The sequence below is a fragment of the Ralstonia mojiangensis genome (assembly GCF_023955645.1).
Lineage (GTDB): Bacteria > Pseudomonadota > Gammaproteobacteria > Burkholderiales > Burkholderiaceae > Ralstonia > Ralstonia mojiangensis.
In genome coordinates this window covers 336,340-392,082 of record NZ_JAMXHU010000002.1, presented here as the reverse complement: position 1 = coordinate 392,082, position 55,743 = coordinate 336,340, and the positions used below count along the sequence as shown (strand labels likewise).

Annotated in this window: 54 protein-coding genes (1 of these 54 only partly in view); 22 read left to right on the top strand and 32 right to left on the bottom strand. The window is 64.7% G+C overall.

Going from position 1 to position 55,743, the window contains the following annotated elements:
* Nucleotides 1–14: 14 nt before the first annotated feature.
* From aceK to NG898_RS08600, 3 genes are all read right to left on the bottom strand, one after another.
* Nucleotides 15–1,853: a bifunctional isocitrate dehydrogenase kinase/phosphatase gene (gene aceK, locus NG898_RS08610; RefSeq protein ID WP_252691927.1), complete on the bottom strand. Its 1,839-nt coding sequence runs from the start codon at nt 1,851–1,853 to the stop codon at nt 15–17.
* Between the two features lie 158 nt (nt 1,854–2,011).
* Nucleotides 2,012–3,193: an isovaleryl-CoA dehydrogenase gene (locus NG898_RS08605; RefSeq protein ID WP_004633702.1), complete on the bottom strand. Its 1,182-nt coding sequence runs from the start codon at nt 3,191–3,193 to the stop codon at nt 2,012–2,014.
* Nucleotides 3,194–3,369: 176 nt separating this feature from the next.
* Nucleotides 3,370–3,867, bottom strand: coding sequence for a MerR family transcriptional regulator (locus NG898_RS08600; protein WP_252691926.1), 498 nt, complete (start codon nt 3,865–3,867; stop codon nt 3,370–3,372).
* A gap of 185 nt (nt 3,868–4,052) precedes the next feature.
* Here NG898_RS08600 and NG898_RS08595 point away from each other — a divergent pair, with 185 nt between their 5' ends.
* Together NG898_RS08595 and NG898_RS08590 are read left to right on the top strand one after the other, a co-directional pair.
* Complete coding sequence (locus tag NG898_RS08595) at nt 4,053–5,132, top strand: MBL fold metallo-hydrolase (RefSeq protein WP_252691925.1); 1,080 nt, start codon at nt 4,053–4,055, stop codon at nt 5,130–5,132.
* A gap of 34 nt (nt 5,133–5,166) precedes the next feature.
* Nucleotides 5,167–5,553, top strand: coding sequence for an antibiotic biosynthesis monooxygenase family protein (locus NG898_RS08590; RefSeq protein WP_045202377.1), 387 nt, complete (start codon nt 5,167–5,169; stop codon nt 5,551–5,553).
* Between the two features lie 67 nt (nt 5,554–5,620).
* Here the strand turns inward: NG898_RS08590 and NG898_RS08585 are convergent, their stop codons facing one another.
* From NG898_RS08585 to argS, 5 genes are all read right to left on the bottom strand, one after another.
* Nucleotides 5,621–6,466, bottom strand: a complete 846-nt coding sequence (locus NG898_RS08585; protein WP_252691924.1) for a helical backbone metal receptor — start codon at nt 6,464–6,466, stop codon at nt 5,621–5,623.
* Nucleotides 6,463–7,263, bottom strand: a complete 801-nt coding sequence (locus NG898_RS08580; protein WP_252691923.1) for an SDR family oxidoreductase — start codon at nt 7,261–7,263, stop codon at nt 6,463–6,465. The genes NG898_RS08585 and NG898_RS08580 overlap by 4 nt, the downstream gene beginning before the upstream one ends.
* A gap of 111 nt (nt 7,264–7,374) precedes the next feature.
* Complete coding sequence (locus NG898_RS08575; protein ID WP_252691922.1) at nt 7,375–8,031, bottom strand: thiol:disulfide interchange protein DsbA/DsbL; 657 nt, start codon at nt 8,029–8,031, stop codon at nt 7,375–7,377.
* 161 nt (nt 8,032–8,192) lie between these two features.
* Complete coding sequence (locus NG898_RS08570; protein ID WP_252691921.1) at nt 8,193–8,903, bottom strand: SPOR domain-containing protein; 711 nt, start codon at nt 8,901–8,903, stop codon at nt 8,193–8,195.
* Between the two features lie 60 nt (nt 8,904–8,963).
* On the bottom strand, nt 8,964–10,754 hold the full coding sequence (argS, locus tag NG898_RS08565; protein ID WP_252691920.1) for an arginine--tRNA ligase: 1,791 nt from the start codon (nt 10,752–10,754) through the stop codon (nt 8,964–8,966).
* 177 nt (nt 10,755–10,931) lie between these two features.
* Here argS and NG898_RS08560 point away from each other — a divergent pair, with 177 nt between their 5' ends.
* Nucleotides 10,932–11,255, top strand: a complete 324-nt coding sequence (locus NG898_RS08560) for a DUF1840 domain-containing protein (protein ID WP_024976829.1) — start codon at nt 10,932–10,934, stop codon at nt 11,253–11,255.
* A 130-nt stretch (nt 11,256–11,385) separates the two neighbouring features.
* Here the strand turns inward: NG898_RS08560 and NG898_RS08555 are convergent, their stop codons facing one another.
* The 3 genes from NG898_RS08555 to NG898_RS08545 all read right to left on the bottom strand — a co-directional run bounded on the left by NG898_RS08555 (nt 11,386) and on the right by NG898_RS08545 (nt 12,725).
* Nucleotides 11,386–11,943, bottom strand: coding sequence for a ferritin-like domain-containing protein (locus NG898_RS08555; RefSeq protein WP_252691919.1), 558 nt, complete (start codon nt 11,941–11,943; stop codon nt 11,386–11,388).
* Nucleotides 11,944–11,978: 35 nt separating this feature from the next.
* Nucleotides 11,979–12,407 carry an ElaB/YgaM/YqjD family protein gene (locus NG898_RS08550; RefSeq protein ID WP_252691918.1) on the bottom strand — a complete coding sequence of 143 codons (429 nt, stop codon included), beginning with the start codon at nt 12,405–12,407 and terminating at the stop codon, nt 11,979–11,981.
* A 144-nt stretch (nt 12,408–12,551) separates the two neighbouring features.
* The gene (locus NG898_RS08545) at nt 12,552–12,725 is read right to left on the bottom strand and encodes a DUF1328 domain-containing protein (RefSeq protein ID WP_092973607.1); all 174 of its coding nucleotides are present in this window, start codon (nt 12,723–12,725) and stop codon (nt 12,552–12,554) included.
* 222 nt (nt 12,726–12,947) lie between these two features.
* Between NG898_RS08545 and NG898_RS08540 the strand changes: the two genes are divergently transcribed.
* Nucleotides 12,948–14,390 (top strand): sensor histidine kinase, encoded by a 1,443-nt coding sequence (locus tag NG898_RS08540; protein ID WP_252691917.1) that lies wholly within the window; start codon nt 12,948–12,950, stop codon nt 14,388–14,390.
* An 84-nt stretch (nt 14,391–14,474) separates the two neighbouring features.
* Here the strand turns inward: NG898_RS08540 and NG898_RS08535 are convergent, their stop codons facing one another.
* The 7 genes from NG898_RS08535 to NG898_RS08505 form a co-directional block, all read right to left on the bottom strand.
* The gene (locus NG898_RS08535) at nt 14,475–14,615 is read right to left on the bottom strand and encodes an entericidin A/B family lipoprotein (protein WP_092973605.1); all 141 of its coding nucleotides are present in this window, start codon (nt 14,613–14,615) and stop codon (nt 14,475–14,477) included.
* Nucleotides 14,616–14,687: 72 nt separating this feature from the next.
* Complete coding sequence (locus NG898_RS08530; protein ID WP_092973603.1) at nt 14,688–15,128, bottom strand: response regulator; 441 nt, start codon at nt 15,126–15,128, stop codon at nt 14,688–14,690.
* 102 nt (nt 15,129–15,230) lie between these two features.
* Nucleotides 15,231–15,863 carry a response regulator gene (locus tag NG898_RS08525; RefSeq protein WP_009277190.1) on the bottom strand — a complete coding sequence of 211 codons (633 nt, stop codon included), beginning with the start codon at nt 15,861–15,863 and terminating at the stop codon, nt 15,231–15,233.
* Nucleotides 15,864–16,172: 309 nt separating this feature from the next.
* Nucleotides 16,173–16,586: a hypothetical protein gene (locus tag NG898_RS08520; RefSeq protein WP_252691916.1), complete on the bottom strand. Its 414-nt coding sequence runs from the start codon at nt 16,584–16,586 to the stop codon at nt 16,173–16,175.
* A 241-nt stretch (nt 16,587–16,827) separates the two neighbouring features.
* Complete coding sequence (gene metH / locus NG898_RS08515; RefSeq protein ID WP_252691915.1) at nt 16,828–19,554, bottom strand: methionine synthase; 2,727 nt, start codon at nt 19,552–19,554, stop codon at nt 16,828–16,830.
* A gap of 16 nt (nt 19,555–19,570) precedes the next feature.
* A complete protein-coding gene (locus NG898_RS08510; protein WP_092973792.1) occupies nt 19,571–19,924 on the bottom strand; it encodes a bleomycin resistance protein in 354 nt (117 codons plus the stop codon).
* Between the two features lie 26 nt (nt 19,925–19,950).
* Nucleotides 19,951–20,991, bottom strand: a complete 1,041-nt coding sequence (locus NG898_RS08505; RefSeq protein ID WP_252691914.1) for a homocysteine S-methyltransferase family protein — start codon at nt 20,989–20,991, stop codon at nt 19,951–19,953.
* A 152-nt stretch (nt 20,992–21,143) separates the two neighbouring features.
* Here NG898_RS08505 and NG898_RS08500 point away from each other — a divergent pair, with 152 nt between their 5' ends.
* Nucleotides 21,144–21,536 (top strand): rhodanese-like domain-containing protein, encoded by a 393-nt coding sequence (locus NG898_RS08500; protein WP_252691913.1) that lies wholly within the window; start codon nt 21,144–21,146, stop codon nt 21,534–21,536.
* Nucleotides 21,537–21,649: 113 nt separating this feature from the next.
* On the opposite strand, the gene NG898_RS08495 is transcribed toward NG898_RS08500, so the two are convergent.
* The 4 genes from NG898_RS08495 to NG898_RS08480 form a co-directional block, all read right to left on the bottom strand.
* Complete coding sequence (locus NG898_RS08495; RefSeq protein ID WP_012760982.1) at nt 21,650–21,907, bottom strand: BTH_I0359 family protein; 258 nt, start codon at nt 21,905–21,907, stop codon at nt 21,650–21,652.
* 318 nt (nt 21,908–22,225) lie between these two features.
* Nucleotides 22,226–23,065, bottom strand: a complete 840-nt coding sequence (gene pcaD, locus NG898_RS08490; protein ID WP_252691912.1) for a 3-oxoadipate enol-lactonase — start codon at nt 23,063–23,065, stop codon at nt 22,226–22,228.
* Between the two features lies 1 nt (nt 23,066).
* Complete coding sequence (locus NG898_RS08485; RefSeq protein WP_420803686.1) at nt 23,067–24,203, bottom strand: DUF3108 domain-containing protein; 1,137 nt, start codon at nt 24,201–24,203, stop codon at nt 23,067–23,069.
* Complete coding sequence (locus NG898_RS08480) at nt 24,169–25,041, bottom strand: IclR family transcriptional regulator (RefSeq protein WP_252691911.1); 873 nt, start codon at nt 25,039–25,041, stop codon at nt 24,169–24,171. The genes NG898_RS08485 and NG898_RS08480 overlap by 35 nt, the downstream gene beginning before the upstream one ends.
* An 82-nt stretch (nt 25,042–25,123) precedes the next feature.
* Between NG898_RS08480 and NG898_RS08475 the strand changes: the two genes are divergently transcribed.
* A complete protein-coding gene (locus tag NG898_RS08475) occupies nt 25,124–26,116 on the top strand; it encodes a fumarylacetoacetate hydrolase family protein (protein WP_252691910.1) in 993 nt (330 codons plus the stop codon).
* Nucleotides 26,117–26,119: 3 nt separating this feature from the next.
* On the opposite strand, the gene NG898_RS08470 is transcribed toward NG898_RS08475, so the two are convergent.
* Complete coding sequence (locus NG898_RS08470) at nt 26,120–27,028, bottom strand: IclR family transcriptional regulator (RefSeq protein ID WP_252691909.1); 909 nt, start codon at nt 27,026–27,028, stop codon at nt 26,120–26,122.
* Between the two features lie 103 nt (nt 27,029–27,131).
* Here NG898_RS08470 and NG898_RS08465 point away from each other — a divergent pair, with 103 nt between their 5' ends.
* The 5 genes from NG898_RS08465 to NG898_RS08445 all read left to right on the top strand — a co-directional run bounded on the left by NG898_RS08465 (nt 27,132) and on the right by NG898_RS08445 (nt 32,396).
* Nucleotides 27,132–28,136 carry an LLM class flavin-dependent oxidoreductase gene (locus tag NG898_RS08465; RefSeq protein WP_252691908.1) on the top strand — a complete coding sequence of 335 codons (1,005 nt, stop codon included), beginning with the start codon at nt 27,132–27,134 and terminating at the stop codon, nt 28,134–28,136.
* Nucleotides 28,137–28,220: 84 nt separating this feature from the next.
* Entirely contained in the window at nt 28,221–29,384 is a 1,164-nt protein-coding gene (locus NG898_RS08460) for an ABC transporter substrate-binding protein (protein WP_252691907.1), read from the top strand.
* Between the two features lie 80 nt (nt 29,385–29,464).
* Nucleotides 29,465–30,283: an enoyl-CoA hydratase/isomerase family protein gene (locus NG898_RS08455; RefSeq protein WP_252691906.1), complete on the top strand. Its 819-nt coding sequence runs from the start codon at nt 29,465–29,467 to the stop codon at nt 30,281–30,283.
* 49 nt (nt 30,284–30,332) lie between these two features.
* Nucleotides 30,333–31,208 (top strand): PhaM family polyhydroxyalkanoate granule multifunctional regulatory protein, encoded by an 876-nt coding sequence (locus NG898_RS08450; RefSeq protein ID WP_252691905.1) that lies wholly within the window; start codon nt 30,333–30,335, stop codon nt 31,206–31,208.
* Nucleotides 31,209–31,211: 3 nt separating this feature from the next.
* Nucleotides 31,212–32,396, top strand: a complete 1,185-nt coding sequence (locus NG898_RS08445; RefSeq protein ID WP_252691904.1) for a patatin-like phospholipase family protein — start codon at nt 31,212–31,214, stop codon at nt 32,394–32,396.
* Here NG898_RS08445 and NG898_RS08440 read toward each other — a convergent pair whose 3' ends face one another.
* A complete protein-coding gene (locus NG898_RS08440; RefSeq protein ID WP_252691903.1) occupies nt 32,397–33,092 on the bottom strand; it encodes a glutathione peroxidase in 696 nt (231 codons plus the stop codon).
* Nucleotides 33,093–33,496: 404 nt separating this feature from the next.
* Here NG898_RS08440 and NG898_RS08435 point away from each other — a divergent pair, with 404 nt between their 5' ends.
* Both NG898_RS08435 and rfaE2 read left to right on the top strand, forming a co-directional pair.
* Complete coding sequence (locus NG898_RS08435) at nt 33,497–34,351, top strand: ferritin (RefSeq protein WP_004633768.1); 855 nt, start codon at nt 33,497–33,499, stop codon at nt 34,349–34,351.
* A 74-nt stretch (nt 34,352–34,425) separates the two neighbouring features.
* Nucleotides 34,426–34,923, top strand: coding sequence for a D-glycero-beta-D-manno-heptose 1-phosphate adenylyltransferase (rfaE2, locus tag NG898_RS08430; protein WP_092973785.1), 498 nt, complete (start codon nt 34,426–34,428; stop codon nt 34,921–34,923).
* 4 nt (nt 34,924–34,927) lie between these two features.
* Here the strand turns inward: rfaE2 and NG898_RS08425 are convergent, their stop codons facing one another.
* From NG898_RS08425 to NG898_RS08415, 3 genes are all read right to left on the bottom strand, one after another.
* Nucleotides 34,928–35,704, bottom strand: coding sequence for an SPOR domain-containing protein (locus NG898_RS08425; RefSeq protein WP_252691902.1), 777 nt, complete (start codon nt 35,702–35,704; stop codon nt 34,928–34,930).
* Nucleotides 35,705–35,806: 102 nt separating this feature from the next.
* Nucleotides 35,807–36,688, bottom strand: a complete 882-nt coding sequence (locus NG898_RS08420; RefSeq protein WP_252691901.1) for a type III pantothenate kinase — start codon at nt 36,686–36,688, stop codon at nt 35,807–35,809.
* Entirely contained in the window at nt 36,685–37,566 is an 882-nt protein-coding gene (locus tag NG898_RS08415) for a biotin--[acetyl-CoA-carboxylase] ligase (RefSeq protein WP_252691900.1), read from the bottom strand. Before NG898_RS08415 ends, NG898_RS08420 begins: the two co-directional genes overlap by 4 nt.
* A 186-nt stretch (nt 37,567–37,752) precedes the next feature.
* On the opposite strand from NG898_RS08415, the gene NG898_RS08410 reads away from it, so the two are divergent.
* The 5 genes from NG898_RS08410 (at nt 37,753) to NG898_RS08390 (ending at nt 42,699) form a co-directional block, all read left to right on the top strand.
* Nucleotides 37,753–38,877, top strand: a complete 1,125-nt coding sequence (locus tag NG898_RS08410) for an MlaE family ABC transporter permease (RefSeq protein WP_252691899.1) — start codon at nt 37,753–37,755, stop codon at nt 38,875–38,877.
* Nucleotides 38,874–39,752, top strand: coding sequence for an ABC transporter ATP-binding protein (locus NG898_RS08405; protein ID WP_252691898.1), 879 nt, complete (start codon nt 38,874–38,876; stop codon nt 39,750–39,752). The genes NG898_RS08410 and NG898_RS08405 overlap by 4 nt, the downstream gene beginning before the upstream one ends.
* Nucleotides 39,752–40,720 carry an MlaD family protein gene (locus tag NG898_RS08400; protein WP_092973561.1) on the top strand — a complete coding sequence of 323 codons (969 nt, stop codon included), beginning with the start codon at nt 39,752–39,754 and terminating at the stop codon, nt 40,718–40,720. The genes NG898_RS08405 and NG898_RS08400 overlap by 1 nt, the downstream gene beginning before the upstream one ends.
* Nucleotides 40,721–40,729: 9 nt before the next feature.
* Nucleotides 40,730–41,395, top strand: coding sequence for an ABC-type transport auxiliary lipoprotein family protein (locus NG898_RS08395; RefSeq protein WP_252691897.1), 666 nt, complete (start codon nt 40,730–40,732; stop codon nt 41,393–41,395).
* 104 nt (nt 41,396–41,499) lie between these two features.
* Nucleotides 41,500–42,699: a VanZ family protein gene (locus tag NG898_RS08390; protein ID WP_282562245.1), complete on the top strand. Its 1,200-nt coding sequence runs from the start codon at nt 41,500–41,502 to the stop codon at nt 42,697–42,699.
* On the opposite strand, the gene NG898_RS08385 is transcribed toward NG898_RS08390, so the two are convergent.
* Both NG898_RS08385 and NG898_RS08380 read right to left on the bottom strand, forming a co-directional pair.
* Nucleotides 42,687–43,931, bottom strand: a complete 1,245-nt coding sequence (locus NG898_RS08385; protein ID WP_252691895.1) for a rhizoferrin export MFS transporter — start codon at nt 43,929–43,931, stop codon at nt 42,687–42,689. The two genes, NG898_RS08390 and NG898_RS08385, sit on opposite strands and share 13 nt — an antisense overlap.
* Entirely contained in the window at nt 43,928–45,904 is a 1,977-nt protein-coding gene (locus NG898_RS08380) for an NRPS-independent rhizoferrin synthetase (protein ID WP_252691894.1), read from the bottom strand. Before NG898_RS08380 ends, NG898_RS08385 begins: the two co-directional genes overlap by 4 nt.
* Before the next feature lie 590 nt (nt 45,905–46,494).
* On the opposite strand from NG898_RS08380, the gene NG898_RS08375 reads away from it, so the two are divergent.
* A complete protein-coding gene (locus tag NG898_RS08375; RefSeq protein ID WP_252691893.1) occupies nt 46,495–48,597 on the top strand; it encodes a phosphocholine-specific phospholipase C in 2,103 nt (700 codons plus the stop codon).
* Between the two features lie 179 nt (nt 48,598–48,776).
* On the opposite strand, the gene NG898_RS08370 is transcribed toward NG898_RS08375, so the two are convergent.
* The 3 genes from NG898_RS08370 to NG898_RS08360 form a co-directional block, all read right to left on the bottom strand.
* Nucleotides 48,777–49,079, bottom strand: coding sequence for a hypothetical protein (locus tag NG898_RS08370; protein WP_252691892.1), 303 nt, complete (start codon nt 49,077–49,079; stop codon nt 48,777–48,779).
* On the bottom strand, nt 49,076–50,146 hold the full coding sequence (locus NG898_RS08365; RefSeq protein WP_252691891.1) for a DMT family transporter: 1,071 nt from the start codon (nt 50,144–50,146) through the stop codon (nt 49,076–49,078). Before NG898_RS08365 ends, NG898_RS08370 begins: the two co-directional genes overlap by 4 nt.
* Nucleotides 50,147–50,336: 190 nt before the next feature.
* Nucleotides 50,337–51,788 (bottom strand): PAS domain-containing protein, encoded by a 1,452-nt coding sequence (locus NG898_RS08360; RefSeq protein WP_252691890.1) that lies wholly within the window; start codon nt 51,786–51,788, stop codon nt 50,337–50,339.
* A gap of 267 nt (nt 51,789–52,055) precedes the next feature.
* Between NG898_RS08360 and NG898_RS08355 the strand changes: the two genes are divergently transcribed.
* The 3 genes in view from NG898_RS08355 to NG898_RS08345 are tightly spaced (at most 17 nt apart) and all read left to right on the top strand, a layout consistent with a single transcriptional unit that may run on beyond the window.
* On the top strand, nt 52,056–53,579 hold the full coding sequence (locus NG898_RS08355; protein ID WP_252691889.1) for an aldehyde dehydrogenase family protein: 1,524 nt from the start codon (nt 52,056–52,058) through the stop codon (nt 53,577–53,579).
* 17 nt (nt 53,580–53,596) lie between these two features.
* Nucleotides 53,597–55,318: a choline dehydrogenase gene (betA, locus tag NG898_RS08350; RefSeq protein WP_252691888.1), complete on the top strand. Its 1,722-nt coding sequence runs from the start codon at nt 53,597–53,599 to the stop codon at nt 55,316–55,318.
* A protein-coding gene (locus tag NG898_RS08345) for a TorF family putative porin (RefSeq protein ID WP_252691887.1) crosses the window boundary here: on the top strand, nt 55,318–55,743 show its 5' portion. The gene runs 384 nt beyond the window's last position; the window shows 426 of its 810 coding nt (coding positions 1–426); the start codon lies at nt 55,318–55,320; its stop codon lies off the right edge, out of view. Before betA ends, NG898_RS08345 begins: the two co-directional genes overlap by 1 nt.

The window sequence follows — 55,743 nt, the reverse complement described above, 5'->3', positions numbered from 1 at the left end:
TCGTGTTGAAGGGGTTAAGCGGCGGCGCGCTGCTGCAGCGTCGTGTTGTCTTGCGCTGCGTTGTCGGGCGCGCTTGCGCCGTAGCGATTGACGAAGCGCTCGGCTGCGTCATACGCGTAGAAATCGTGCATCTGCCCGGAGAGCAGGCGCTCCTTGTACCCCTGCCACATGGAGGCCTCGAAGAAGTCTGCGTGGTGTTTGAGGAAGGCTTCACGCACGCGCGGGTCGCCAAGCAGGAACGTGCGATACGTCTCCGGAAAAATGTCGTGCGGGCCGACGCTGTACCAGACCTCGCCGGACATTTCTTCTTCTTCGGTGCGCGGCTCGGGCACGGTGCGGACGTTGCAGTCGGTGAGGTATTCGATCTCGTCGTAATCGTAGAAGACCACGCGGCCGTGGCGCGTCACGCCAAAGTTCTTGTACAGCATGTCGCCCGGGAAGATGTTTGCCGCGATGAGTTCCTTGATGGCGTTGCCGTATTCGATGATGCCGTGCTCGACTTGCGCATCGGTGCCTTCGTGCAGCCAGATGTTCAGCGGCGTCATGCGGCGCTCGATATAGACGTGGCGGATGACGATCTCTTCGCCGCCGTCGTCGCTGCGCTGGTATTCGACCATCGAAGGCGCGTGCTTCTCCAACTCCTTGATGAGGTCGTCATCAAAGCGCGAGAGCGGGAAGGCCACGTCGGAATACTCCAGCGTATCCGCCATGCGCCCCACACGATCGTGGCGCTTCACCAGTTGGTACTTGCTCTTGATCAGTTCGCGCGTGGTTTCCTTGGGCGGCGGGAAGTAGTCCTTGATGACCTTGAACACGTACGGGTACGAGGGCAGCGTGAACACCAGCATCACAAGGCCCCGGATGCCGGGCGCGATGATGAACTTGTCCGACGAGTGTTGCAGGTGATGCAGGAAGTCGCGATAGAACAGGTTCTTGCCCTGCTTCTGCAAGCCGAGCGAGGTGTAGATCTCGGCGCGCGGCTTGCGCGGCATCAGGTCACGCAGGAAGGTCACGTAGGCGGACGGAATCTCCATGTCCACCATGAAATACGAGTGCGTGAACGAGAACAGGATCAGCAGTTGCTCCTGCCGCAGCAGCACCGTGTCGAGCGAGAGCTGGCCCGCGGCATTGCGCAGCATCGGCACGGCCAGCGGGAATGTCTTGTCGCCGTTGATCACGCGTCCGATGATGTACGCTGCCTTGTTGCGGAAGAACAGCGACGACAGCACGTGGATCTGGAAATTCGGCGCGATGCGGAAATCGCCAAAGTGCTCGCCCACCGCGCGCACGACGTAGCCGATATCGCGCTCCAGATCTTCAAACGGCGCGTTGAGCTGGAAGTTGTGGACGATGCGCTCGAAGCAGGGGCCCAGGCCATCGCGTGTGCCGGGGTAGTAGGCGCGGTACGTCGGCTTGGTGGGCGACTCTTCGTTCTCGATGTATTCCGTCGAGATGGCCGGGCGCACGAAGATGAAATCGTTGTTGAAGTACGAGCGATGCAGGATGCGCGTACACACCGAGTTGAAGAAGGTCTCGGCCAATTCCGGCTGGTGATGGTTGGTCAGCAGGCCGATGTAGTGCAGCTTGATCTGGCGCCAGATCTCGTCGTCGATGTTCTCGGCATCGTATTCGTCTTCCAGGATGACCGACGCTTCGCGCACGCGCTCGTCGTAGTAGGCGATGCGATCGCGCTGCAGTTGCTGCAGGCCGCCCCAGTCCCCGGTCTCAAACGCGGTCTTGGCCTGTACGCTGACCTCGCGGAACAAGCGGTAGTGCTTGTCGAAGCCGTCGAGCATCGTGCGGGCGACGTCAAAGGCGATCTGCGACGAGAGGAGCTTGGGGAAATGGGACATGGCGTGTGCGCAGGGAGGAGCAGGGAAGCGGCAAACCAACAAACCAGGCGGACCTAGATTGTAGGGTCTTCGGTGCCGTGTTCGCGTCCTGAAACCGTTGCGCCTCCTTATCCGTTTGGCTGATGGCCCCGTGCCACCAGCCCGCCTGCTCCCGCCCGTTACATCGTCTCTGCGTACAGCTCCCGACCGATCAGCATTCGGCGGATTTCCGACGTGCCGGCGCCAATTTCGTACAGCTTGGCGTCGCGCCACAGGCGGCCGACCGGGAATTCGTTGATGTAGCCGTTGCCGCCCAGGATCTGGATGGCTTCGCCGGCCATCCAGGTGGCCTTCTCGGCGGTGTAGAGGATCACGCCAGCGCAGTCCTTGCGCACCTGGCGCACGTGGTCGCGGCCCAGCGAGTCAAGGTTCTTACCCACCGTGTACAGGTACGCGCGGCATGCCTGCAGCGTGGTGTACATGTCGGCCATCTTGCCCTGGATGAGCTGGAATTCGCCAATGCTCTGGCCGAACTGCTTGCGGTCGTGGATGTACGGCGTGACCACGTCCATGCAGGCTTGCATGATGCCGATCGGGCCGCCGGAGAGCACCGCGCGCTCGTAATCCAGGCCGCTCATCAGCACCTTGGTGCCACCGTTTTCCTGGCCGAGGATGTTTTCCACCGGCACTTCCACGTTCTCGAACACCAGCTCGCCCGTGTGCGAGCCGCGCATGCCGAGCTTGTCCAGCTTCTGCGCCACCGAGAAGCCCTTCATGCCCTTTTCGACGATGAACGCCGTCATGCCGCGCGCGCCCAGTTCGGGCTCGGTCTTGGCGTAGACGACCAGCACGTCGCAGTCGGGGCCGTTGGTGATCCACATCTTGGTGCCGTTGAGCACGTAGCGGTCGCCTTTCAGCTCCGCGCGCAGTTTCATGCTGACGACGTCAGAACCGGCATTCGGCTCGCTCATCGCCAGGGCACCGACCCATTCGCCCGACACCAGCTTGGGCAAGTACTTGGCCTTCTGGGCCGCCGTGCCGTTGCGGTGGATCTGGTTCACGCACAGGTTCGAGTGCGCGCCATACGACAGGCCAACCGACGCCGAGGCGCGGCTGATTTCTTCCATGGCGATCATGTGCGCCAGGTAGCCCATGTTGGCGCCGCCGTACTCCTCGGCCACCGTGATGCCGAGCACGCCCAGCTCACCCATCTTGCGCCACGCATCCATCGGGAACTGGTCGGTGCGGTCGATTTCGCCGGCACGCGGTGCCAGTTCGCCCTGCGCCCAATCGCGCACAGCCGAACGCAGCATCTCGATGTCTTCGCCCAAGTCGAATTTCAGGCCGGGCAGATCAATCATGGTGGTCTCCTTGGGCGCGGCTCAAGCCGCGTTGTCTCGGGTAAGTGGTCTGGCGCTGTGCGGTGCGCGCCGCTTGTGGTGGGCGCACCGCTGCCGGAAGGGTGCTTCAAGGTGTTGCGTATTGTATTGACGTTTACGTAAACGTCAATGACTGGCCATTACGTAGATCTGCGGAATCAGGCGGCCTTGCGTCGCTTGGGCGGCTTGCCTGTTCCGGCCTGCGCGTCTACCAGCAAGCGACGGCACTGGCGCTCATGCTGGTCGATCTCGGCCAGTTGGGCGTTCAGATCTTCCAGTTGCTGCGTAAGCACCGCACGGTGTTGCGCCAGCGACGCCAGGAAGCGCTCCAGTTGCGGCACCGTGTCGCGCGGCGACTCATACAGATCCAGGATCTCCTTGATCTCGCCTAGCGACAGGCCGAGCCGCTTGCCGCGCAGGGTCAGCTTCAGGCGCGTGCGCTCGCCGGCGGAATACACCCGGCGACGCCCGCCCGGGCCTTGGCGATCCGGCGCCAGCAGGCCCTGGTCTTCGTAGAAGCGGATGGCGCGCGGCGTGATGTCGAACTCGCGGGCAAGGTCGGTGATGGTGAAGCTTGCGTCGGCAAGTTCGCCGGCATCGCCCGATTCAAGATCGGCGGCGAGCGCAGCGGCGGCAGACGGAGTAGAGGCAGACATACGGCGGGGAACGGAGTAACGGCAGAGGTGTGATGACACGCGCACGCCGGACAGCGACATTAAGTTTTCGCTTAAGATGGATGACCGGCGGCGAATTGACGTTTACGTTAGCGTCAATGAAGCCAAACCGCAATCGCAAAGACCGCCCCGAAGCACCCAAAGGCGGCGACCGAGACCACATCCCCATGAACGCGCTCGAACACCAACTCGACTATCCCTTTGGCGACACGCTTCCCGAAGGCGGCACGCGGTTTGAAGTCGCCCCCGGCGTCTACTGGCTGCGCATGCCGCTGCCGTTTGCGCTCGATCACATCAACCTCTGGCTGCTACGTGATCGGCAGGACGGACAAGATGGCTGGACGATCGTCGATTGCGGCATCAACCACGAAGCAATTCGCGGGTACTGGGAAACGATCTTCGCGAACCACCTCGACGGCCTGCCGGTGCTGCGCGTGCTGGTCACGCACTGCCATCCGGACCACGTTGGCCTCTCGAACTGGCTGTGCGAAGGCGGCGACGAAAAGCGCTGGAACGTGCGCCTGTGGATGAGCCTGGGCGACTACGCCTTCGCGCGAATGCTGGTAGGCGGCACGGGCGCGTCGAACGCCGGCGGTGAATTTGCCGCGCGCCATTTCGAGCGCCACGGCTTGACGGACCCGACCTCGATCGAAGGCATCCGCAACCGCAAGGATTACTACAGCACGCTCGTGCCCGGCGTGCCGAGCCAGTACCGTCGCCTGATGGATGGCAACGTCGTCGCCGTCGGCCAGCACCAGTGGCGCGTCATTACCGGCTTCGGCCACGCGCCCGAACATGTCGCTCTCTACAGTGAAGATGCCAACGTGCTGATTTCCGGCGACATGGTTTTGCCGCGCATTTCCACCAACGTGAGCGTGTTCGATCTGGAACCCGAAGCGGATTCGCTCACGCTGTATCTGGATTCGCTGGGCAAGTACGAGCCGCTGCCGGCCGACGTGCTGATCCTGCCGTCGCACGGGCGACCGTTCCGCGGGCTGCATACGCGCATCCAGCAACTACGCGACCACCATGCCGATCGACTGGCTGAAACGTTGGCTGCGTGCAAGGCCGCGCCGCAATCGGCACGCGACATCGTCAACGTCATCTTCAAGCGCCAGTTCGATGTGCATCAGATGACCTTCGCGATGGGCGAGGCGCTTGCCCACCTGCACGCGCTGTGGCATCGCGGCGAACTGGTGCGCGAAACCGGCGCGGACGGTATCGTTCGATTCCACGCAGCTGCATAAACTCAATAACCCGTGCCTTTCAACGGAGCCGCCCATGGCTGACCAGCATGACGTTCTCGACGACAGCGCCGTCGTCCTGCCGTTTCCCGCGCAAACGCCGACCGCGCCGTATTACGCGGTGATTTTTTCCTCCACCCGCACCGACGGCGACAACGGCTACGGCGCCATGGCCGACCGCATGGTGGAGTTGGGCCGCAGTATGCCGGGGTTTCTCGGCATCGAGTCCGTACGCGATGAACTGGCCGGCGACCAGGGGCGACCGGGCATCACCGTGTCGTATTGGTCGTCGCTGGAGGCCATTCGCGAGTGGAAGAACCAGGGCGACCACCTTGCCGCGCAGAAGCTGGGGCGCGAGCAGTGGTACGCGTCGTACCACCTGCGCATTGCCAAGGTGGAGTACGACTATGGGTTCGAGCGATAACGCATCGCTGCGGCCAACAAAAAACCCGCCAATTGGCGGGTTCTTTTTTTGTGCACCGCTGGAAGACCTAACGTAGCGTCTTCGCAAATTGCCCGAGATACCGCACGCCGTCGATCGCGCGGCTGCCGTACCACGACACCATTTCGCCATCGACCAGATAGACCGGTTTGCCGATCTGCTTTTCCAGCGCGTCGACATGCTCTTCGGTAAAGCTGTAAGGCTCGGTGGAGAGCAGCACGCAGTCGATGTTGCGCACCACCTCATCGGTCCAGCGGAACGTCGGGTAACGCGTGTCCGGCCGGTTGGGACGGGCGCAATTACCGCTCTTGTCGGTGCCGCATTGCACGGGCGCAGGGTCGTCCGGCCACGTATGGCAGTTCACGAGCTGGAGCATGCGCGAGATGTACGTGTCGCGCGATACCGTCATCCACGGGTCTTGCCAGATGGCGTACAGCACGCGGTGCGGCAGAAAGTGGCGGCCGCGCAGCGCCTCCAGCTCCTGCGTGAGCGCATCCGATAACTTTTGCGCCTGCGCTTCGCGGCGAAAGATACCGCCCAGCAGTTGGTATAGCGCGAGGTTGTCTTCCGGCGAGCAAGGATGCGTGACGATGATGTGCGGGATGAATTCGCGCAGCTTGTCGACGGTCGGGCGCGTGTTCTCGTCAATGTTCACGATGACGTGCGTGGGCGCCAGCTCGCGCAACTTGTCGAGTTTGACGGTCTTGGTGCCGCCGACCTTCGGTACGTTGCGTACCGCTTCGCGCGGATGGATGCAGAAGCCGGTGCGGGCGACGAGCTGATCGCCCAGGTCAAGCGAGAACAGCAGATCGGTAATCGAAGGCACCAGGCTGGCGATGCGCGGTGTGGTGTCGACAGGGGCGTGGGCGAGGCCAGCCGCATCGGTGTAAGTCATGACGAAATCTCGGGGTTGCGGGGTTTGCGCCTGGCGCGCGCAAACGCAAAGTCATAGAGCCCGCGCGGCAGCACGTGCAGCAGCTTGGCGACGATGCCCATCTGCCATGGCAGCACCGTGAAGCGCACGCCGCGATGGATCGCATTCGCGGCTTTCTGCGCGAAGCGGTCCACCGGCATCAGGAAGGGCATCGGATAGGGATTGTGTTCGGTCATCGGCGTTTTGATGTAGCCGGGGGCGATTGTCACCACGCGCAGGCCAAGCGCGCTGAACTCCACGCGCAGGCTCTCCATCAGCTTGATCACCGCCGATTTGGAGGCGCTGTACGCCGCCGCACCCGGCAGCCCGCGCACGCCCGCCACGCTGGCAATGCCGACCAGCGTGCCGCCGGGCCGCCCAGGTTTGGCGCGTGCGAGCATCGGCCCGACGAACGGCTGGAACGTGTTGAGCACGCCCATCCAGTTGGTTTCCATCACGACGGCAAAGGCTTTCAGGTCGCCGGGTTCGCGCAAGTCCGTGCCGACCGAGATGCCGGCGTTGGCGATCACCACATCGGGCAGCCCAACTGTGGCGATAAAGGCGTTGGCCACGTCGCGCATTGAATCGGTGCTGCGCACGTCGGCGGCGTAGCAATGGCAGCGACCCTGGAGAGCCGCCGGCAGCGTCTGCACAAACGCATGGAGCGCGTCGACACGCCGTGCGGTCAGCCCGATCGTGGCGCCCTGCGCTGCGTACTGACGTGCCAAGGCTTGGCCGATCCCGCTGGAAGCGCCCGTGATGAAGACGATCTCGCTCATGTCGATGTCCTGTTGGTGTGTAGAAGGGCGACGCACAAAAAACGCCCGCACAGGGGCGGGCGTCGATGGCGGTGTCACGCCCGGGCAGATGCCCGGAAACGCGGCAATCCGTTACATCTTGCGGTTGCGCACCTGATCGACGAGGTAGTCGAGCGTTTGGGCTGCGCCCAAGTTGCTGCCTGCATCTGCCGGCGACGTGGTGTACTTGCCCTGCACGACCACGGTCGGCACGCCTTCGATCTTGTACTGGTCGGCCAGTTGCGCGGCGCGTTTGGTATTGGCGTTCACACTGAACGAGTTGTAGGTGTCGCGGAATTGCTTCTCGTCGACGCCGTTGGCGGCCATGAACTTGGCGATGTCATCCAGTTCGGACATCGAGCGGTAGTTCTTGTGCAGTTGGTCGAACACGCGGTCATGCAGCGTCTTGCCGCTGGCGTCCTTGGCGTCGAGCTTGCCCAGCGCTTCCAGCGTGTAATAGATGCGGGTATGCGGCTCCAGCTTGGCATTGAAGGCCACTGGCACGCGCTTGATCACCACATCCTTGCCTTGCTTGGCGACCCACGCCGTCCAGGTGTTTTCAAAGTCATAGCAGTGCGGGCAGCCGTACCAGAAGAACTCCGTCACTTCGATCTTGCCTGCGGGCACGGGTTGCGGCGTTTGCAGCACTTTGTATTCCTTGCCGGCGGTCGGTGCGGCATTTGCCGGTGCGGTCATCAGGAAGCCGGCGCCAGTGGCGAGAGCGATCAGGAAAGCAGCGAGTTTTTTCATGGTGAATGGACGACGGATTAGACGGCTAACTGGACGAAGCAACGGAAAAACCAGCGAAATCGGGCGCCGAACCGCTCGACGCGGGTGTCAGCGTAACTGAATCTCAGGTTTCTGACCGATCACAGCCCGCCGGGTTCACAGCGGGCTGCACGGACTTCACGTTACTGGCGGGCGAAGCGGATGACCGACGATTCCACGCCTGTCGACTGCAGACGGCTGCGCACGGCGGTCATCTCGTCGAGCGAGTTGAACGGCCCCAGGCGCACGCGATACATGGTGGCGCCGTTCACCTCGCGCTGCGTCACCTTGGCTTCAAAGCCTTGCATGGCCAGATTGCCCTTCTGGCGCTCAGCGTCTTCGGAGGATTTGTAAGCACCAACTTGCAGGAAATAGCCCGTCTTGGCGGCATCCTGGCGAGCAATCTCGGCAATCGGGTCCGTCACCGGCTTCTCGTTGGAGGCAGTGACCGGCGGCTTGGGCGGCTTGGCGCCTGGCGCGCTTGCCACCTGCGGGGCCGAACTTGGCTGGGCGGGGTGGATGGTGATGCCCGGCGGCGGATTGTTCTGCTCGGCGGCCTGATCGACCGGTTTGGCCGGTACGCGGCTCCACAGCGGCGCGTTCGGGTCCGCCGCCTGCGGGGCACTGGCTTGCGGCGCGGGTTGCACCGGCGTCGGCAGTGTATTGACTACGTTGCCCGCTTCGCTCGGCTTGGGTTGCGCGCCGCCACGCGCCACGAACGGCACCGGGGCCTTGGTGATGTACACCGCCACCACCACGGCGATCGCCAAACCGACGATCAAGCCCAGCACCAGACCCAGAAACGTGCCGCCCCGTTGCGAGCGGGCACGGGAAGATTGCGTATTGCGTGCCATGTCGATCCTTCTAGAAGCGCCCGATTATAAGAGCGCCGTGTGATGCCAAATCGTGCGCATTTACATCTTTTGCGGCGCAGACACGCCAATCACTGCCAACCCGTTGCGCAGCACCTGACGCGTGGCGGCCAGGAGCGCCAGACGGGCGCGCTTGACGGCCTCGTCGTCGACCAGCACGCGATCGGCGTTGTAGAACGCGTGGAAATCGCCCGCGAGGTCGCGCAGGTAGAACGCCACGGCGTGCGGCGCCAGTTCGCGTGCGGCGTCGGCCAGCATGTCGGGGAATGCCGCCAGGCGTTGCACCAGGGCTGTCGCCTGCGGGCTGACGTCCGGGCCCGTCACTGCAGCGAGATCAGCGCTGGTGAGCGAGGCGGCGTCAACGCCGGCACGCTCGAACACCGAGCAGATGCGCGCGTGGGCGTACTGGACGTAGTACACCGGGTTCTCATCGCTCTGCTTGAGCGCCAGATCGACGTCGAAGACGAATTCGGTATCGGCCTTGCGCGACAGCAGGAAGAAGCGCACGGCGTCGCGGCCACGCGTGAAGCGCGCGGGCCAGTTCGGCTCGCCGGCGTCCACGCAGGCGCGGATGGTGTCGACGCCGGCTTCGCTGTCGGCGTCACCGTTGGACCATTCGATCAGGTCGCGCACGGTCACGTACGAGCCGGCGCGCTTTGAGATCTTGACCTCGGCGCCGTCCTTCATCACCGTGACCATCTTGTGCAGGACGTAATCGGGGTAGCCCTTCGGGATGCCGATGTTCAGGCCCTGCAGGCCGGCGCGCACGCGAGCGATGGTGCCGTGGTGGTCGCTGCCCTGCACGTTGATGACCTGCGTGAAGCCGCGCCCCCACTTGGTCGTGTGGTACGCCACGTCGGGCACGAAGTAGGTGTAGGCGCCGTCGGACTTGCGCATGACGCGGTCCTTGTCGTCGCCGTCGTCGGTGGTGCGCAGCCACAGCGCACCTTCCTGCTCGTACGTCTTGCCGGCAGCAACGAGCGCGTCCACCGTCTGCTGCACCTTGCCTTCGGTGTAGAGCGACGATTCCAGGTAATAGCGGTCGAACTTCACGCCAAAGGCTTGCAGGTCGATGTCCTGCTCGTTACGCAGATACGTCACCGCAAAGCGGCGGATGGCTTCGATGTTTTCGACGTCGCGCTCGCCCGTCACCGGTTCGCCATCGGAGGCGCGTACCGTCTTGCCTGCGAGGTAATCGGCGGCGATGTCGGCGATGTAGTCGCCGTTGTAGGCGGCTTCGGGCCAGTTGGCGTCGCCCGGTTTGAGGCCGCGCGCGCGGGCCTGTACCGAGACAGCCAGGTTCTGGATCTGCACGCCGGCGTCGTTGTAATAGAACTCGCGGTGGACCTTGTGGCCTTGCCAGTCGAGCAGGCTCGCCAGCGCATCGCCCAGCGCGGCTTGGCGGCCGTGGCCGACGTGCAGCGGACCGGTCGGATTGGCCGAGACGAATTCCACCAGCACGGGCGCGCCGTCATGCGTATTGGCGGCGCCGTAGCGGTCGCCCTCGGCAAAGACGGCGGCAATCACGTCGGCGCGCGCGGCGGCCGACAGGCGCAGGTTGATGAAGCCGGGGCCCGCGATCTCAACGGCGGACACCAGGCGCTGGCCGCGGGCATCGGCGCGGATGGCATCGGCGATCTTGCCGGCCAGCTCGCGCGGATTGGTGCCCAGCGGCTTGGCGAGCTGCAGCGCGACGTTGCAGGCGATGTCGCCGTGCGCGGCCTGCTTGGGGCGCTCCAGGACGATCTCCGGTCGGGCTTGGCCCTCGGGCAGCAGGGAGCCGACTGCGTCGGACAACAATTGGGCGATCGTCTGTTTGTGGGAGGGCAGCATAAAGAAACCATGACGCCGGCAGTGCTGAAATGGATTGAAATCCAGTTCTGGCGCCGCCAGTTGCGTTGTTCGGGGAAAAGTACGAAATTTTATCAGGTGAGCCGCGGTCTCAGAGGTATCCGCCCCCAGTCATGGCAATCAGCGGCTCCCCCACCCAACCAAGGGAAACAAGAAATCATGATCACCTTTACTTCGCACGCTTCGCAAAAATTCTCGATGCAGAAGGATCTCGCCATGGTGTTGCTGGGCGTGATCGGCAAGACGCTGGGCGAGCGCGGTGTCATCACGCCCGAAGAAATGCCCCACGCCATCGATCGCCTCAAGCGCGCCATCAAGGATGACACGCACCAGGCACATATCAAGGTGGCCGAACTCTCGGCGCCCGAGTTGGACGAAGACGGCGAAGAAGAGCCGCCGCATCTCGGCCAGCGCGCCTATCCGCTGCTGCACATGCTGGAAGAATCGCTGGTCGAAAAGTCCAGCGTGCTCTGGGGCGTTTGAGTTTCGGGCGCAGGCCCAAAAAAATGCCCGGCCGCCAAACGGGGCGGTCCGGGCATCCGGCCACGGGGGGCCGGGAGCGGGGGAGGGGGGGCTGGCGCGTTGGCCGGTGTCTCGTCCTGCTGCGTTTGCGTTATTGGTCGTGGAGCATGTCGGACAGTTCGTCCGCGTGTTCTTCCTCAACGGCCAGAATCTGTTCCAGTACCCGCCGGGTGGTGGGGTCTCGATCCCCGATGTAGCGGATCATCTCGAGGTAGCTGTCGATCGCGATCCGCTCGGCCACCAGGTTCTCCTTGATCATGTCGAGCAGGCCGTCGGCTTCCACGTATTCAGAATGGCTGCGCGTGGACAGGCCTTCCGGGTTGAAGTTGGGCTCGCCGCCCAGTTGCACGATGCGCGTGGCGATGCTGTCGGCATGCGCCTGTTCCTCGTTGGCGTGCACCAGGAATTCTGCGGCGATCGGTTCCGCGTTGATGCCCTTGGCCATGAAGTGATGGCGCCGGTAGCGCAGCACGCAGATCAGCTCCGTGGCCAGCGCCTCGTTCAGCAGCCGCAGCACGGTCTCGCGATCGGCTTTGTAGTCTTCGGTCACCGCGCCTTCTTCGATGTGCTTGCGGGCACGTTCGCGCAAGGTTTTGATGTCGGTGAGGAAGCCGCTTTCCGAGGGGGCGGCGACGTTGGTCCGGCTCATGTGGTTGCTCCTGCGGGGTGATTGGCGGGATGGGTTCATTCGCTGGCGTCGCGTCGGCTGCTGCCGCCGGCCAGCGCCACGACCAGCCCGATCGCTGCGCCAATCGCCACGGCTACACCAACAGACTTGAAGGGCGCCGCGGAAATGGTTTCTTCCGTGCGATCGAGCGCCCAGTCCATGCGTTCGCGGGCTTGCTGGGCGCGGTCGTTGGCGGCTTGGCGCAGTTGGTCGGCACGCGCATGCAGCGTGCGGCTGGCGCGCCGGGCTTCGGTGCTGCCTTCGTCGGTCAGAGTATGGATGGCGTTTTCGAGCGATCGCAGCAGGCTCTGCACGTCTTCGACGGCGGGGCGAGCAGCGTAGCGTGCGTGGTCGACGGCGTCGCTGGCACTGTTCATGGCGCGGTGCGCGCGATCATTGACGTCGTCAATTCGGCTTCGGATGCGTTGGCTGGCAAAGAGTGACATGGTGAAGCTCCTCATCGTGGCGCCGCGGGAGGCACGCACCGGCGGCGCGGGTGGTTGGGGTGCGATTTCGGCTTTTGCGAAAGCGGGCCGCATGCCAAATGGTTTAGCAAGACACGGGCCGCGCTCCCGCGTGGGTCTTCTGCACTAATCGACCGCTTTGAAGACCGTGACGCCCAGCACCAGAAACAGCACGAACAACACCACAAAGATGAAGAACAGGACCTTGGCGATACTCGCCGCGCCTGCGGCAACGCCGGTAAAGCCCAGAACGCCGGCCACCAGGGAAATGATGGCGAAGATGAGTGCCCATTTCAGCATGTTGTCGTCTCCGGTTCGGATGGATGGAATGCAGGGCAGCGGCGAAATTGCGTGAGGCCGGCGCCCTGTGGCGTACTCCCACGCACATCGCGTGCCTGACCGGGGTGCGTCCCAAGTGTCGCGCGGCGCGCCCACGCGGTATCATCCGAATTGCCAAAAAAACACAAACGCAACGCGCGCCGCGTCGGGCGGTTTGACGCGTTTCCTATGGGTCTGCATGCCATGCGGTCATCCTTGCGCTCCACTCTGCTGCTCGCCGGCGGCATTCTGCTGACGCTCGGGGTGCTGATTGCCTCGGAGACGGGCAACATCCGCCTGAGCCAGGGCTATCGGCAGGTGATTCAGTCGCAGCAGGCTGAAACCGCCATCAACGAACTGCTTGCCGAGCTGGTGAACGCCGAGGCCGGGCAGCGCGGTTTTCTGCTCACGGGCAAGGACGAATACCTCGATCCGTACAACAAGGCCATCCCGCACATCCACGCGTTGATGGCAGAAATTCGCGATCACTACGCCAACGATCCGGACGCGCTCAAGCTGTTCTCCGAGACGGCGCTGCAGGTGAGCCGCAAGCTCACCGAGATGGAACTCACGCTGATCTACGGCAAGCGCGACCTGGAAGTGGCGCTCGATCTTGTGCGCACCGATTTCGGCAAGGCATCGATGGAAGCTGTGCGGCAAGGTTTGGACCGGCTTCGCCAGCGCGAGATTGCCACCGTGGCCCGCAGCCTTGAACACGCCGAGCGCGATCTGGCGCTGTCGCGCTACGGCATTGCGCTGATCACGGCGGTGAACATCATCTTGCTGGTGGTGCTGGGCATGCAGCACGCCAAGCGCCTCGCCCTGACCGAGCGCGAGCGCGACATGGCCGAAGAGGAAAGCCAGAAACTCGATCGCATGGTGCGCGAGCGCACGCGGCAGTTGTCCGACTTGGCCGCCCACTTGCAGCGCGTGACTGAAGACGAGAAGACGCGCCTTGCGCGCGAGCTGCATGACGAGTTGGGCGCCATCCTTACCGCCACCAAGATGGATCTGCATTGGCTGCGCTCACGCATTCACGCCAGCGAGCCCGCGGTGAGCGAAAAGATCACACGCGTGATGGCGCACGTGGATCAGGGCATCCAGATCAAGCGCCGCCTGATCGAAGACCTGCGCCCGACGATCCTGCTTAACCTGGGTTTGGTGGAGGCGCTCTCGCAATTGACGGAGGACGTCGGCACGCGCAACGGCTGGCATACGGAAGTGAGCCTGCCCGACGACATGCCCAAGCTGACTGACGATGCGGCCATCGCGTTGTACCGCATCGTGCAGGAGTCGCTGACCAACGCATCGAAATACGCGCATGCGACCACGGTGTCGGTGGCGCTCGATGTGGATGACGAGGGCGTGCGTTTGCGCGTGCGCGACAACGGCCGCGGCTTCCCGGCCGATATCGAGCGGCGCCGCATGGTCGGCCATCACGGCCTGCTGGGGATGGAGCAGCGCGCCATTGCGCTGGGCGGCACGCTCGTCATCGATTCAATGCCTGGCGGCGGAGTGACGATCATCGTCGAGCTGCCTCCCAGCGATGCCGTGTTCGACCGAGGTGCGGCCAACGAACCGTCGGGCATGCAGGCGCTGACTGGCGGTATTGCGCCCGCGCCGGGCCACGGAGGCGCGACGGTGTAAGCCGCCCGGGTGATGCCAACGCCCAAACAAAAAGCCCCATCGCGGGGCTTTCTGTTTTTGATGCCGGCGTAGCTGGCGCTGGCGTTACATCTTCTGCTTAGCGTTGTCGGCCGAGTTCTCCAGCTTCTGACCACCGGTCTGGATGTCCTTGCCGGCACCGGCCATGGTGTTGCAGCCGGCCAGGAACATACACGTGACTGCAAATGCGGCACACAAGGTCTTCATCGAACGCTCCTTGGGGTGAGAAATGGCGTTGGGCGCGCGCCACGACGGCAGACGCGGCGGGCGCGAAGAATCTCAGGGATGGAAATGCTGGGCGGCTTGCTGGCGGGGGCGGCCGACGCCGGCGCGCTCTTCGATCACCTCGAACACCTTGTCGAGCTCGAGCGATTTGTCGAAGAAATAGTTTGCGCCTGCCTCAAAGCAGCGCTGCCGGTAGGTCGGCACCTGCGCGTGGTTGGTATAGACGATGCGCACGCTGGGCGACGCTTGATCGCGCAACGTTTGAAGGACCTTGAAGCCATTGCCCTGCCGCAATTGCAGGTCGACGATCACGACGTCGTAGTGGCCCTGTCCGAGAAGGCCCAGCGCCAAGTCTTCGGTGTCTGCCCATTCGACCGTCGCCACGAAGGCGGAAGCCTTGAGGTATTCCAGCACCATGCCGCGAAGCACGGGGGAGTCCTCGATCAGGAGGACGCGCAGGCCACGGGTGGAGAGGGTGACGGCTTGATCCAGCATGGGTTGATGTTAGCCAGCGGGTTGCCGAGGTGGTATCAGGCGTTGTCCTACATGCCAGTTGGGTTTGCGGCGCGCCGAGGCGGTTTGGCGCCCAACCGGGTGCTACTCGACCAAGCCGTTTTTGATGGCGTAATACGTCAGATCGGCATTGGATTTCATGCCCATCTTTTCCAGAATCCGCGTGCGGTAGGTGCTCACCGTCTTGACGCTCAGGAACAGCTCTTCCGCGATGATCGATACCGATTGTCCGCGCGCCAGCTTGCAGAAGATCTGGAATTCGCGCTTGGAAAGTGTCTGGTGCAGGGGTTGATCGGTCGGCTTTTCCAGACCGCCAATCAGCAGCTCGGCCACCGTCGGGCTGACATAGCGACGACCTTGCGACACGGTGCGAATGGCCTTCACCAGCTCATCCGGCGCGCTTTCCTTGGTCAGGTAGCCCGATGCGCCCGCGCGAATCAGGTTGATGGCGTACTGGTCTTCCGGGAAGGTCGACAGGATCAGCACCGGCAGATCGGGGTGGCGCTGGCGAGCCAGCTTGAGGGTATCGATGCCGTTGCGATCGGGCATGGAAATGTCGAGCACCACGACGTCAAAGGCGCCGGTGCGGAGTTGCTCCATCACCTCTTCCCCGCTGGCCGCTTCCCCCGCGACTTCGATGTCCCGCTCTTCCGACAGGAACTGTCGAAGGCCGGCACGGACGATCTCATGGTCGTCCGCAATCAGGACGCGAATCATGCTGCTCCTTATGAGCGCGCTGGGCGGGCTGCCCGGCTCCGCGCGCTGCGCTTGTTGGTTCGATACGACGGCAATTGTATCGGACTGTTGCGCCGAAACGGGGCTCCTCGTGCTGGCGCGCTCAGAGGGAGTTGTTGGCGTTTCCATAAAAGACCTCGGGAATGTGCATGAGTCGCAACATGTAGATGCCTGCCAATGAGCAATCCATGTGCCTGAGCGCGTGCGGCCAAAGAAAACGGGGCGGAAGAGTTCCGCCCCGGGTCGCTAGGATGTGCTGGACTGTGCCCAGCTATCCCGCGTTGTGAAGTGTTACTTGGTCTGGGTAGTGGCCGTGGCGTTTGCGCCGGCGTCGGCGCTCAGGCCAGGAGTGGTCTCAGCCTTGGCAGCCTTGCCCGACTTCTCTGCCGACTTTTCCGTCTTGCTGACCGACTTGCCGACCTTATCGGCGGTCTTGTCGACGCCGGCTTCTGCCTTGGCCTTGTGTTCGTGCGCGGCCTTGGCGCCGTGCTCAGCCTTCGTGTTCAGTTGGCTCTTGGCGGACTCGGTGTCCAGCTTGGCACCGGCATCGGCCTTCAAGCCCGCGCCGGTATTGCCTTGCACCGGAGCCACGGCAGCCGTGCCATTGGTTTGCAGCGATGCGCCGGCCGACGGAGTTTGCGCGTTGGCGTAAGCCGAAGCAGCAGCGATGGCGATGGCGGACAGGGAGATCAGCAGCTTGTTCATGGAAGAGACTCCTTTCGTTCTGAACGGCCACGCGAAGGATTCGTCGCGGCATCACTCTGTGTGTGTTGAGTGAATGGGTTCAGTCTATGGAGCCCTTCCGGTTACGACTGTTAGGGGGTGTAAGCCTTTGTAATGTAAGCATCGCCCCTCTTGAAACCCCGCCAAAGCCAATGCCGGCAAGGGTTTGCGGACGTAAGACACAGTGTGGATCACACCATGTCTTAAACGTCTTGTCACAGAATCAGAGATTCGGCGCGAGGGCGCGTTCCACAAAGGCGCGGTCTTCGCCGCTGCGGGCGATCATGTCGTCCACCTGATCCTGGCCGATCTTGCCCAGCGTGAAGTACGTGCTGTCCGGGTGCGACAGGTAGAAGCCCGATACCGATGCAGCGGGGGTCATCGCCAGCGCTTCGGTCAGGTTCATGCCGATCTCCTGCGCGTCGAGCACGCGGAACATGTCGCGCTTGACCGTGTGCTCCGGGCAGGCCGGGTAGCCGGGCGCGGGGCGGATGCCCTTGTATTCCTCGCGGATGAGCGCGTCGTTGTCGAGCGTTTCCGCCGAGGCGTAGCCCCACAGGTCGCGGCGCACGCGGGCGTGCAGGCACTCGGCAAAGGCTTCGGCAAAGCGATCGGCCAGGGCCTTGAGCATGATCGCGCTGTAGTCGTCGTTGTCGGCTTCGAACTGTTTCTCGCGTTTTTCGACCCCGATGCCGCCCGTCACGGCAAACAGGCCGATGTAATCGGCAATGCCGGTGCTTTTGGGCGCGATGAAATCGGCCAGGCAGCGGTTCGGGCGCATCACGCCGTCGATGATCGGCCGCTCGCTCTGCTGGCGGATGTTGCGCCAGGTGAGCGCAACTTCCGAGCGCGATTCGTCGGTGTAAATCTCGATGTCGTCGTCGTTGACGGTATTGGCCGGCAGCAGCGCGATCACGCCGTTGGCCGTGAGCCAGCGGCCGGCGATCAGCCGCGCGAGCATGCTCTTGCCGTCGGAGAACACGCGACGAGCCGATTCGCCCACGATCTCGTCATTGAGGATGTCCGGGAATTTGCCGGCCAGGTCCCACGTCTGGAAGAACGGGCCCCAGTCGATGTACTGCGCAAGCTCGTTCAAGTCGTAGTTCTTGAACACGCGGCGGCCGATGAACTTGGGCTTGGGCGGCGTGTAGTTCGACCAGTCGATCTTGGTCTTGTTGGCGCGCGCGGCGGCCAGCGACACCATCGGCTGCGCCTTCTTGTTGGCGTGCTGGGTGCGGATGCGGTCGTAATCCGCGTGCAGCTCTTCGACGTAGCGCGCGGCGCCTTCGTCCGACAGCAGGCTCGACGCCACGCTCACCGAGCGCGAAGCGTCCGGCACGTAGACCACCGGACCTTCGTAATTCGGGGCGATCTTCACGGCGGTATGCACGCGGCTTGTCGTCGCGCCTCCGATCAGCAGCGGGATCTTCTTCACGCGGAAGTATTCGTCGCGCTGCATTTCCGATGCCACGTAGGCCATCTCTTCGAGCGACGGCGTAATCAGGCCCGACAGCCCGATGATGTCCGCGCCTTCCACTTTCGCTTTTGCCAGGATGTCGTTGCACGGCACCATCACGCCCATGTTCACGACCTCGAAGTTGTTGCACTGGAGCACGACGGTGACGATGTTCTTGCCGATGTCGTGCACGTCGCCCTTGACCGTGGCGATAACGATCTTGCCGCGTGAGCGCACGTCGCCGCCGGCCGCTGCAATCTGGCGCTTCTCTTCTTCGATGAACGGAATCAGGTGCGCCACCGCCTGCTTCATCACGCGGGCGGACTTCACCACCTGCGGCAGGAACATCTTCCCGGCGCCGAAGAGGTCGCCGACGATGTTCATGCCGTCCATCAGCGGGCCTTCGATGACCTGGATCGGGCGCCCGCCGGCTGCAAAGATTTTCTGACGAACTTCTTCTGTGTCTTCGACCACGTAATCGGTGATGCCATGCACGAGCGCGTGGGCCAGGCGCTTTTCCACCGGCTCCTGGCGCCAGGCGAGGTTCTCTTCGCGCTTGGTGCCGCCGCCCTTGTAGCGGTCGGCAATTTCCAGCAGGCGATCGGTCGCATCTGGGCGGCGGTTGAGCACCACGTCTTCCACGCGGTCGCGCAGCTCGGCGTCGAGGTTTTCATACACGCCCAACTGGCCCGCGTTGACGATGCCCATGTCCATGCCCGCTTGAATCGCGTAGTACAGAAACACGGTGTGGATCGCTTCGCGCACCACGTCATTGCCGCGGAACGAGAACGATACGTTCGACACGCCACCGCTCACCTTCGCGTACGGCAGGTTCTGCTTGATCCAGCGCGTCGCTTCGATGAAGTCGACGGCATAGTTGTTGTGCTCTTCGATGCCGGTAGCGACCGCGAAGATGTTCGGATCAAAAATGATGTCTTCCGGGGCAAAGCCGACCTGGTTCACCAGGAAGTCGTAGCTGCGCTTGCAGATCTGGGTTTTGCGCTCGAACGTGTCTGCCTGGCCTTGTTCGTCGAAAGCCATGACCACGGCGGCCGCGCCGTAGCGCCTGATCAGCTTGGCATGGTGCGCGAACTGTTCTTCGCCTTCCTTGAGCGAGATTGAGTTGACGATCGCCTTGCCCTGCACGCACTTCAGACCGGCCTCGATCACCTCCCACTTGGACGAGTCGATCATGATCGGCACGCGCGCGATGTCGGGCTCCGAGGCGATCAGATTCAGGAAGCGAACCATCGCCGCCTTGGAATCGAGCATCGCCTCGTCCATGTTGATGTCGATGACTTGCGCGCCGTTTTCGACCTGCTGGCGTGCCACGGCCAGCGCCTCGTCGAACTGGCTGTTCAGGATCATGCGCGCGAACGCCTTGGACCCGGTGACGTTGGTGCGCTCGCCGACGTTGACGAACAGCGTGTCCTCGCCGATGTTGAACGGTTCGAGGCCCGAAAGACGCATGGGGCGCATGGAGTGGTCGGTCATGATGTGCGGGGTTCGGTCAGGCGGCGGCGTATTCGCCGAGCTTCAACAGGTTGCCATGCGGGTCGATCACGTAGAGCTCTTTCATGCGCCACGGACGCACCGCCGGCGGCGCGAGCTCCAGCCCGCGCGCGGTGAATTCTTCAAACAGGGCCTGCGTGCTGGGCACACGCAGGTAGCACGAGGTGTGCTCGGCAATGCGGCGCTCGTTGCACAGCCAGAAATGGATCTCAGCGCCATCGCGGCTGACGATCAGGTAGTCGTCTGCGATCAGTTCCTGCTTGAAGCCAAGCCGCTCCGTATAGAAGCGGGCTGACTCCTGCAGGTCCAGCGAGGCCAGCACGGGAATGGTGCTGTCGATGCGCGCGGTCATGTCGATGGCGGGAACGATGGCTGAACTCAAGCGGCTTCTTTGTACTGGCCCGGCCATGCGCGCGGCTTGCGGTTCGCCACGCGGTCGGCAATCGCCTTGATGTGCTCTGGGGTCGTGCCGCAGCAACCGCCCACCAGGTTCACCAGGCCGGCCGACGCAAACTCGTCGACCAAGCTGGAAGTGACCTCAGGCGTTTCATCGAAGCCGGTGTCGCTCATCGGGTTGGGCAGGCCGGCATTCGGGTAGCACGAGACGGCCGTGTCGCAAATCTTCGCCAGCTCGGCAATGTACGGACGCATCAACGCGGCGCCCAGCGCGCAGTTCAGGCCAAAGGTGATCGGCTTGGCGTGGCGCAGGCTGTTCCAGAAGGCCTCCACGGTTTGGCCAGAGAGAATGCGGCCGGAGGCGTCGGTAACGGTGCCGGAGATCATCACGGGCACGCACTCGCCGGTGTCTTCGAACAGCTGATCGATGGCGAACAGTGCCGCCTTGGCGTTGAGCGTGTCAAAAATCGTCTCGACGAGGAACACGTCCGCGCCGCCTTCGAGCAGCGCTTTGCCCTGTTCGTAATACGCATCGCGCAGCAGGTCGAAGCTGACGTTGCGTGCGCCCGGGTCGTTCACGTCGGGCGAAATGCTGGCGGTCTTGGGCGTCGGCCCGAAGGCACCGGCCACGAAGCGGGGTTTGTCCGGCGTGCTGTATTTGTCGCAGGCCTCGCGTGCCAGGCGGGCGGCCACGACGTTCATCTCGTAAGCCAGCTCCGCCATCTTGTAGTCTTCCTGCGCGATGGTCGTCGCACCGAAGGTATTGGTTTCGATCAGGTCGGCGCCGGCCGCCAGGTACTGCTCGTGGATTTCACGGATGACGTCGGGGCGCGTGAGCACCAGCAGCTCGTTGTTGCCCTTCACGTCGATCGGATGGTCGGCAAAGCGCTCGCCACGGTATTGCGCCTCCGTCAGCTTGTAGCGCTGGATCATGGTGCCCATCGCGCCGTCCAGGATCAGGATGCGCTCGCGCAGCAGCGCGGGCAGGTTGGCGGCACGGGTGTAGGGCAGGGGCGCGGTCATGGGGAGGGACTCCGAGGTGCTGCGGCCGGTCAAATATTCAGAATTTGCGGCCAAAGGTGAATTTTACCAGTCGCATCAATGACTTGCCGCTGTTGTGGGCAATCGCGCTCCTATAATCCACATCACGCCATTTGTCCGCCCTGACGCCCGCCATGCAATTGCTCGATCCTACAGACGCCCACGCCTTCCTGGAGCGTACGCCCGCGGCGCTTTTTGTCGACTGCCGCAGTGAAATGGAACACCTGTTCGTGGGCCATCCGGCCGGCGCCCATCATGTCTCGTGGAACGACGGCCCGCATTGGGAGGTGAACCCCGAGTTCGTGCCGACCGTGCGCAAACTGACCGGCCATGGCGTCGAGCGTCCCATTGTCCTGATCTGCCGGAGCGGCAATCGCTCAGCCGCTGCGGCGCAGGCACTGGAAGAGGCGGGTTTCCGTGATGTCTATGTCGTGCGCCACGGCTTCGAGGGAGACCTGGACAGCACGCGCCATCGCAATACGCTCAACGGCTGGCGTCATGCCGGCCTGCCGTGGGAGCAATGCTAGAAGGACGCTATCGACCCGATAGCCGATCGACACATGAAAAAACGCCCGGCAGCGCCATGCTCCGGGCGTTTTTTGTTGATCCGTCTGGCGGGCGATCCTGCCCGCGCGGTAGGTCAGTGCATCGTCACCGGCTGCGTCATCACCGTGTCGAATTTGCCGAGAAAGTCGTCGACTTCTTCAACGGTGGGCTCGCTGGCGATCAGCTTTTTCACATCCTCGCGGAAATGCTCGGCCAGCTCGCCGCCGAGAAAGATCTCGCGTTTGAGGTTCTTGTCCACGATCTCGTAGCCGCCCGCTGCCAGCATGGCGTGTTGGCCGTCTACACCGAACTCAACAACACAGTAGTTGTCGCTGTTGTAGATCATCTGCATGGTGCACCTCCGAGGCGTCAATCGTCTTGCTGTTGTGGGGACTGCTCTACTGCTGCACCGGGTAGATGGGGCCCACCAACACGACTTCAAGGGCCGATCAACTCCCGCCACCTGACCGTTATGCCCATCTGCTCCTTGGGCTTCATGATCGGTCACAAAGTTCGCGAACGCGAGGCGAAATGTGTGACGTGCGTTGTGATCGCGTAACAAGACCTTTCCGCTCCTGCATCGAAAGAAGCAACCGGCCTTCCGCCATTTGGCGGGTAGACGACGGGCCGTGTGCGGGGCGCTTGCAACTATCGACAAGGCAAGCAGGCCTTATGGCGTGTCACATTGGCTCCCGCATCCCGCGTGCCCGAAGAACTCATCCAGATCGGCGAGAAAGGCCTCCTCCTGTTCGATAGGGGTCAAGTGTGCTGCGTCGGGAATCACTTTCAAACGGGCGTCGGGGATGTGCGAGGCGATCTCCTGCGCTACTTCCACCGGTGCACCGGTGTCTTGTTCACCCGTCATGACGAGCGTTGGGCAAGCGATGCGCGCAAGCGAGCTGCGTGTGTCGAGCGCCTTGATGGCCAGGCATGCACCGACATAGCCGTGCGGTGGCGTGGCGCGCAGCAACTCGCGAATGCGTTCCACCACGTCGGGATGGGCTTCGCGAAACGGCGTGGTCAGCCAGCGCTGGATCGTGGGTTCGACAATGCCGCTCATGCCGTGCGCTTCGACTTGGCCGATGCGTTCGTCCCACATGGCGTGCGCTGACATCGGCGTGTAGCACACGGTGTCGCACAGCGTGAGCGAGAGCAGCCGATGCGCGTGCCGTACCCCCAGAATTTGCCCCACCATGCCGCCCATCGACAGGCCAACGAAATGCGCCTGTTCAATCGACAGCGCATCAAGCAGGCCGGCCGCATCATCCGCCAATTGGAACAACGTGTAGGCGCCGTGCGGCGCGCTGGTCTTGCCATGGCCACGTGCGTCATAGCGCAGCACGCGGTGGCGGCTGGCCAAGCGTTGGGCGATGCTGTCCCACAACTGGTGGTCCACGCCCAGCGCGTGCGCAAGCACGGCCCATGAGCCATCTGCGCCGTCGGTACGGTAGTGGATATCGATGCCGTTGGCGCGCACCGTGCCGGAGTTGGAGAGGGCGTTGGCGTCCATGTCAGCCTCCTTCCTGGGACTGGTAGACCAGATCGAATTGCATGCCGTTGGGCTCGGTCTGGCGCAGGCGTACTGGGAGCCAACCGTGATCGGCAGACAGCCAGATCTCTACACGCCGTTTGTCATCTGCACGGCGCGGCAGTCGTATGAAGTGTTGTGCACGAATCGTGCCGTTCGGGGTGTCGATGGTTTCCTCGCCGACATGCTGGACGCGGGCGACTTCCACGCTGTCGGTATCGGCGATCGGGAATTCCAGCGTAAGGCCCGGGCTGGCGATGCGCGCGGGGCCGCCGCGCGCCAAGCCGGTCAATTGCAGGAAGACGCTGAAGCGGTCTTGCGTGCCCTCGGGCAACGGAAGCACGGCCGGCGAACGGGTGAAAGTGACCGTGGGCGCGCTCTGTGCGCCGGATGCCGGTATGGAGTCCGCCGCGTAATGGAACGTCGTCACGTCGGGTTGTCGGCGCCCGCGCACTTCTTCGTAGCGTGTGGGGGTCAGGCCATATGTGCCAACGGTGCCCGCGCTGCGAAAGGCGAGCGTGCCGAAGAACAGTGGCAACGGAATTTCCACGGCAAGCGTGTAAGTTTTGCCATCGGTGGCCCAGCGGATCACGCCATCTTCGTTGCGCACGCCGTTGACGTAAGTGGCGTACCGCAGCGTGGTCGACGGCGGCAGCGAGAACGCGTCGCCCGGCAGGGCAGGCGGTCCGCTCGGGCCTTCGCCGCTCAGATCCTTGACCACGCCGGTATCGCCCGAGGCTTGAGCGCCAGCGCTCGTGAACTCGGAGGGATCCATGCTTGCCAGATCAGGCGCCGGCGACGTAGGTGTCGGCGCCGGAGCAGGCGGGGTCTGAGCACGCGGACGGGGCGGCGCCGGGCGGGGCTTGGGCGCAGCCGGGGGTGTTGGCGGCTGCACGGGCTCGGGATGCAGCAACAGCGCGGGGATGATCTGCTCCGGCGCCGGCGGCCACGTCACCTGACGGCTGCGCGCGATCCACACGACGGCAATGACGTGCAGCACGAGGACGGCCAGCAGCACGAGCCCGAACCGGCCAAGCCGGTAGAAGCGACGCCTGCGGGGTTGCTCGCGGTCGGTATTCAGTTCGTCAGGATTGCGGGGCGTCGGGTGCAACGTATCCAAGATCGGCGGAAAGCTGTTGTGCGGCCAGCCGCAAGCGCCGCTCCAGCGGGCTGCTCCAAGTGGTGTCGAAGGTGCTTTGTGCGCCCAACGCGATCAGCACGAGACACAATTGGCCGTTGGCGTCGAACACAGGCAGCGACATCGCGTTGATGCCCGGCAATACGCCGCCGTGGATGCGCGAAGCGCCATGCTGGCGCACGTCGGCGCAGATGGCGTCGTAGGCTTCGAGTGTTTGCGGCAGTTCGGGGTTCTCGGCGCTCGGGGTATTCCCTGCTGCCGTTATGCGGTCGAGTTCCCGCTCGATGAACGAGCGCGTTTGCGCACGCGGCAAGTAAGCGCCGAACACGCGGCCGGTGGCCGAGTTCAGCATCGGCATCACGTCGCCCAGGCGCAGGCTGACCGTCACGGGATGGCTGGCTTCTTCCCAGTGGACGATGGCCGGGCCCTGGTTGCCCCAGACGGCCAGGCCGATGGTGTGATCGATCTCGTCGCGCAACGCGGCGGCTGCGGGTCGGGCGCGGCGCATCGGGTCTTGCCGGTTCAGGCTCACCAGACCCATTTCCAGCGCGAACGGCCCCAGGTCGTAACGGCCTTCGGGCGTTTGTGTGACGAGACCCAGGCGCGCAAAGCTCACCAGATAACGGTGCGCCTTGGCGGGGTTCATGGGTGCGGCACGCGCCAGGTCGCGCAGCATCATCGGGCCATCGGTGTGCGTGAGCACTTCCAGCAGCCGGAAGCCGACTTCGATGGACTGGATGCCCGAGCGCGCGGGCGCATCCAGCTCGCCATCGGCATCGGACTCCAGGTCGAGATCGGTGTCGGCGGGCAGCGGTGACATGGTGAGGGGTGATGGATCGGTTCGGGCCAGTTTAGCCGATGCAAGGTGTACCATCCGCGCAGCCTTTTTTCATACAACGCACATGAAACTCGCCACCCTCAAGGATGGCTCGCGCGACGGTCAGCTGGCCGTGGTCTCGCGCGACCTGAAGACCGCTCACTTCGCCACGCACATCGCCGGCACGCTGCAGCGCGCGCTGGACGACTGGGCCTTCCATGCACCGCAGTTGCAGGATCTGTACGATCAACTCAACGCGGGCCGTGCGCGCCACCCGTTTGCTTTCGACGCCGCAAACTGCATGGCGCCGCTGCCGCGCGCGTATCAATGGGCCGATGGCTCGGCCTATGTGAACCACGTCGAACTGGTGCGCAAGGCGCGCGGCGCCGAGATGCCTCCCGAGTTCTGGACCGACCCGCTGATGTACCAGGGCGGCTCGGATGACTTGGCCGGCGCGCATGACCCCATCGTCTGCCGCAGCGAAGCGTTCGGCATCGATTTCGAGGCCGAGGTGGCCGTCATCACCGGTGACGTGCCGATGGGCACCGAGCCGGCCGCCGCTACCGAGGGCATCCGCCTGATCGTGCTGGCCAACGATGTGTCGCTGCGCAACCTGATCCCGGCGGAGCTGGGCAAGGGTTTCGGCTTCTTCCAGAGCAAGCCGGCCACGTCGTTCTCACCCGTGGCCGTCACGCCCGATGAATTGGGCGGCGCCTGGCGTGAACGCAAGGTGCATCTGCCGATGACGGTGCGCTGGAACAACAAGAAGGTTGGCCAGCCCGAGTGCGGCACCGACATGGTGTTCGACTTCGGCCAGCTGATCGCGCATATCTGCAAGACGCGCAACGTGCGCGCGGGCAGCATCGTCGGTTCCGGCACGATTTCCAATGTGGACCGCAGCAAGGGGTACGCGTGCATCGCCGAGAAACGCATGCTGGAAACCATTGAATCCGGCGCGCCCGTCACCGAATACATGCGCTACGGCGACACCGTGAAGATCGAGATGTTCGACGCCAATGGCGTGTCGATTTTCGGGGCGATCGACCAGGAAGTCGTTGCCCCGGGCACGCAAGCGTAAGGCTTACGTGGATTCGGGTGCCGTCTTCGGACGGCGCCCCCGCTTTGGCGCAGCGGCACCGGCCGTCAGCGCCTGCCCGTGATACCCCAGGCGCAGCGACAGCGTCCGCCCGGCCTCGCGCAGCAGCCGCGCGGCGGGCCCTTCCAGGCTGGAATCGAACACGCTGGACAAGCCCAGCGCCGTGATGGCCCCCGCCAGCTTGCCTTGTGAATCGAGCACCGGCACGGCCACTGAATCGATGCCGTGCACCAATGTGCCGCCGATGCGCGCCACGCCTTCCTGCCGCACCGCCTGCCAGCGCGCGCGGCAGTTCAGCCAGTCGGTCAGGCCAGCCTTGCCGGCGCCGGGGCCGCGCAGTTCGCGGTCGATGAGCGAGACGATCTGGATTTCGGGCATCCACGCGGCGCACGCCTGGCCCGTGGCCGAGTTCAGCAGCGGCATGACCGAGCCAACCCGCACGTTGACTGCCACCGGCCGGCCGCTGTCTTCCCAGCGCACGATGACGGGGCCGCGCGCGGTCCAGATCGACAGAAACACGCTTTCGTTCAGCCGCTCGGCCAGCTTGGGCAGCAGGTTGCTGCCCTCACGCACGAAATCCACGTCGGACAGCGCCGACAGCCCGACCTGCAATGCCTGTGAGCCCAGCCGGTAGCGGGCCGAGGCAGGATTCTGCTCCACAAAACCCATGCGTTCCAGCGACACCAGATAGCGGTGAACCTTTGCGCGCGGCATGCCAAGTTGCCGGCCCAGCTCTGAGACGGCGTGTGCGCCACCGGCATGCGCCATCGCCGAAAGCACGGTCAGCGCGATCTCGGCGGACTGGATGCCGGCGCTGGTGCGTTCAGGCGCGGCGTCTTCTGCGGGCGGTTCGTCCGACGATGTATCGAGGGGCAGGGGGGCGTCGATGGGCATCTTGAAGTCTCGGGTGTCGCTTTATAAGATACGCGTTACGTAAAAAGATACAACCGGCGCGGCGGCCCTGCGCGCTGGAAAAGACCCCGAACCTGGAGACGCCATGAAGCTGTCGATCTTTTCCGTGCAGGACCACTACCCCGACCGGCCCCGCAGTCTGCCGCAACTCTACGCAGACGTCATCGCCCAGGCGCGTCATGCCGAAGCGCTCGGCTACGACACCTTCTGGGTGGCCGAGCATCATTTTCACGAGTACGGCGCCGTTCCCAACCCGGCGGTCTTTCTCTCGCATCTGGCCGCCCAGACGCAACGCCTGCGGCTGGGCACGGCCATCTCGATCCTCACCTTCCATCATCCCGCCACCGTGGCTGAGAACTACGCGATGGTCGATGCGCTCTCCGGCGGGCGGCTGTCGCTGGGCGTGGGCTCGGGCTACCTCAAGCACGAGTTCGAAGGCTACGACGTCGACCCCGCCATCAAGCGCGAGCGCTTTGATGAAGCGTTGATGCTCGTCGAGCGCTTGCTTTCCGGTGAGCGCGTGCACCACGCGGGCCAGTTCCACACGCTGCGCGACGTGCGCCTCAACGTTCTGCCGGTGCAGGCCCGCGTGCCGATCCACGTGGCGATCCTGCGGCGCGAAGCGGCGTATCACATTGGCCGGCAGGGCCGGCGCATGCTGTTCGTGCCGTATGCCTCGGTCGACAGTTTCGACGACATCCGCACATTGATGGACGATTACCGGCGCGGCTTGGCCGAAGCGGGCATTGCCGACACGCGCGGCATGGCAGCCGTCGCGCTGCACACGCACGTGGGCCCGACCGAAGCCGCGGTGCGCGCGACGGCCGCCGACGCGTTCGATCTGTACGTCGCCACGCGCCTCTATGCGCGCCGCCAAACCTACGGCGATGTGCTGGCGAGCGGCCTGTCGCTGTTCGGCACGCCCGACGCGGTGGCCGAGAAGCTCGCGCGGCTGTCCGACATGGGCGTCGATCACGTGATGGCGCTACACAACTTCGGGCTGATGCCGCAATCGGCCGTGCTCGAGTCGATGCGTGCGTTGGTGGAGGACGCGTTGCCGCGCGCCGGCATCACTGCGCTCGCTGCCTGAAGCTGTCTAGCCTGGGCGACTCCGCATCGCCAAACCGCCGCAAAACCGCTACGCTCTTTGCCAAACCACGGGAGGAGACCCCCAATGCAGCGACCGAAGTGGCGGCACGCAGGCGTACTGGCTGGTTTGGCTTTGTTGTCTTCTGCCGCACTGGCGGACATCCGCATCGGGGTCACGGTGTCGGCCACTGGGCCGCAGGCGTCGCTGGGGCAGCCCGAGAAGAACGCCACCACGCTGTGGCCGCGCGAGATCGGCGGCGAGCGCGTCGACGTGATCGTGCTCGACGATGCGTCGGATACCACGCGCGCGGTCACCAACACGCGCAAGCTGATGAGCGAGTCGAACGTGGACGTGATCGTCGGCTCGTCCACGACGCCGAATACGCTGGCGATGATCGACGCGGCAGCCGAGGGCAAGACGCCCGTGATCTCGCTGGCTTCATCCGCCCGGTTGATCGAGCCGATGGACGCGAAGCGGCGCTGGATCTTCAAGACGCCGCATTCGGACTCGCACATGGCGTCGCTCATTGCCGAGCATGCCACCGCGCACGGCGTGAAGACCATCGCCTACATCGGTTTTGCCAACGCGCTGGGCGAGGCCTTCCTGGCGGAGGTGCAGCGCTTTGCTGATCTCAAGCACATCCGGATCACCGATACCGAGCGGTTTTCACCTACCGACAACAGCGTGACGGCGCAGGTGCTGCATCTGCTGGCCAACAAGCCGGACGCCGTGGTGATTGGCGGCTCCGGCACGCCCGCTGCGCTGCCGGCCCGTGCGCTCGCCGAGCGCGGCTACACCGGCAAGATCTACTTCAACCACGGCGTTTCCAATAACGATTTCGTCAGGCTGTGCGGCAAGGATTGCGAGGGCGCCTACGTGCCGACAGGCCCCGTAATGGTCGCCGCCGAATTGCCCGACACCAACCCCGCGAAAAAGCAGGCACTGGATTTTGCGCGTCGCTACGAGGCCGCCTTCGGCAAGGGAAGCGTGTCGATCTTCGCCGCCTACACGGGCGACATCGGCTTGCTGTTGCAACGTGCGGTGCCGGTGGCGCTCAAGCGGGCCAAGCCAGGCACGCCGGCCTTTCGCGAGGCGCTGCGCGACGCACTGGAGCAGGTGCGCGATCTGCCCACCAGCACTGGCGTAGTCAACATGAGCCCGCAAGACCACGTGGGCCTGGACCAGCGTGCCCGCGTGATGGCGCAGATCCGCCGCGGCCAATGGCATTTGGCCGATGCCCCGAAGTGACAGTGACGGTGACGATGGCGCACATCTCGCGTTGCGCCCGCGATCTCATCCGCTATGCTTGATCCATTACCTCAGACGCCATGACTTCGCTCGCTCCCCGCTTCGCCCGCTATCAGGCGCTGACGCTCGTCCAGCACGGCCCCATCCTCGAAATCGTGATGGGCGCGGCGCAGTCGGCCAACCGCAAGCTGTCCACTGCCGATGCCGGGCTGCACCGCGAGTTGGCGGAGATCTGGCGCGATGTATCCGCCGAGCCCTCGGTGCGCGTCGCACTCATCCGCGGTGAGGGCAAAGGCTTCTCAGCCGGCGGCGATCTGCACCTCGTCGAGCAGATGGCCGAAGACTTCGACGTGCGCACCCGCGTCTGGCACGAGGCACGCGACCTCGTCTACAACGTCATCAACTGCGACAAGCCCATTGTCAGCGCCATGCACGGCCCGGCCGTGGGGGCAGGGCTGGTCGCCGGATTGCTGGCCGATATTTCCATCGCTGCCAAGGATGCCCGCATCGTCGACGGCCACACGCGCCTGGGCGTGGCGGCGGGCGACCATGCAGCGATTGTCTGGCCGTTGCTGTGCGGCATGGCCAAGGCCAAGTATTACCTGCTGCTGTGCGAGTCCATGACCGGCGAAGAGGCCGAGCGCATTGGGCTGGTCTCGCTGGCCGTGCCCGAAGCGGACCTCGTCAACCGCGCATTCGAAATCGCCGAGCGCTTGGCAGCGGGTTCGCAGACGGCCATCCGCTGGACCAAGTACGCGCTGAACAACTGGTTGCGCATGGCGGGCCCGAGTTTTGATACATCGCTGGCGCTTGAATTCATGGGTTTTGCGGGCCCCGACGTGCGCGAGGGCATTGCGAGCCTGCGCCAGAAGCGTCCGCCCACGTTTGATGGCGCCTGATAGGAAACACGCCTGCACGCCTGACCCCGACCGATTTGTAGGAGACACCATGTTCACCCAGATGCCCAATTTCGCCGAAGGCGGTTTCGATTTTCTGCGCAAGCTGTGGGGCGGCGGTTTTGCCGGGATGGCTGGCGGCATGCCCAACATGGCGAGCTTTGCCGCGCCGCCGATGGATCTCGAGGAAATCGACAAGCGCATCCATGACCTGCGCGCTGTTGAGAGCTGGCTGCAACTGAACGCCAGCCTGCTGCGCACGGCAATCCAGGGCCTGGAAGTGCAGCGCGCCACGCTGGTGGCCTTGCAGACCTTCGGCTCCGCGCTGTCGCCCGATGCCATGAAATCCGCGTTCGACAGCCTGACGCCGGACGCGACTTCCCCTGACGAAGAATCCAAGCCCGCGTGGCCGCACACGGCCGCCACAGCCAAGCCGGCCGAAGACGAGCCGCCGCCCGAAGACGAGGCCGAGGCAGAGGAAGACACTGACGACGACCAAGCCGAAGCTCGCGCCGAAAACGCCCAGGCTCAGGCCCACGCCGCCGCGCAGGCGCAAGCTGCCGCACGCGCTGCCGCGGCAGCGCTGGACCCCTCGCCATGGTGGAACATGCTGCAGCAGCAGTTCAACCAGATCGCCAGCTCCGCTGCCGCAGCCATGCCGATGCCGCAGAACCTGATGCCGGGCTTCCCGGGAGGCTTCCCTGGGTTTGCCGGTGCGCCGGGCGCGGAAGGGTTGGATACGGCGCCGGAGGATATCGAAGAGAAGACGGCGCCGGCCAAGCCCAAGCGTGCTGCCGCTAAGCCGGCGCAAAAGCCGGCCGCCAAGACGCCTGTGGGCAACCCGGGCAAGCCAGCGACCAAGAAAGCGGCTGCCAAGAAAGCACCGGCGAAATCAGCGCCGCGCAAGCCGACCAACGACACGCCCTGATCGATGTCGCCAGACTGCACTGCACTCTTGATGATGGGTGGCGGCGCTCGGGCCGCCTATCAGGTTGGTGTGCTGCGCGGCATCGCGGGGTTGGCGCGGGAGTATGCGCCGGGCGTGGCACGCACGCCGTTCGACGTCATTTGCGGTACGTCGGCGGGGGCCATCAACAGTTTGGGCCTTGCACGCGGTGCGCAAGATTTCACGCTCGCCACCGAGGCGCTCACCCAGCTCTGGGGCAGCTTGCATGCCGATCGTGTCTATCGCACGGACGTTGGCCGCGTGGGCTCGAGCGGCGCGCGGTGGCTGACCGCACTAGCGTTCGGCTGGATGACCGGCCGCACACCGCGCGCGTTGTTCGACAACACACCGCTGCGCGAACTGCTGGAATCGCAACACGACGGCCAGCAGGTGCAGGCCGCATTCGAGGCTGGAGCGCTGCGCGCGCTGGCCATTACCGCGCTGTCCTACACCACAGGGCGTCACGTCACGTTCTATCAATCGCCGCACGTGGTGCTGCCGTGGCGGCGTTCGCAGCGGATTGCGGTATCAGATCAGATTGGCGTGTCGCACATGCTCGCGTCGTCGAGCATTCCGTTCATCTTTCCGGCCGAGCCGGTGCCACTCGAAGGTAACGACGAATGGTTCGGTGACGGCACGATGCGCCAGATGTCACCGTTGAGCCCGGCCATTCATCTGGGCGCGAATCGCATTCTGGTGGTGGGCGCCGCGTCGCGCTCGCAGCCGGGCTGGTACGACACGGTGCCGGCGTCCGGCTATCCGTCGCTCGCACAAATTGCGGGGCAGGCGCTGGCGAGCATCTTTCTTGATGGGCTTTCGGCCGATATCGAGCGGCTGCAGCACGTCAATGCAATGGTGGCCCGCAACCCCGAGATTGCCGACGCGCGCGACGGCTGGCGCAAGATCGAAGTGCTGGTGATGGCGCCGTCCGAGCGCATCGAGCTGATTGCCTCGCGCCACGTGCAGCGCCTGCCGGGCACGGTGCGCGCACTGCTCAAGCCACTGGGCGGCACCGAGGCGCGCGGTGCGGCATTCGCCAGCTATCTGCTCTTCGAACCCGAGTTCACGCAGGAACTGATCGACCTGGGCGAGCGCGATGTGCAGGCCCGCCGCGACGAGTTGGCGGCGTTTCTGTACGGCGCCATTCCGGACACGATGCGCGCAGCGTGATCAGCGCGACGAGTGCGTCGACGGTTCAGCCAGCAGCGCATCGATGCGCTTGATGAGTGCAGGGTCGCTCGGCTCGACGCTGCTCGGGAACACCGCAGCCACGCGGCCGGTGCGGTCCAGCAGGTATTTGTGGAAGTTCCATTTGGGCGGCTGGCCTGTCTGCGTCGCGAGCCACGCGTACAGCGGCGACGCACCCGCCCCAATCACCGCCGTCTTCGAGAACATCGGGAATTTCACGCCATACGTGTTGTAGCAAAAGTCGGCGATTTGCTTGCTATTGCCGGGCTCTTGCTGGAAATCGTTGGACGGAAAACCCAGCACCGTCAGGCCCTTGTCGCGGTACTTTGCGTACAGCGCTTCGAGCCCTTCGTACTGATGCGTGTAGCCGCAATAGCTGGCGGTGTTGACCACCAGCACGACGCGGCCGGCGTATTGGCAGAGGTCTTGCGGCGCATCGTCCTGCAGGCGCTTGACGCGAAAGTTCAGGCTGGCCGGGCAGGCGCTTGCGGCAGCCGGTCCTGGCACCAGGGGTGCGACGCCCGAAGCGGCAGCATGCCCCGTGCGCGGCAGCAGCAAGGCGATCACGGCAATGGCAATCGCAATGGCGATCATCAAGAGATGATGTCGACGCAGCACCCCCGACGCGTGCAATTGCAGGCGCGGGCGACGCGTGGAAACGGTGGCGGAAAACAACATGGCGAATCTCCAAAAGCAGACGCTCAGCTGGCGAGCCGGAATTTGTCTTCAGTCTAGGGTATAACGCCCCGGAGTCGCCCCGGCGGAAATGTGCGGTATGCGTGGCGCGCCATTCGCCGCACGAATTGCAGCGCTTCCTATACTGGAAACCTTGCTGGGCGGTGCCCGGTCCGACACAAAAGACGACGGCCAGCGTGCTGTCGATCACATCGCGGCGTACCGCGAGACAACGCGCAACCGCATCGCGCGTGAGGGGGTCGCCAAGCCACGTTGCGGTTGTGGCGCCGGCAGGCCTGTTGTCACGAGGAAACGGGCAGACACAGAACTTTGCTCCGGCAACCATGAAAAACGGGGGCTGGTCAAGCATGTCTGCTAGAATCCGCCTGCAAATTCAAAGGCTTACCATGCTCTATCCCGAATTGTTCAAGTCGTTGGAAGCGGTCCGCTGGAATATGGAAAAGGATATTCCGTGGGACACGTTCGATGCGTCGCTGCTGACCGACGCGCAAGCGCAGACCATCAAGATGAATGCCATCACCGAGTGGTCTGCCCTGCCTGCCACCGAGATGTTCCTGCGTGACAATCGCCACGACTCCGATTTTTCGGCGTTCATGAGCGTGTGGTTCTTTGAAGAGCAGAAGCACTCGCTGGTGCTGATGGAATATCTGCGCCGCTTCCGCCCGGACCTCGTGCCGACCGAAGAAGAGCTGCACAACGTGCGTTTCGAGTTCGATCCGGCTCCGCCGCTGGAAACGCTGATGCTGCACTTCTGCGGCGAGATCCGTCTGAACCACTGGTACCGCCGTGCCTCCGAATGGCACACCGAGCCGGTCATCAAGGCGATCTACAAGCATCTGTCGCAGGACGAAGCCCGCCACGGCGGCGCCTACCTGCGCTACATGAAGAAATACCTCGGCCAGTTCGGCGACAGCGCGCGCAGCGCATTCGCCAAGATCGGCGTGTTGATGGCTTCGGCGCGCCGCACCGAGAAGCCGCTCCACCCGACCAATCTGCACGTGAACAAGGCGCTGTTCCCGCAAGACACGGTGCAGTCGCGCCTGCCGAACCCGGACTGGCTGGAGCACTGGCTGGACGAGCAGATCAAGTTCGACGCCGGCTGGGAAAAGAAGGTCATCGAGCGCATCCTGCACAACATGGGTCTGCTGTTCGAGCGCACCTTCGAAACCGTGCAAGACCTGAACCGCTACCGCAAGGAACTCAACGCACGTCTGCTCGGTTCGGCCGAACAAGCGGCCTGATCCTTGCCACTGGCGGCCAGCGGCCCATCGATTCGATGGGCCGTTTTGTTTTTCACCCCGATTTCGCTTTTGCCATGACCGCTCGCCAGCCTGCGCCCGCCTTTGAACAGAAGATCTGCGACTCCGCCGATGTGGAAGCCCGCGTGCGCGCCTTGCCGCGCCCGGTGGTCTTCACCAACGGCGTGTTCGACATCCTGCACCGTGGGCACGCTACGTATCTGGCGCAGGCACGTGCGTTGGGCGCTTCGCTCGTGGTGGGCGTGAACACCGATGCCTCGGTGCGGATGCTAGGCAAGGGTGATGACCGCCCGCTCAACACGCAGGCCGACCGCCTGGCCGTGCTGGCTGCGCTGGAAGCGGTGAGTCTGGTGGTGTTGTTCGCCGAGCGCACGCCGGTCGAACTCATCCAGCGCGTGCGTCCCGACATCTACGTCAAGGGCGGCGACTATGACATCGATGCGCTGGAAGAAACGCGTGTCGTGCGTAGCTGGGGTGGCACGGCGCTGGCGATTCCGTTCGAGCATGACCGCTCGACGACGGCGCTGCTCAAGCGCGTGCGCGCGACCTCCTGAACGCTTAGCGCGATGCCGTGACCGCCGCGCAAGCGTGCAGGTCTTCCGCGCCCAGCGTCTTCTTAAGTGCGGCCAGTTGAGCTGCGACGCCCGATGCCGCCTCGGCGGTGGTGCTCACGTGTAGCGAGGTCTGCGCGCCGAGCCGGTGCGTTTGCGTGACCACGGCGGTGCGCACGTCCTTGGCGCGCAGTTCGTCCAGGCGCTGCTGCGCGCGCTCCTTGTCGCGGAACAGACCGAGCGACACCACAAACGTATTGCCTTCCTGCACGATGGCTGAATCCGCCACGTTGCGGCGCTTGAGTTCTGCCACTTTGCGATCGGCGTCGTCGCGCGTGTCGCGGGCCGGCATGTGGACCCACCAGCGGTTGTCTTCCTGACGCGTGATGCGCTCAACCTGCACACCGGCCAGTTGCTTGAGCTGGTCGATGCCGCGCGTGGCCTGTGCTTCGGTCAGGCCGCCGAGTTCGGTGCAACTGCCGCCGCTGTCAGCGGTGGTCAGGGCCGTACGCTCGATGTTCGCCTGCGGGCCCGATGCGGTGGGCGAGGAAGCCGACGGTGGCGAGTCCGGCGCCGATTTCGGTACGGCGGCAGCCGGTGCGGAGGCGGGCGCTGGTTCGAGAATACGGATCTCGTCGGTGCGGATCTGGCGGCGCATGCGATCGGGCTCGCGCTCGCTTTCGAACCACGCCTTGGACACTTCTGGCCCGAACACGCCGGTATTGGCCGCGAGCAGAACGCCGTTGACGAGCAGCAGGAGCAGCAGGGCGAGGCGAAGCGTCATGGTGCGAACGGACGTGGATTCGGACGGTGGCTCGGAATGCAGAAACACAGCAGCAACAACGGTAAGACGTCAGACGAAAACTTCAGCCCGGCCGACCAAAGGCTACGCCAACGTCGCGGCGCCTTCCCGGCTCGCGCGCGCCAGCACCTGAAGGCCGAGCAGCACGAGATTATCGTGCATCTGGAACGGCATGCGCAGATGCGGCCCCAGCGCGGCGCGTGCTCCGCCGCTCAGCACGCAGCGTGCCGGGCCGGGGTATTGCTTTTGCAGTGCCACCCAGGTCTGTGCAATTGCGCCCGCCTGGGCGATGACGCAGCCCAGCGCGATGGCGTCCTGCGTATTGTCGGCCCAGGGCGGCGCTACGACGTCGCCCGCACTCAGGTAGCTGACATCGACTTCGGGCAACTGCGCCGTGTTGCGTGACAGCGCGCGCATCATCAACGTGAGGCCGGGAAGGATCAGGCCGCCGGCAAACAGGCCATCGGGCGTGACGATGTCGAGCGTGGTGGCGGTGCCTGCCGTCACCAATAGCAGGGCCGTGTCGGGCCACAAGTGGCGTGCGCCGACCGCGCCGACCCATCGGTCAGTGCCAAGCTGCGTTGGGTCGCGATACCCATTGCGCAGGCCAGCGGTAGCATCTTCCGACGCGGCGATGCGCACGCGCGCCCCGTCGAACACGCGGGCGATGCGCGCAGTGAGTGCATCGCGCAATGCCGGGCCGGCCACCGCGCTGATCCACACCTCGGGTGGGGCAACGCCGGAGGCGTGGCAATCGCGCCAGTCTTCCACCAGTTCTGCCAATCGATCGTGCGCGCGGGCGCCGGCATGCTGCCAGGGCGTGCCGCCGGGTTCTTCGGGCAGGGCGAGTTCGGCATCGGCGCCACCAGCAATCCACGCCCACTTGATGCGTGTGTTCCCCGCGTCGATCAGCAACAGCGGACGGGCGGGAGCGGCGTGCGCGGCCGAGACCTTCAGACGTGTCATGGCTGCTCCGCGTCTGCGCTACGCAAGGAGACCTCGCCGCTGTGGACCCACTGCACACGTCCGCCCGATTCAATCGCCAGGCGGCCTTGTGCGTCGATACCATGCGCGACGCCTTCGAGCACAACCGTGCCGTCCTGCCACAGGCGCACGCGCTCTCCCGCAAAGGCATCGCGGGCGGCAAACGGCGCAACGAATGGCGCCAGGCCCTGCGCGCCGAAGCGCTGCAGGTGTTCACCCAGCGACGTGAGCAGTGCCGAGAACACGGCATTCGGTTCCGGCGCATCCACCAGTTCTTCCACGCCCGACAGGCCGCGGCCCAGCGTGGTCTCCAGCACGCGCGGTCGCTCCAGGTTCAGGCCGATGCCGATGACGGCCCAGGTCTGGCCCGCTTCCTTCCGCACGGTCTCGATCAGGATGCCGGCCAGCTTGCGCCCCGCAATTTGCACATCGTTGGGCCATTTCAGTGCGAGCGCCTGTCCGCTGCCGCCCCGGGCTTCCGCGTACCCAGCCACGGCGTCGGCCACGGCTACACCCACGGCCAGGCTCAGGCCGCCTAGCTGCGCGGGCTCGCCCGCGAAGGCGCAGGCGATGGAGAAGGTCAAGCCGTGGTCGCCACCCCATGGGCGGCCCTGCCGGCCGCGGCCGGCGGTCTGGCGTTGCGCGGCCAGCACGCGCGCGCCGAGCAGTGGAGCAGTGCCGGCATGGGCCGGCGGTGCTGCGTCGGCAGGCCAGGCGGCATCACGCACGGCGGCCATCAGGTCGGCGCTGGTGGAGCCGGTGATCTCAACCACATCGAGGGGCCAGCCGGCAGCCGGGCCGCTGGGCTGGATGCGCTCGCGCGCAACGCGCCACCGCGCGGAGGGTTCGGCAAGAGACATAAAAAACGGGCGATCAAGTTCGCGCTAAGAATGCGCGCATTGTACGAGCGGCGCTGCAAACACGGGACTGGCGCTTGCTTCAAGCGATGCAAAGGCCTCACAGTGTGGCAGCCAGTGTGACAGCGTTTGGCGGCGCGTTGGCTACAATTCGACCGATATCCGGCATCACCGCTTACGGAGAACCGTTTGATCACCTGCCGTACACCGCAGCTTGAGGTGCGCGTTGTCGATGGACGCTCCGTCGCCTTTCTTTCCGGCGACTGGACCACGCTCGCGCTGGCCGAGCGCGCAGGCGTGCGCAGCGCGCGCCAGCAGATCCGCGCCGGGCTGGATAACGCGAACGCGTGGTGCCTGACCGAAGTTGGCCGTATCGACCACTTTGGCGCGCAACTGCTCTGGCGCGCCTGGGGCAACCAGTGGCCCGAACATCTGGATGCTCGGCCCGACCAGCGCCGCATGCTCGATCGCGTGGCTAAGCTCGACCCCGGCGGCTGGAAGCAGCGCCTGGCGCCGCGCATGAACCCGGTGGCGATCCTCGGCGAGGGCATGCTCGACTTCTTCGATCACGCCCGCAACGGCATCGCCATGGTCGGCCAATTGATGTTCGATTTCGCGCGGTTCATGCGCGCACCGCATCGCGGCCCGTGGCGCGAGATCTCCGCCAACATCTACAGCACGGGCTACAAGGCGCTGGGCATTACGGCCCTGGTGGGTTTTCTGATCGGCATCGTGCTGAGTTATTTGTCGGCCAACCAGCTGCGCGTGTTCGGGGCCAGCATCTTCATCGTCAACATCTTGGGGATGGCCATCATCCGCGAGCTTGGGCCGGTGCTGGCTGCGATTCTGGTGGCAGGGCGTTCGGGTTCAGCCATCACCGCGCAGATCGGCGTGATGCGGGTGACTGAAGAGCTGGATGCGATGCGCGTGATGGGCATCTCGCACGGCTTCCGGCTGATTCTGCCCAAGGTGATTGCGCTGGCGATCGCCATGCCGCTGCTCGTAGCGTGGACGGACTTGCTGGCGCTGGCGGGCGGCATTCTTGCGGCCAAGTTCCAGCTCGATATCAGTCCGACGTATTTCATCACCTCGTTGCCCGATGCGGTGCCGGTGGCCAACCTGTGGCTCGGCATCGGCAAGGGCGTGGTGTTTGGCATGCTGATCGCGCTGGTGGCGTGCCACTTTGGCCTGCGCATCCAGCCCAACACGCAGAGCCTGGGCGAGGGGACGACCACGTCGGTGGTGGTGTCGATCACCATCGTCATCCTCGCGGATGCCGTGTTCGCCATCCTCTTCAAGGACGTTGGGATATGACGCGCTCCCGCCATCCGCATATCGAGCATGCCGGGGCGCCGCCGGCGATCACGCCCGCGCGCGAACGCGTGATCGAGGTGCGCAGCGTCACCAAGCGCTACGGCAAGGTGACCGTGCTCGACAACATCGATCTGGACGTATTTCGCGGCGAGGTGCTGTCCATCGTCGGCGGCTCGGGCAGCGGCAAGACGACGCTGCTGCGCCAGGTGGTGGGGCTGGAGAAACCCACCTCGGGCACGATCAACATCTTTGGCGAAGAGCTGACCTGCCAGGTGGGCAACGATCTGCAGTCGATGCGCAACCGCTGGGGCATGCAGTTCCAGCACGGCGCGCTGTTCTCGGCGCTGTCCGTGATCGACAACGTGGCGTTGCCGATGCGTGAATTGCGCACACTGCCCGACGCGTTCGTCCAGCGCGTGGCGATGCTCAAGCTGCAGATGGTGGGGCTCAAATCGACCGATGCCGACAAGATGCCGTCGGACCTGTCGGGCGGCATGATCAAGCGCGTGGCGCTGGCACGGGCGTTGTCTCTGGAGCCGGAGCTGGTGTTTCTGGATGAGCCGACCGCCGGGCTGGACCCGCGCGCGTCGGACGATTACGTCGCGCTCATCCGCGAGTTGCGCCAGGAGCTGGGCCTGACCGTGGTGATGGTGACGCACGATCTCGACACATTGGTTGCGCTGTCCGACCGCATTGCCGTGCTGGCGGATCGCAAGGTGCTGGCGGCCAAGCCGATCGAACAGATCATTCAGATCGACCATCCGTTCATCAAGGAATACTTCCTGGGTGAGCGGGGCAAACGGGCCCTGATGGCGCTGGGCCCGCAGATGACGGAGGCGGTGGCTGCAGCCTCGCTTTCGACACAGGAGGATTGATGGAAAACAAAGCCCACGCATTCCTGGCCGGGCTGTTTACGATTGGGCTGGTCATCTTCATCGGGCTGGCGGTGATGTGGTTCAACCGTGACCAGACCGTGCGCGTGCCGTACGAGGTGGTCACGCGTTCGACCGTCAACGGGCTGAACCCGCAGGCTTCCGTGAAGTACCGCGGCCTGGATGTCGGCAAGGTCGACAGCATCCGCTTTGACGACAAGGTGCCCGGGCAGATCGTGGTGCGCGTGCTGGTCGACAAGGATGCGCCTATCACCACCACGACCTATGGCCGCCTGGCGTACCAGGGCGTGACGGGCCTCGCCTATGTGCAGCTTGACGACCGCGGTTTCGACAACAGCAAGCGCGCGCCCAACCCGGTGCACCTCGCCACGTCGGAAAAGAACCCCGCGCGCATCCGCATGGAAGCCGGGTTCCTCGATGAGCTGGACAAGCGCGGCGACCAGATGCTCTCCAAGCTCGATCAGACGCTGAACTCGTTGTCGATCATGTTTGACGACGAGCATCGCCAGCAGATCACGGCGTCGCTGCAGTCGTTCCAGAAGACGATGGACGCCTACAGCACGCTCGCGCAGCAGGCTGAGCCGACCATGCGCCGTCTGCCGCAGATTGCCGATAACCTCGACTCCACGCTGGTGGCCACGCGCAAGCTCACGCAGTCGCTGTCCGACCCCAAGGGGCCGTTGATGACGACGCTTTCCGGCGCCGGGACCGATCTGACGACGGCTACGCAGTCGATGCAATCCGCCGCCAATGTGCTGACCTATGAAACGCTGCCGCAGCTCAATGGCTTTGCGCGTGAGGCTCGTCAGGCCGTGCGGGGCTTCGACCATGCCGTAACCGACTTCAACGCCCGGCCGCAGAGTGTGCTGTTTGGTCCCGCGCCGGGCGTGCCCGGCCCCGGTGAGACCGGCTTCACCGCGCCCGCCGCCCGCGCTTCGGCCCAGCCCTGAGGAGATTCCATGCCGATGTTGTCTGCTGTGTTCCGCCGCTCGCACGTGCTGCCTGCTTTGATGGCGCTGTCGCTTCTGGCGGCTTGCTCGAGCGCCCCCGTGGCACCCGCCGCCCTGTATGACTTTGGACTCGCGCCGGCCGCAAGCGCTGGCGCGCGTCTGCCCACCGCCTTGCGCGTGGCCGAAGTGGCCGGCCCTGGCTGGATGGACGGCAATGCCATCTATTACCGCCTCGCCTATGCGCAAAGCCAGCGTACCGACGCCTACGCCAACAGCCGCTGGGTGGAATCGCCCGTGAACCTGTTCGATGCGCGTTTGCGCAACGCGGCGGCCGCACGCGGGCAAGTGGTCGGCTATCCCACGCCCGATGTGCCCAGCCTGCGTATTGAGCTGGTCGACTTTTCACAGGTGTTCGACAGGCCGGAAGCCAGCCGGGGCGTGGTGCGGCTGCGCGCAACGGTGTCGCTGGCGCGCGGCGTGATCGACCAGCGCGTGGTGCAGGCCGATGCGCCTGCGCCCAGCCCTGACGCTGCGGGTGGGGTGACGGCGCTCACGCAGGCGTCCGACAAGGCCATCGGCGAGGTGCTCGACTGGGTGGCGGGTTTGCCGTTGGCGGCGTCAACCTCGACCGTGCCTGCAACGTCCGGTGCTGCATTCGGCACGCGCCGACGCTGATACCCCGATCTCTCCACCGGATGGAGGAACCATCCGTGATGTGCGGCATCGGACGCTATCATGGGCGGTTTCTTCCGGGCATGTCCGCTCCTCCTTCTAGATAGCTGCTTCCGGTGACGGACTTCCACTCGCAACCCGCTGCACCCACCCCGCATCGCCACTCGCCGCTTGCACGCGCTGGGCTGGGGTGGTTCGTGCTGCTGGTCGTCTACGCAAGCCTGTATCCGTTTGCCGGCTGGACAGACACCGGCGTCTCGCCGTTTGCCTTCCTGAGCGCACCGCTGCCGCGCTACAACACCGGCTTCGACATGCTCACCAACGTGTGGGGCTACATGCCGCTGGGCATGCTGACGGTGCTGGCGCTGCATCCGCGCATCACCGGCTGGCGCGCAGTATTGCTGGCCCTGCTGGCGGGGTTGCTGTTGTCGGGCGCCATGGAAGCGATCCAGACTTATCTGCCAACGCGCGTGTCCTCCAACGTCGATCTGGCGACGAATACGCTGGGCGCGCTGCTAGGTGGCATCGTCATGCTGCCGTTTGCGGCGCGGCTGATCGACCGCGGCGGGCTGCGCCGCTTGCGCCGCCGCTGGTTCGAGCCGCACGCGACCTTTGCGATCCTGCTGATGCTGGTATGGCCGTTTGCACAGATCTTTCCGCAGGAATTCCTGTTCAGCATGGGCGGAGTGATCCGCAGCATCCTGCTCGATCCATCGCCGGATGCGTTTGTCGTCAATTTCCTCAACGGGTGGTTTCCGGAGCTGTTCGACTGGCAGGACAAGCTGACGGCGCACCCGGAAGCGCTGCAGCGCCAGGAGCTGCTGGAAGCCCTCATCACCGCTTGCAGCTGGATCGGCACGGGGCTGCTGGCCAGCGTGGCCATGCGTCGCGGCGCGCCCATGCTACGCCTGCTGGCCGCGCTGCTGGCCGGCGCGCTGCTGGTGAAGGCGGGGGCGACGGTGCTGCAGTTTCCGCTGGGCGGCGCGTGGGATTGGCTTTCATCGGGCGCGCGTTTCGGGCTGGTCGTCGGCTCGCTGGTGCTGGTGCTGCTGGTGCGCCTGCCGCGCTGGCTGCGCGGTGCGCTGGCCATGGCCCTGCTGATTGCGCTGATCATCCTGTCCAACGTGCTGCCGCCGAGCCCGTATTCGTGGGTGTCGGCGCAAAGCTGGAGGCTTGGGCGCTTCGTCCACTTCAACAGCCTGTCGCAATGGATCGGCTGGCTGTGGCCGTTTCTCGGCCTTGGCTATCTCGCCTGGCGCGCCGAGCAGACGCAGTTGCAGCGGCGCGCCGGACGTCAGGCGCGTTGAGCCCGCCCCGCCGTTGATGCTTCGTGTGGTGATGCCACGCGGCGTACTGCAACTAGCGCTGCCAGTGCTGCAAGGTACACCACGGCCATGGCGACAAAGCCCGCACGCCACCCAAACAGACCGGTCGACACCCCCGCCACGCCCAGGCCGATGAGCGCGCCGCCCTTGGCTGCGCTGCTGCACAACCCCAAGGCAAAACCTTGACGATCTTCCGGGCTGGTTTCCGCCACCAGGCTGTTGAGGACAGGCAGCAGCCCGCCCAGGCACAGACCCCACGCCAGGCGCGCAGCGATGAATGCGGCTTCCCCTTGCGCAACGCCCTGCCACAGCGCAGTGAGGCCGCAGACGGCGGTCAACGCGCAGACGCGCCCCAGCGTGACATGCACGGGCAAGCCCGCAAAACGCTTCGCCCACCAGCGCGCAGACAACGCCAGTGTCGCGGCCGTGGCGCTGTAGGCCAGACCAGCCAGCATCACCGACCCATGCAGCGTCTCGGTGATATACGGAGCAAGGAAGCTTTGCGGCATGACGCGCGCGGCTTGCACTGCCACCATGCCAAGCAGCAGGCCGATCACCAAACCGCCCAGAGGAGCGCGACGTGCCTGGCGAGCATCGGTGTCCCGCTCGATCTCGGATCTCGGGGCGGGCTTGATCGCGGGCAGGCAGAACATCGCCAGCGGAATGCACGCCAGGATGACCGCTGCGCCCGCCGTGTTGGCCATGCGGAAGCCCATCCACGCGACGAGCCATGCACCGACCGGCGGCGCCATGAAGCTGCCGCACGCCGTGACGGTCTGCAGATCGGCGAAGACGCGCCGGCGCATGTCGGCTGGCGCCACGCGCATGGCGTAGATTTGCGCGGCCGCAAGGAAGCCCGCCAGCCCGCCTTGCACCGTGCGCGCCAGCAGCACGCTGGCCGCCGAGTCTGCGTAGACCGACCACAACTGTGACGCCGCCAGCGCGACCAGCGCCCGCAGGATCATCGGCTTGGGCCCGACGCGGTCGGCCAAGCGGCCCCACCATGGCGCGGTGACGAGCGTGGCGGCCATCGGCGCAAAGTACGCTGCGCTAGCCACCCACGCGAAGGGCACGTGCGGCACCGGCGACAGCTCACGCAGGAACAGCGGCCAGAACGGCCCCGTCATTTCCATCGCGCCCATTGAAAGGGCCTGGATGACGAGGAGCCACCGGATGGCCCCCCGCCACGCGTCCACAGTCGTTGCCGCGTTCATGCGCGAGCGGCTGCAGCCAGCGGATTGAGCGGATTGGGCAGCGCAGCGTGCATGTCGTCGGACTGGTCGCGCAGACGCATGCGGACGAACGTCTTGAACGCCCATGGCGCTTCGAGCAGCGCGTGGCGCTCGCGCATCCAGGTGTCGGCATCCAGCGCTGTGCGGTTGGCGTCGAACACGGCCTGCATGGCGTCATGCCACTGGCGTAGCCCGACGGCGCTATCGTGCTCCGGAAACAGCGCCAGGGCCAGTTCACCGATATGGCACAGCAGGAAGGCGTGGATCAGCTTTTTGCGCGGAATGTCCCGATCGGGGTACGTGGTGTGGCCGGCCCGGAAGGGCTCGATCGAGAAGCCTTGTGCCTGCAGCGTCGGCAACGCGATCTTCACGTCGCCAAAGTCACGCACCACCAGCCGCACCGGCATGCCGGCCGCGTCGATGACGACGAAGGTGTTCTGCTGATGCGCCTCCAACGCAATGCCGTAACGCAGATACAGGCCGACGATGGCTGGAATGGCTACGCCCAGGTACGCGTCGAAGAAACGCGCGGCCCGCTCGGCGCGCGTGCCGTCGGCCTGGCGCGCCAACACGGTGTCGAGCAGCATGGGTGCGTCTGCATGCGTTATGTCGGCGGTGAAGTCCGGCGTGAAGAGGGCACCCACCGGCAGCAGCCGCGCGTTGCCGGCAATGCGCGTGGTGGGGTTGTCGCGCACGATCATCGACAGATGCCGGGCGCGATCGTCCTCCATGCCGGCCACGTGGATGCCATGGCGTTCAGGCACGATCGACAGAACGCTCGCCAATCCCGTGTCGGTCGCGAGGATGCGTTCCAACAGGGCGCTCACGCGCGGCCCCATCACTGCCGATTTGGGCGATACGGTGCGCTCAACGCTGGTCAGCCGCATGCTGACCGGCAGTTTGAGCATCGGGCCGCCCGGCGCGCCGGTCGCTGCCACGGTGCGGAATGACATCGTCGGACGGGCGGGAATGCTGATGTCCGGCAGGTTGATCAATTCGCCTGCGGCAAATTCAGCGGCGAAGGTCTCGCCGAGCGTCGTGTCGCGCTGCCAAGGGTGAACGGGCAACGGCAGCCACGCTTCGGGCGCGAGCTGGCGTGCCAGCAAGGCTTTGCGAAACGCGGCCATGGCTTCGGGGAAGGTCGCTGCGAACCAATTGGCGTACGGCTGCACACCGTCCATCGTCGTGATGTGCAGACGATGCGCCGCCACGGCCACCACGCCGATGGGCACCTGCGCCTCGAACTCCGGTGAGAGCGCGATGACCTGTTCGGGCGCGAGCCCCAGTCGCGTCTTGTAGGCCGGATGCCACGGATGCCCGCCGGTGCCCCACTGCTCGGTACGCGCCAGGGCGTGCGGTGTGCCATCGCCGCAGAGCAGGGCGAGCGCGTCTTGCGACGCCGCAACGCGGTGCTCGGCGGCCAACCGTTCGCCCCAGGCCAGTCGATAGGCTTGGCACAGCGTGTCGTTGTCCTGGCTGTTGTCCAGTTCCGTCGCAAGCCGGGCAATGGCGGCCAGGCGGTGGGCGTCGGCGGCATCGCCAATGTCCAGCATGGGCGCCAGCCAGTGGAGCAGGGCAGACGGACGTTCAATCGGCGTTGGCGGGCGATCGTGCGCCAGCACGGCGACGTCGCCTGCCAGCGTCCAGCTACCGAGCGCGCCTGGCCGCAAGCCCGTGAAACGCAACAGTACGCGCTGCTGCCAGATCGGCAGCAACGTTACATCGGCGCGCGTATCGGCGATGAGTTGGTCTGCATTGAGCAGCGCTTCACGAAACAGCGCTTGCAGCAGGCGCGACAGCACCCGCCGCCGTGCCAGTTGTTGTGCCGCTGACCAATGCTCGGCCTGCACGCCAACTTCGAGCAGCGCGGGAATGGATTCAAGACGGAAGTTGCCGGCCGCGGCGGCAGCGGATGCGGTTTGGGTCTTGGCGGCGGTATCGGATCGACGTTGCACGAGGGCTCCTACGGGACATGAGCGTGTGCAGGCGAGCGGGGCTCGGCCCTGCAACACAGGGGGTCCAGATGTAGGGGCCGCTTCAGAGACAGGCGGGAATGCAACGCCCTCCCTGAGGGGCTGCAAGGGAGGTTCGTTCTTCTAGGTATGTGCGCAACGCAAACAGCCTGGTCGGCTGCGCGGTGGCGCCATTTGGTGCGCTGCAGTGTAGATGAGAATGATTCGCACTTGCAACACTATTCCATCAATCTGCGAGATCGGGTGACGGAGCCGGCGCGTGCCGTCTTCACGTAACCGACATGAATCCTTTCTACCTTAGCGCGTGGTGAGTAGACGGCGCGCGCAGCACAGTCGGGCTCGCCGATGTCATCTGGAGGTCATCTGTGTCTGCCAACCGAAATGCCAGCGCTTCACGCCGCGCGCCTGCTTCCGTGTCGCCTGCCTCGCCGCCGCATGCCGTTGCCTCGCAAAACGGCTTGGCACCGCCAGTGATTCATACCGTCGACTGACTTTGTTCGTTGCGTTCAGTCAGTCGCTGCCCCGTGTTGTTCCCCCTCCCCCCCCAATACACAGACATTCAGGACGAGAACATGACCTCTAACAGTCGCCGTGGTTTTCTCCGTTCCGCCGCCCAGTTGGCTGCTGCATCCGCAGCCATGGGCGCGGTGCCCGAAGGCATTCGTCAGGCGCTGGCGATTCCCGCCCATAACGCGCACCGCAATATCGAAGACGTGCAGCACATCGTGATCCTCATGCAGGAAAACCGCTCGTTCGACCATTACTTCGGCACACTCAAGGGCGTGCGCGGGTACGGCGATACGCGCACCGTCACGCTGCCGACCGGCAAGAGCGTGTGGCACCAGCCGCTGGCCGGCGGCGTGGGCGAAGTGCTGCCGTTCCGACCGAGCGCACCCGATCTGGGCCTGCAGTTCCTGCAAGACCTGCCGCACGGCTGGAACGACACGCACCTTGCCGTCAATGGCGGGCGTTACGACGGCTGGGTCCCACACAAGGGCACCACGACGATGGCGTATCTCACGCGCCAGGACATTCCGTTCCACTACGCGCTGGCCGACGCCTTCACCATCTGCGACGCCTATCACTGCGCCACGCCCACGTCGACTGACCCGAACCGCTATTACATGTGGACGGGCTATGTCGGCAACGACAACGTCGGCGGCGGTCCCGTGATCGACAACGCAGAAGCCGGTTACGGCTGGTCGACCTATCCGGAAGTGCTGGAGGCTGCGGGTATCTCGTGGAAGATCTATCAGGACATCGGCACCGGTCTCGACGCCGCAGGCTCCTGGGGCTGGACGAGCGACGCCTACATCGGCAACTACGGCGACAACTCGCTGCTGTACTTCAAGCAATATCAGAACGCGCAGCCCGGCAGCCCGCTGTACGACAAGGCGCGCACCGGCACCAACGCCTCGGCGGGCGACGGCTACTTCGACATCCTCAAGCGTGATGTGCAGAACGGCACGTTGCCGCAGGTGTCGTGGATTGCCGCGCCCGAGGCTTTCTCGGAGCACCCGAACTGGCCGGCCAACTACGGCGCCTGGTACATCGATCAGGTCTTGCAGGTCCTGACTTCCAACCCCGAGGTGTGGAGCAAGACCGCGGTGTTCATCACCTACGACGAGAACGACGGCTTCTTCGATCACCTCGTCCCGCCGTTCGCATCGTCGGGCAGCAATGGGCTGTCGACGGTCGACACCACGGGCGAATACTTCCCGGGCAACAACACATACGCAGCCGGCAGCTACGGCCTGGGCCAGCGTGTGCCGATGCTTGTGGTATCGCCGTGGTCAAAGGGCGGCTACGTGTGCTCGGAAACGTTCGACCACACGTCGATCATTCGTTTCATCGAGCAGCGCTTCAAGCGCACGCATAAGGTGAAGTCGCCGAACATTTCGAAGTGGCGTCGCGCCGTGTGCGGTGATCTGACGTCGGCGTTCAACTTCGCCACGCCCAACGAGGTGGTGCCCGCATTGCCCAGCACCGCCGCCTACGTGCCGAAGGACAAGCTGCGCCACGCCAGCTATGTGCCGCTGCCCCCGCTGGTGCAGGCCGTGCCGAAGCAGGAAGCTGGTGTGCGCCCGTCGCGCGCCCTGCCGTACGAACTGTTCGTGCGCGGCCGCCAGGATGAGGCGGCCGGCAAATTCCAGTTGGAATTCGTGAACACCGGGGACGTGGGTGCAGCTTTCCTCGTCTACGCCGCCGGCACCTCCGACGCGCCGCGCACCTACACGGTAGAAGCGGGCAAGCGCTTGTCGGACAAGCTAGCAGTGAGCGCGGGCGGCGCCTACGACTTCACGGTGCATGGCCCGAATGGATTCCTGCGCCGCTTTGTCGGCAAGCTCGCGCTGTCGGGCCTGCTGCGTCCGCATGGCCGTGCGTTGGAAGTGAAGGAAGGCTACGACGTGGCCAACGGCAACCTCCAACTGCGCCTCATCAACCACGGCCGCGCGCCCACGGTCTTCACGATCAAGAGCGCGTACACGGGCGAGAGCGTGCAGCGCGAAGTGCGCGGCGGTGACGATGCGTCGGTGTACCTCGACCTGCGCAGCCAGCACGCCTGGTACGACTTGACTGTCACGGCCAGCACCGATGCCGGCTTCGAGCGTCGCCTTGCTGGTCACGTTGAGACCGGCCGCGTCAGCGCGTCCGATCCGGCGCTGAGCGCATAAGCGGTACCCACGTAAAAACGGCCCGCCGGCGTGGTCTGCCGGCGGGCCGTTTTCTTGGCCGATACCTCAGCGTCAGAGCTGCTTCGTGTAAGTGCGTGCCTGATACAGCGCCAGCGCGCTCAGCCCGACGATCACCACGATCGCCAGCACATCGGCAAACGGATAGCCCCAATATTGCGTCATTGCGTTGCCTCCTTCGGTTCGATGTCCAGCAGGCCGGTGTCGGCCATACGTTGACGGCCAAACTCGGTGATGGCGTAGCGGAAGTGCACCTTGTTCGTGGCTTCGTCCAGCGTGTCTTCAGCCGTTTGCACCAGGCCGCCGGAGTAGAGATCCGCGAGAATGGCGCGAATGTTGCCCGTCCAGTATTCGTCTTCGGGTTTGCCGTATTCGATGCAGGTGCGATGGGCGATTTCGCTGTCCCACAGCGTGTCGTTGGCCGCGAGCAGTTGCAGGATGTAACCCTTCATATGCAGTTTCATGCGCGCGTCTCCGGGGTTGCAGGTGCCACGCCGCCGCGGATCACTTCCAGGTTTTCCGAGCTTTCCGACACCATCACGAAGCCGCCGAAGATCACCAGCGCCAGCCCGATCAGGAAATACCACTCCGGAAACTGCAGCGTGAAGATGGCGGTGAAGAGGGTGGCGAACATCGCGTAGAACGCACCGAGCGCCTGACCGCGCCCCACGCCGATCAGCGGGAACGACTTGTACCAGGCCACCGCGCAGAACGAGAAGGTGACGCCGCCCACGACAAGCCACAGCAGCGCCTTGCTGTGGACAATGCCCGAAGCAATCTCCGTAACCGGCACAGGCACATGCGCAAACAGCGCGATGGCCGGCAGGATGAGGACGACCCAATAGATGGCCTCGGCGGTGTAACGGATGGAAACCCCGCAATCAGGGTCAGTCACGTCCATGGCGCGGCCGACGATCGCGCCTTCCAGGCCCCAGCCGATTGCCGCCATGGCGCCGCCCAGGTAACCGATCCACTGATTGCCGCCGCTGTGCGATTCGGCCATCAGTGCCGGCGCGTAGATCGCCACGCCGCCCAGGATGATGATGGCGATGCCCACCGCCGCCCGCGCGCTGATGCGCTCGTTGTACCAAAGCTTGGCTACCGTCGCGCCCACCACCGGATACAGCAGCCCGGCCACTGCCGCGAACACGGCGCCGACATAGCCCATCGCCAGATACGAGCCGAAATTGGCCATCAGCCCGCCCATGACCGCCGCAATGAAGTACCAGCGCGAGATCTTCCGAAACTGGCCGATGGTGCGGAAGTAGTCGCCCAGCTTGCCGAGAGAGCCGAGCCACACCCACTGGAAGATCGTCACCATGACGCTATGGAACGCCGTGATGACGGCTGCGCAGACGAGGAAGACGCGCGGATCGGAAAGGTCCATCGCGGCAAACGGAGATTCATGCCAGACGGCCGTGCCCGGCACGTACCATGCGCCCCAGAGGATGGCCGCCCATAGCGCCCAGCGGTAGCCCCATTGCAGGGTGCGTCGATGATGTGCCGCGCGGGCGGCGAAGGAAGAGGCCAAAACCGATCTCCTTGTTCTGTAGGCGCCACGTGCAGAGAAAATGCGTATGACGCCTTAGTTACTGGAGGTTAATAAATTAACTGTTAGTTCTTTAGAGTCTATGCCGGCCCTCCAGGCATGCCGGAAAAAGTCGCAATGATTGACGGGATTGTCAGAAGTTGACGTCTGAGACGTCAGGCAAGATCCAGGGCTACGACGCGCCCATCTCCGGCACCGTATCCACCACAGCAATCAGATGCAGCGGCGCGTCGGTGGCCGGGTCCCGCGCCAAGGACGTGGTCATGCGCACCGGCACTGCCGAGCCATCGCCCCGTACCAACTGCAGCGAGAGCGCATACGTGGGCACCGTACCGGCCAGCAACTCACCGTATTGACGCAGATGGCTAGCGAGGTCGTTGCGATGGGTAAGGTCCAGCAGCGTGCGTTGCTGCAGCGCCGTTTCAGGCTGGCCCAGCAGCGTGCACAGCCACGGGTTGGCGCGCAGGCAGCGGCCTTCCAGGCTGACTTGGGCGATACCGACCGGCGCCTGCTCGAACAACGTCCGCAGCTTCGCCTCGCTGTCGCGGAAGGCCGCTTGTGCTTCCACTTCAGAGGTAATGTCCTGCGCCGCGCCGATCATCGTAGGCGTGGCTGCAGAAGGGTCCTGCGCTTCGCCTTCCTCACGAAGGTGGCGGCGCGAGCCATCGGGCAGGGTGATGGTGTATTCGACGCGATACGGCTGTCGTGAGGCGACGGCCTGGTCCAGTACGGCCTGCACACGGGCGCGATCCGCGGGAACGATGGCGTCCAGATAGCGCGCCATCGTCACCGGCGTGGATTGCGGCGCCCAGCCGAAGATGCGGTAAGCCTCATCCGTCCAGCGGCAGGCGTCGCTGCCGGGTTCCCAGATCCAGCTGCCGAGGTGCGCGATCTGTTGCGCCTTGGCCAGGAGCGCCTCCGAATCACGCAACGCGGCTTCGGCCGTGTGGCGCTCGGTGGTGTCCAGGCTCAGGCCGATCATCTTGACCGGCCGGTCCTGCGCATCACGCACGAGCGTCGCACGCGAGACGATCCAGCGCACCACGTCCGGCGCGGGGGCAATGCGGAATTCATGCTCGTAGACGCCCCCCGCACTCAGGTTCTGCGAGACCGCGGCCTGCACACCCGGCACGTCCTCGGCGAGGACGCATTGCCAGAAATCTTCCAGCGTGCGGATCGACCGGCCAAACAGGCGCGCCACATTCGGCGAATAGGCCACCGCGTCTGTCAGCAGATTCCACTCCCACGTGACCACGCCGGAAATCTCCTGCGCGAAGGTCATGCGCGCCTCGCTTTCCATGATCGCGGCGATGTGCTTTTGGCGGCCTTCGCGGGCGCGGGCGCGGGCGTCGGTCGTCAGGCTCGCTTCAAGGTCGGCCAGGGCGCGGTCGCCGTAGCGCAGCCACAGCCAATTCACGTTCAGGAAGCGCGCCAACGCCAGCAGGTTGGCGTATTCGATCTCGCCGCCGCGCGTCCATTTGTGGACGGCCGAGGGCGACACCCCCAGCGCCGCCGCCACTTGCTTGAGCTGAATGCGGCCGCGCGTCAGTACGCCTTTGAGGCGGCCGGCAAAGCTGTCGTCATCAAGCGGGCCGTCGGACGGCGGAAGTGCTGCGGCGGTCATGGAGGGATTTACTGGAAGTGATTCGCGACAGTATAGCGTGCCATGTATAGCTAAAATCTATCTGTATTCAATACGATTAGGCCATAACGATTGGCCTGAAGCAACTAATTTTTCCTAGACTAGTCCAAAATTCTCCAAAGGTAAATAAAAACACCATCAGTGAATTTACGGGTCGCCGCACTGGATTGGCGTCTGACAAGACGCCACCGTGCCGGCATTTCGGGCGCCGACTTCTTTGTGCGCCCACCATCCATAGGGGTACTGGATATGACGCAAGCTTCCCTTTCCACCGATTTCCATTCCGCCACGCTGGCTCCTCGTCTTGATCTCTATATCGACGGTCAGTGGGTGCAGCCCGAAGGCGGCGTGTACCGCGACATCGTCGATCCCGCCACCGAGAACGTCCTGACGCAGGCCGCCGATGCCTCCGTGGCCGATGCGCAGCGCGCCATTGCTGCCGCCCGCCGAGCATTCGACGAGGGCCCCTGGCGCCAGACCGGCACGCGCGAGCGCGCACGCCTGCTCAACCGCATTGCAGACGCCATCGATGCCGACGCCGAGAACCTGGCGACGCTCGAATCGCTCAACACCGGCAAGACCATCATCGAAAGCCGCTGGGACATGGACGGCATTGCTGCGACGTTCCGCTACTTCGCGGGCTTGGTCGCCACGGAATCCGGCCTAATCAACGAGGCTCCGGACACCGTCATCAGCCGCACGCTGCGCGAGCCGGTGGGCGTATGCGGCCTCATCACGCCGTGGAACTACCCGCTGCTGCAAGCCGCCTGGAAGATCGCGCCGGCGCTGGGCGCAGGCAACACCGTCATCGTCAAGCCAAGCAACCTGACGCCGCTGACCACGCACCGCTTTACGGAGCTGCTGATTGAAGTTGGCCTGCCCGCGGGCGTATTCAACCTCGTCACGGGCGCGGGTGAAGCCGGTGCCGAGCTGTCGCGCAATCTGGACGTGGATCTCGTTTCGTTCACGGGCGGTGCTGTTGCAGGTGCGGCGGTCATGAGCGCGGCCATCGGCAACTTCAAGAAGATCGGCCTGGAGTTGGGCGGCAAGAACCCGAACATCATCTTCGACGATGCGGATTTCGATACCGCCGTCGATTACGCAGTCAACGCGGCGTTCTTCCACGCGGGCCAAGTGTGCTCGGCCGGATCGCGCCTGATGCTGCAAGACGGTATCCACGACCGCTTTGTCGATGCGCTGGTCGAGCGGGTCAAACGCATCCGCGTGGGCAATGGCTTCGCTGAAGGCACGGAGATGGGCCCGGTGCAATCCGCCTTCCAGCGCCAGAAGATCATCAACATGATCCAGGCCGGCGTTCAGGAAGGCGCGGTGCTGCGCTGTGGCGGCAAGACACCGGAGGGCGAGGCATTCCAACGAGGCTTCTGGCTGGAGCCGACCGTGCTGACCAACGTGCGCGACGACATGAAGATCGCCACCGAAGAAATCTTCGGCCCGGCGCTGACCGTCGAGCGTTTTTCCACCGAAGAAGAAGCGGTGCACCGTGCCAACGCCACGCCGTTCGGTTTGGCCGGCGCTGTGTGGACGGCCGATCTGAACCGCGCCAACCGCGTGACCCGCGCACTGCGTTTCGGCACCGTGTGGGCCAACGACTATCACCCGTACTTTCCCGAGGCACCGTGGGGCGGTTACAAGGCCAGCGGCATCGGCCGTGAGCTGGGCCGCGGTGGCCTGGACGAATACACCGAACTCAAGCACAGCTACATCAACCTCGCTCCGCAGCCGATGGGCTGGTTCGGTGCGGACGCTGAGTAAGAACGGGAGGGCATGTTTTGACCACGAATACCGCACAGGAATACGACTACATCATCGTGGGCGCGGGCTCGGCTGGCTGCGTGCTAGCTGCGCGCCTGACTGAAGATCCGGACGTGACCGTGCTGCTGCTCGAAGCGGGCGGCCCCGACCACCGCTGGGATTTCCGCACGCAGATGCCGGCGGCGCTGGCGTATCCGCTGCAGGGCACCACGTACAACTGGGCCTACGAAACCGAGCCCGAGCCGCACATGAATAATCGCCGCATGTCGCAGGGCCGCGGCAAGGGGCTGGGCGGCTCATCGCTCATCAACGGCATGTGTTTCATTCGCGGCAACGCGATGGACTACGAGCGCTGGGCGAGCGATTTTCAGTTGGACGACTGGACTTACGCCGACTGCCTGCCGTACTTCCGAAAATCGGAAACGTACGACAAGGGCGCCAACGACTGGCACGGCGATGCCGGCCCCCTGCAGGTCACCACGCCCAAGCACGACAACAGCCTGCTGTTCCACGCCTTTATCGAAGCCGGTGAACAAGCCGGCATTCCGGCCACGGACGACCTGAACGGCTATCGCCAGGAAGGTCTGGGCCCGATGGACCGCACCGTGACCGCCAAGGGCCGCCGCGCTAGCACATCGCTGTGCTACCTCGACAACGCACGCAAGCGGTCCACGCTGACCGTGCTGCCGCGCGTGCTGGTCGATCGCGTGATCTTCGATGGCACGCGTGCCGTGGGCGTCGAGGCGCTGATGGATGGCAACCGCGAAACATGGCGTGCGCGCCGCGAGGTGATCGTCACCAGTGGTGCCATCGCGTCGCCGCAGTTGCTGCAGCGCTCGGGCGTGGGCAATGCGGATGACCTGCGTGCGATGGGCATCCACTCGGTTGCGCACCTGCCGGGCGTGGGCGAAAACCTGCAGGACCACCTGGAGATGTACATCCAGTACGAATGCTTGCGTCCGGTGTCGATCTACGAAAACACGCTTTGGTACAACAAGCCGAAGGTCGGGCTGGAGTGGTACATGCACGGCACCGGCCCCGGCGCCAGCAACCACTTCGAGGCGGGAGGCTTCATTCGCAGCGACGACAGCTTCGAGTGGCCGAACATTCAATACCACTTCCTGCCGCTGGCCGTGAACTACGACGGCAGCAACCCGGTGAAGATGCATGGGTTCCAGTGCCACGTGGGTTCGATGCGCTCGCCGTCCAGAGGCTACGTGAAGCTCGCTTCGCGCGATCCGCGTGACAAGCCGCGCATCCTGTTCAACTACATGGCGCACGACGTGGATTGGCGTGAGTTTCGCGCCAGCGTGCGGATCACGCGCGACATCATCGCGCAGCGTGCGTTCGATCAATATCGCGGTCGCGAAATCAGCCCCGGGCCGAGCGTGCAGACCGATGCCGAGATCGACGCCTTCGTACGGCAACACGCCGAAACTGCCCTGCATCCGTCCTGCACCTGCAAGATGGGTTCAGCGGACGATCCGATGGCCGTCGTTGACAACGAAGGCCGCGTGCACGGCTTGGAGGGCCTGCGCGTGGTCGACGCGTCGATCATGCCGCGCATCGTTACCGGCAACCTGAATGCGCCGACGATCATGATGGCGGAGAAAATCGCCGACAGGATTCGCGGTGTGGCGCCGCTCGCGCGCTCCGACGCCGCGTTCTATGTGCATGGCAAATCGCCGCTGCAGGCGCCGGCCAAACCGCTGGTCGCCGGTGAACTGGTGGTGGCCTGATGCGCTGGTGCAAGGTCGCGACGATGCTGGGCGGTGCCGCGGCGTGCGCTGCCGCGCTGCCCGCGCTGGCGGATGATGTGCCGGCCGGCGAGGACAAGCGCTGGTCGGCCAATGCATCGGTTGTCTCGCAATATGTGTCGCGCGGCCTGCGCCAGACATGGGGAAAACCTGCCCTGCAAGCGGGTGTCGATTACACCGCGCCAAGCGGTTTCTATGCCGGTGTGTGGAGTTCCCAGGTAAGCGATCACGTCATCGCAGGGGCGCATGCTGAGGTTGATACTTACCTCGGCTATGCCGCCACCATTGCGCATGGCGTCGAGTTGACCACTGGGCTCTATCGCTACTGGTACCCCGGCGCCCGCTACGACAAGGCTATCGGCGGCGGCCCTGCCACCGGCTACGACTACACGGAATGGATGGTTGGC

What these genes read in the sequence shown, in the direction of transcription:
- NG898_RS08370 (WP_252691892.1), bottom strand. Translation starts at nt 49,079, where the DNA reads ATGAAACTGCATATGAAGGGTTACATCCTGCAACTGCTCGCGGCCAAC.
- NG898_RS08525 (WP_009277190.1), bottom strand. Translation starts at nt 15,863, where the DNA reads ATGATTCGCGTCCTGATTGCGGACGACCATGAGATCGTCCGTGCCGGC.
- NG898_RS08605 (WP_004633702.1), bottom strand. Translation starts at nt 3,193, where the DNA reads ATGATTGATCTGCCCGGCCTGAAATTCGACTTGGGCGAAGACATCGAG.
- NG898_RS08510 (WP_092973792.1), bottom strand. Translation starts at nt 19,924, where the DNA reads ATGACCGCGCGCATCGACAGCACCATTCCCGTGCTGGCCTCGCTGGAC.
- NG898_RS08475 (WP_252691910.1), top strand. Translation starts at nt 25,124, where the DNA reads ATGAAACTCGCCACCCTCAAGGATGGCTCGCGCGACGGTCAGCTGGCC.
- NG898_RS08445 (WP_252691904.1), top strand. Translation starts at nt 31,212, where the DNA reads ATGTCGCCAGACTGCACTGCACTCTTGATGATGGGTGGCGGCGCTCGG.
- NG898_RS08465 (WP_252691908.1), top strand. Translation starts at nt 27,132, where the DNA reads ATGAAGCTGTCGATCTTTTCCGTGCAGGACCACTACCCCGACCGGCCC.
- NG898_RS08590 (WP_045202377.1), top strand. Translation starts at nt 5,167, where the DNA reads ATGGCTGACCAGCATGACGTTCTCGACGACAGCGCCGTCGTCCTGCCG.
- NG898_RS08355 (WP_252691889.1), top strand. Translation starts at nt 52,056, where the DNA reads ATGACGCAAGCTTCCCTTTCCACCGATTTCCATTCCGCCACGCTGGCT.
- NG898_RS08555 (WP_252691919.1), bottom strand. Translation starts at nt 11,943, where the DNA reads ATGAGCCGGACCAACGTCGCCGCCCCCTCGGAAAGCGGCTTCCTCACC.
- NG898_RS08395 (WP_252691897.1), top strand. Translation starts at nt 40,730, where the DNA reads ATGCCGATGTTGTCTGCTGTGTTCCGCCGCTCGCACGTGCTGCCTGCT.
- NG898_RS08575 (WP_252691922.1), bottom strand. Translation starts at nt 8,031, where the DNA reads ATGAAAAAACTCGCTGCTTTCCTGATCGCTCTCGCCACTGGCGCCGGC.
- NG898_RS08375 (WP_252691893.1), top strand. Translation starts at nt 46,495, where the DNA reads ATGACCTCTAACAGTCGCCGTGGTTTTCTCCGTTCCGCCGCCCAGTTG.
- NG898_RS08505 (WP_252691914.1), bottom strand. Translation starts at nt 20,991, where the DNA reads ATGACCGCGCCCCTGCCCTACACCCGTGCCGCCAACCTGCCCGCGCTG.
- NG898_RS08460 (WP_252691907.1), top strand. Translation starts at nt 28,221, where the DNA reads ATGCAGCGACCGAAGTGGCGGCACGCAGGCGTACTGGCTGGTTTGGCT.
- NG898_RS08470 (WP_252691909.1), bottom strand. Translation starts at nt 27,028, where the DNA reads ATGCCCATCGACGCCCCCCTGCCCCTCGATACATCGTCGGACGAACCG.
- NG898_RS08540 (WP_252691917.1), top strand. Translation starts at nt 12,948, where the DNA reads ATGCGGTCATCCTTGCGCTCCACTCTGCTGCTCGCCGGCGGCATTCTG.
- NG898_RS08495 (WP_012760982.1), bottom strand. Translation starts at nt 21,907, where the DNA reads ATGCAGATGATCTACAACAGCGACAACTACTGTGTTGTTGAGTTCGGT.
- NG898_RS08520 (WP_252691916.1), bottom strand. Translation starts at nt 16,586, where the DNA reads ATGAACAAGCTGCTGATCTCCCTGTCCGCCATCGCCATCGCTGCTGCT.
- NG898_RS08535 (WP_092973605.1), bottom strand. Translation starts at nt 14,615, where the DNA reads ATGAAGACCTTGTGTGCCGCATTTGCAGTCACGTGTATGTTCCTGGCC.
- rfaE2 (WP_092973785.1), top strand. Translation starts at nt 34,426, where the DNA reads ATGACCGCTCGCCAGCCTGCGCCCGCCTTTGAACAGAAGATCTGCGAC.
- NG898_RS08585 (WP_252691924.1), bottom strand. Translation starts at nt 6,466, where the DNA reads ATGACTTACACCGATGCGGCTGGCCTCGCCCACGCCCCTGTCGACACC.
- NG898_RS08600 (WP_252691926.1), bottom strand. Translation starts at nt 3,867, where the DNA reads ATGTCTGCCTCTACTCCGTCTGCCGCCGCTGCGCTCGCCGCCGATCTT.
- aceK (WP_252691927.1), bottom strand. Translation starts at nt 1,853, where the DNA reads ATGTCCCATTTCCCCAAGCTCCTCTCGTCGCAGATCGCCTTTGACGTC.
- NG898_RS08570 (WP_252691921.1), bottom strand. Translation starts at nt 8,903, where the DNA reads ATGGCACGCAATACGCAATCTTCCCGTGCCCGCTCGCAACGGGGCGGC.
- NG898_RS08360 (WP_252691890.1), bottom strand. Translation starts at nt 51,788, where the DNA reads ATGACCGCCGCAGCACTTCCGCCGTCCGACGGCCCGCTTGATGACGAC.
- NG898_RS08450 (WP_252691905.1), top strand. Translation starts at nt 30,333, where the DNA reads ATGTTCACCCAGATGCCCAATTTCGCCGAAGGCGGTTTCGATTTTCTG.
- NG898_RS08480 (WP_252691911.1), bottom strand. Translation starts at nt 25,041, where the DNA reads ATGTCACCGCTGCCCGCCGACACCGATCTCGACCTGGAGTCCGATGCC.
- NG898_RS08580 (WP_252691923.1), bottom strand. Translation starts at nt 7,263, where the DNA reads ATGAGCGAGATCGTCTTCATCACGGGCGCTTCCAGCGGGATCGGCCAA.
- argS (WP_252691920.1), bottom strand. Translation starts at nt 10,754, where the DNA reads ATGCTGCCCTCCCACAAACAGACGATCGCCCAATTGTTGTCCGACGCA.
- NG898_RS08550 (WP_252691918.1), bottom strand. Translation starts at nt 12,407, where the DNA reads ATGTCACTCTTTGCCAGCCAACGCATCCGAAGCCGAATTGACGACGTC.
- NG898_RS08405 (WP_252691898.1), top strand. Translation starts at nt 38,874, where the DNA reads ATGACGCGCTCCCGCCATCCGCATATCGAGCATGCCGGGGCGCCGCCG.
- pcaD (WP_252691912.1), bottom strand. Translation starts at nt 23,065, where the DNA reads ATGGACGCCAACGCCCTCTCCAACTCCGGCACGGTGCGCGCCAACGGC.
- NG898_RS08400 (WP_092973561.1), top strand. Translation starts at nt 39,752, where the DNA reads ATGGAAAACAAAGCCCACGCATTCCTGGCCGGGCTGTTTACGATTGGG.
- NG898_RS08420 (WP_252691901.1), bottom strand. Translation starts at nt 36,688, where the DNA reads ATGACACGTCTGAAGGTCTCGGCCGCGCACGCCGCTCCCGCCCGTCCG.
- NG898_RS08435 (WP_004633768.1), top strand. Translation starts at nt 33,497, where the DNA reads ATGCTCTATCCCGAATTGTTCAAGTCGTTGGAAGCGGTCCGCTGGAAT.
- NG898_RS08415 (WP_252691900.1), bottom strand. Translation starts at nt 37,566, where the DNA reads ATGTCTCTTGCCGAACCCTCCGCGCGGTGGCGCGTTGCGCGCGAGCGC.
- NG898_RS08560 (WP_024976829.1), top strand. Translation starts at nt 10,932, where the DNA reads ATGATCACCTTTACTTCGCACGCTTCGCAAAAATTCTCGATGCAGAAG.
- NG898_RS08425 (WP_252691902.1), bottom strand. Translation starts at nt 35,704, where the DNA reads ATGACGCTTCGCCTCGCCCTGCTGCTCCTGCTGCTCGTCAACGGCGTT.
- metH (WP_252691915.1), bottom strand. Translation starts at nt 19,554, where the DNA reads ATGACCGACCACTCCATGCGCCCCATGCGTCTTTCGGGCCTCGAACCG.
- NG898_RS08530 (WP_092973603.1), bottom strand. Translation starts at nt 15,128, where the DNA reads ATGCTGGATCAAGCCGTCACCCTCTCCACCCGTGGCCTGCGCGTCCTC.
- NG898_RS08385 (WP_252691895.1), bottom strand. Translation starts at nt 43,931, where the DNA reads ATGAACGCGGCAACGACTGTGGACGCGTGGCGGGGGGCCATCCGGTGG.
- NG898_RS08595 (WP_252691925.1), top strand. Translation starts at nt 4,053, where the DNA reads ATGAACGCGCTCGAACACCAACTCGACTATCCCTTTGGCGACACGCTT.
- NG898_RS08500 (WP_252691913.1), top strand. Translation starts at nt 21,144, where the DNA reads ATGCAATTGCTCGATCCTACAGACGCCCACGCCTTCCTGGAGCGTACG.
- NG898_RS08440 (WP_252691903.1), bottom strand. Translation starts at nt 33,092, where the DNA reads ATGTTGTTTTCCGCCACCGTTTCCACGCGTCGCCCGCGCCTGCAATTG.
- NG898_RS08545 (WP_092973607.1), bottom strand. Translation starts at nt 12,725, where the DNA reads ATGCTGAAATGGGCACTCATCTTCGCCATCATTTCCCTGGTGGCCGGC.
- NG898_RS08455 (WP_252691906.1), top strand. Translation starts at nt 29,465, where the DNA reads ATGACTTCGCTCGCTCCCCGCTTCGCCCGCTATCAGGCGCTGACGCTC.